The following is a 57,671-nucleotide window of genomic DNA, read 5'->3' on the forward strand; positions in this document are numbered from 1 at the left end:
CAAGCGGATCATCCCCGCGCTGGCGGGGAAAACTATATATAGGATGCGTAAGGGTACTCCCGGCAAGGATCATCCCCGCGCTGGCGGGGAAAACGTCAGCGGTTCGTAGCTTGATGGATGCGGGCCGGGATCATCCCCGCGCTGGCGGGGAAAACCGGCAGGGTCAGTCAATTTTCAGCCCGGAGTCCGGATCATCCCCGCGCTGGCGGGGAAAACGAGGTGCGAACAGCCTCCTCAATCCCGCTGATCGGATCATCCCCGCGCTGGCGGGGAAAACACTTAATAATCAGCAATATTACATCACACTACGATCGGATCTTGGAAATCCTCGTCGGGCCTGCCGACGTTTTTCAAAATCACTCGTCCCCCTACGCCTCAGATTCACCGTCTGATTCGGCACTTGATAGGTGCCTTCTCCTTCAACACCTGGCCGAACGATGAGCGTCAATCCTTCGAAGTCAGTAGGCATCCACGGATCACCCCAGGTGAGGAACTGTAATCCTTGTTCGTTGCGAGCGCGAAATACCATGACGGCACGCCCCTCACCCATCGTCCTCGTAACTGTTTCCCACAACCGGTCTCTGACACGCGCACTTAGTTGCCCGACGAAGACTCCTGGAGAGATCTCCAACAGCCACCTGGTCACATGTCCGCGCAAACCTTCTGGTACGGAAGACAAAACCAGGACAAGCATTCGACACTACCTCTCCTGGTAGGAAACCCTTGCGGCTACTCCGCCCATTTGATCGTCCCATAAAAACAACTCATTGACAGATACGTCTTCATCGCCGTTTTCTTCGTCCTCATCTAGAAGCTCCTTGATATCTCTGACAGCTCGCTCAAGCAGGTTTGCTTCACGTATTGCATCCCGCATGCGAATACGCGCTTCCGATCCAACGCCAATTTCGTTCCCTGCAGCAGCAACGTCGAAGGCTATAGGTATAGAAAGATCAGCTTTATAAAGATCTGCGATATCGTAGACAAAAGAACGGTAATTCCCACAGTGAACGAACCCAAGTCCCGGAGAACATCCCAAGGCAACTACCACCGCATGAATCACTCCGTAAAGCGCTGAATTTGCTGCCGACAAAGCTTGATTTACCGGCGTTCCCGCATCGAAATTATCCGGATCGAATTCACGCCCATCCCATGAGACACCGGTCCTCCGTGAATGACAACGGTAAAGCCGACGCACTCGAGCTCCTTCACGCCCTCTCAGCTGTTGGAGACTTAGTTTCGAAACTTCCTCCCCCTCAAATCTCTTAAGATACATTTTTCGGGCGACAGCGAGCCGTAGTGACGGTACGCTTACTGCTCGTGCCTGTGCTTCAAGCAAACGTGAGGATCGAGCAGGTGGATTGCCGTGCGCGTAGTATCGTACGCCGTTTTCTCCCACCCAAACTGCCGTGGAACCGCTTTCTGCGAGCACGGAGATTGCGCTGTGTGTGATACGCACCCCCGGACCGATGAGTAGCACGGACAACGCCGCTGCGGGCACATGGGCAACACCTCGAGAATCGGTAACTGTAATTGCATTGGAGTCACGGTGGATGACGCAACGTTCAACATAAAGAAAGGTCAAGCGATCCCGGACCCGAACAAGATCCTTCGGGTCCGGGGGACGTACGCCTGGCAAACCGTTCATGCTCTTGCAAGTGTCATGAGACCAGCTCCATACCCTTTTGCTCGGCCTATTCCATTAGCTAACGAAGTACGCAAGCGTATAGGATCTGTCACTGTCATCAATCCTTCGAAAGTTGCCATCTGCAGGGTGACCTGACATTTATCCCGGCCATGACCTCGATCAAAACGCTCAATGCGCCTTGATACCAGATCCACCAGAAGTTGGGAGTCTTTTTCAAGATCTCCGCCTTTATGCATCCACACCGGCCAGTCCCGCTCAAGCTCACTCCCTTCGAGGATTCGGAACCCATGAGCTTCTGTGCGGTCAAGCAACCACTGACGTTGTTGCTGAACGGTGACGTGCCCAAGTGGTCTCTTTTTTCCTTGTGCGTTCAGTTGCTCAGCTTTCCGAAACACAGGGTTCACTGTGATCCGAAAACTCCACACCTGTCCCGCGACAAGGTTGTCGAGTAGTCCATCGATACGTCGAATCAACACTCCCCCTTCGGTCTCATATCCTGCCTGTTCCGCCAAGGATGCTGGATCAGGGGGCGTTGGACTGGAGATGTAGAGCGTCAAAGTGGGTGCATCTTCGCGAATTTCAGGCTTTGGATACCTTCGCACATCTAGATTTCGTCTATCGAGGCGCCAAAGAACCCTTCCCTCGCTAGCTGTCTCCAAAACACCCGGCGGAAAGCTTGCAAGCACCGCTGCATGTAATCGCTGCGGCGATGCCACAAGGTGTCGACACCCCCGTTTGTACGGGTTAAGATACACGCGTGTCAGGTACATGGAATCACCTCCATCGGATCATGTGTGTCGTTAGTTGTAACTGCTAACTCAAGACCCTCCTGATACTCTGGATTATCAACAATGATCTGTGTTTCTTCGACCAACCTTTGCCCGTACAAACGACGCTCGGAATCAAAGCTCAAAGGAACGTCTTGCAAGCTGTGCGCCGATTCGACAGCAGGAATGACTCCCTGATCAGCGATGAATCGTAGCTCCACGCGCCGTTCGCGTTTGCGTTGACGTTGGTAGAAGCGTGCTGCCTGCCATTGCACCCGTCGCGACACATCCCAAATTGTGCCGTCATGTACTTCAAGTACCAACGGCATCACTGGTGGACACGCGCGTCGACCAAGATACAGCGGGAAAACCGGGTTTTGAATTGCCCCCGCCAGCGTATCGATCAATTCGTTCGGGCCTTCAACCAAAGCGGTAAACACTGCATCAGCAATGTAATACCGTTGAGACAAAGGCATCGGAACGTCGCCTCGATGTGCCGTGTGAAAGTCACGTAGTAGTTCGCCCGGTTGGTCGACACGAACAGCCATCGTTAAAGAAGCAAGGTCCTCTATCGGATCCGTACGGCGCCGCCCCTCTGCAGCTGCGAGCAAACCAACTATCCCGCTTTTGGTCGGAAACGCTTCGGTTGTTCGCCTCGAGAAGCGGCTCGCTGCGCCCCAGGATTGCATGGGGCCAGCCAAGCGCAACACCAATACTCTTGACATTAGGCATCCCGCAGCGCAGAAGCGACTGTGCCGCCGAGTTCGACAAGGGCAACCCGTTCACCAAGTTCACTGATAGTTGCCGCACGATCAACCGTCCATGCAGTGAATGCCTTTGTTGGCGTCATTCCAGCACCTTCACGTATTCCGCTTTCAAATTGAACGAAGCGGGTTACTGCCGGCTCAACAAATCCTCTGCGATCTGCAAATACCGGATTCTCGAAGGCTCCAACGAGGTTTATTGGCCGGTCGTCACGGATTTGAACGAGTACAGCATCGGGTAGCGTATAGTTTGCAAATGTCGTGATTTTTCCTGTTGGCATAGATCGGCAGAAGGAATCAATGAAGAGTTGGACAGCCTGAAGCACGACATCATCATTACCTAGGTTTTCGCGTAGCAACCCAAGGTTTATCGTCGCATACCGGTACAGTGTTGACGAGGAAAATTCGAGCGTACCGATCATTCCGGCACCTTCATCTGCATCATCATCAGCTGCTTTAGCATCATCAACTGCAGTGTAATAGTCAAATTCTGATTCAACAGGACCCACCCCAAGCGCATGGGCGACCTGGCAGGCTGCATCCACGTTGAGACTATTTGGTTCAGCGACCATTCGACCAAAGAGTGCAATGTCAATGGAATGATCCGTATCAACAAGGTTCTTTGGTTTGAGGGCTTTAAACTCCTTTTTCACATCAGAAATATCGGAGTCTATATTTGCCACCGACAAGACTGCTTCGGCAAGATGCTCAATTTGTTTGGCCGACAAAAAGACGAGGAAGCCTGCTTCTTTTAGTTGTTCATCACTCATCTCATCCAACTTCTTCCCACGCGGAGAAGAGAGTTTAAATCCAACTTCAAGCAATGCCATTTCAGCCAATTCTGTTGCTCGATCAGCGAACGACGCGTTCTTCTCAATAATCGCTTCGCGAACAAGCTCCACGATGCGTTTAGTTCGAACACCCCGTTCAATGGACGGAAGAACCTCTTCGAACGCTTTTCGAGTAGCCCGTTTGATTGACTGGGACGAGATACGCATTCTTCGCACGCCGCCGTAAGTTGCGCTCTTCGGCGCACCATTATCATCACGATTTGGATTTGATGGAGGGAGGGTTTGAAGAATGTGGATATCGATAAACTTTGCCATTGTTATAATCCTTCCGTTTTCGTGTCAGTGTGTGGGTTCAAGTTCGTCGTTGTGTGGAGTTGTTCGAGAAAAATCACGACCCCATTGGCGTAGTACTGCGGGCCGGTAATGCGGCTTTTGCCATTGGTAAAGGTCCGCAGCAAAGCGCGCATAATCCATTGGAATGGCAGCAGATTTCATCAGGCTTATGAGCCCTCGAGCATGGATTGCAAGTGCCTCAAATGTTGGCGCAGCAATCATGGCACACAAACGTTTATACGCCGGATGATCCTCCTGAATGTCATGAGTGCCTTGAAGTGCAAGGCTCCGTACGGCACTTCCAATAGTGCGCGGACGATCCCACTGTCGGTGCATGTCGCTTGCGTGGGAACCTTGGTGCAACGCCCACAAGGTTAGCGCCGTATGAACTGCACGTTCCCCATGGGTTGCTTCAAGTTGACGCATAGAAGATTCATCGTTTGAGTTCTCGAGCGTGTAGGTCCAGATTTCTGGAATAGAACCGACCTCTTTCCCGATTGCCGAGCGAAGATATGCCCTAGCGGCACGAGCAGAAGGAGTGCTCCCCCTGAGTCTCCTTGTGATCATCGTATGAACCCGAAATGACACTTCTTTCGCGTTACCTAGGTCGCCTCGGGAGCGTTCAACATCTAATTTCTCTTGCGACTGCGAAACTTGACTTGTGTTGATCATTGTGCTCCTCCTTTCATCTGATCACATACGGGCATGATTTTGTTGAGCGCAGCATTGAAGTAGTTTTCAGCAATCGCGCTGCTGATATAGCCGCGATTGGTCTTTCTGCCGCGTATCGCACTAGACGCTACGCCTTCTATAAGGCTGCTTGCGACCTTCCATGCAATTTGTCTCGCAATTTTCCGCCATTTGGTTTCTTCAGTGATAAGCGTGCTGTGAGTTCCAAGTGCCGACACCCATTGCCGGAAGGGGTTGTCGATGCGTGCAAAGAACAGTTCACGTGCTCGATCCCTTGACCCGTCTCCCGCGCCATCGCCATCTTCACCCGCTGCGCGTGCAAGATTTGCCGCAAGGAAACCAACCGCTTGAGCAAGCTCTTCCGTTGCGCGTAGTTGTCTATCGACAAGTCCAACTAGATGTTCACTTGACTCTTTGAGAAGTACAGATGGCAAGATCATTTCATCGTGGTAAATATCATTGACCACTGTCTCCTTAGAACGGTAATCCATACCAATGGCTTCAATCTTCAGTCGCATTGGATACCGCCCTGGTGTAGCAGTGTACCTCGAGTGAAATTGAAGTGTTGCAGACCGCAAAAACCTTTGTTGAGGTTGTTTGGTGAGTCCATCGACTGTGTCACTGCTTGGCAAAATACTTGGAAGACTCCTCCAAAATGCACGACCAGGCTCATGCTTGCGAGGCATGTACGTTTCAACTTTATGCTTTTTGGACTGTGGTAGAGAATAGCGCCACAGGCTCAAAGGCTCGCAGAGATGCATATTTTGTGGGCCAAGTTTGTCACCTTGAGCGAGCAATACACCGGTGACGCCAGAACGATCTCCGTAAAGACGTACCCGTCGTGAATGCCACGTGAGCAGACGCGGGATACCAATACCACTTGGCTCTGGCTTGCCATCGATCGAATAATCTCGCCTATGAGCTGTCTCAGGCTCTTCCGCTTCCCACGTACACGCACTGGCTGAAGAATCTGGCGACGGCCCTCGAAGGTAGCCAAAATCGTGAGGAATCAGGTTAAGAACGAGTGTCTCATTGAGCTTTTCGCCTCTTAGCCAAACGGTTCCCGTTTGACCACACCAAGCAGGTCCGATGGGAAACCCTTTCCCTTCCTTGATGTCACTGTCACCAAGGGCACCAGAACGGATACCTGACGGATCGTATGCGTGCGCGTGGAGCAACCATATTGCAGCTTCATCAGGGGAAATTGAAGCGATAGCACGCCCGTGTCTAGTTGTGAAAAAGGGTTTCCCGTTAGGCACATCGACGATAATTTTCTCCAGTCCGGAAACAGTTCCCTTTTCTGTACGCAGATCGTGTACCTGCATGAAAGGAAACAGCCCGCCAAAGAGGAAAAAGCGATCACGCCAGCGGTCCAAATATTCCAGAATATTGCCGGTTGGAAGTCCCTCTTCCCACACACGCTCCCATTCTTCGGCATCGCGAACAGCGATCACTCGGTAGCAAATCGCTAATAGCATTCGCTGAACTGCTATCTTTTGCGTGGGTAGTTCACAGGCGAGGTCCACGATCTGTTTCGACCGCTCAAATATCGCCTTTATTCCAAGTTTCTCTATTGTTCCATCATCAAGAAAAACAGGAATCCAGGGTTCATCAAGCAGGTTATAGTCTGGCATGCTCATCCTTCCAACACCTCCAATCCTTTCTCAGGTGTGTAAACCAAACGACGTCCATACAACTCTGCCTCCAATCGTGTTGAAAACTCATCGACGCGGTACATTGGAAGTACTAATTCACCTCGAAGAAGAGGGTGCTCCAAGAACTTCCATGTTCTCGCTATTTCATGGTCCCAGATAGCACCCACAACTGCGTCCACGCAATCGTCTATCGATTCAACTTTGTTCCTAAACTGCCATGGCGGTAGAGACACACCCCATCGACATATTTCGCGGACCAAATCTGCAGGCGGAAATACAGAAGTGTCAAACGGCACCGCGAGTCCGTCATCGTGGCGGCGCCAAGGCGGGTGAATGGCAACGCCTCCACTCGCAGCATCGACAGGCACAATCAGTACAGGGATTTGGTCCTCACTGTCACGGACCGCTGCCTGAGCTTTCACTCCAGCCTTATTGACTTCACCGTCACCTGTCGCATTATTTCCCGCAAATTTGGTGAGCAAGTGGGCACTTGTCCACGTCGGCATACTCACTTCATTCAAACAATGAGAGTTGGCTTTCGCAATCGCCTGCTGCGTTTTATCTACTAATTCTTGCGCAGCCGCGTCCATCACACCCTGCCATTCGTCAGGTCCTACGCGGCAAGATGAATAGGCCCGTTGTGTGAGCGTCTCGAAATCAGCGATTTTCTCAACCACGATGCCTTCAGGATTCTCGGAAAGAATTGCGAGGAATCGGAGGACCTTGTGCGCGCCGTACACTGCGTCCGTTCCCCGGTCGTAGCACCACGGCACAGCATCTGTCTCTGCAAGTATGTAGCACTGAGGTCGTTCGCACCCAATAGGTCTGTTTTTGCGCTGATGACGGTGAAGGCGTCCGATTCGCTGAAGCACAAGGTCCATCGGGGCTGGATCAGTCACCATGACGTCGAAGTCCACATCAAGACTTTGTTCGATCACCTGGGTAGATACCACCACGTGACCATTCGTTGGTCGCGCACCGTCTCTGCCGAATCGTTGGAGCAGATCGAGGTCTTTCGTTACCCGATCGCAAGAAAGGAACCTTGAGTGCATGAGCGTCACTCGCTCGGTACCCATCCGTTCACACACTGCTGCGTAGGTTTCTTGCGCACTTTTTACAGTATTTCGAATGACTACGGCGCAAGCACCGTTATTGACTTTGTCTTCCAAAATATCGACTAGCGACTCCACTGAAGTGCCGCCCGCCAAGCGAATGTACTTAGGAGTGTGCGTTTCAACGCCTGCTGTTTGCTCTGTCTCCGCAATGCTCCCGTTCTCATGAAGCCATGTAATTGATGGGTATCCGGAAGGCAACTCCGGAGTAGCCTCGGCCGAGGATCCTACGCGACCGCTCTGATAAGCAGCGAGCAATTCAACTTTTCGTTCGTGAGGCAGCGTCGCCGACAACAGCACGACCGGCACACGATACATCCCCAACCAAGTGAGCGCACCTTTGAGGTAGGTCTGCATGTATGTGTCTGCAGCGTGCACCTCATCAATGATGACGACTTTGCCCATGAGGCCCAAGTGCCGAACGAGCACGTGACGAGCCTTTAGTGAGGTGAGGAGAATTTGATCGATTGTTCCGATAACAACTGGGGATAGGGTTGCACGCCAGCGACCCGCCATCCATGCACTCGCATGGAGACCTTTCTTATACTTCACTTCATCTTCGTCGTAGATCTGCACTGGTGAACGACCCGAGTCGAGCAATTTGACGAAGCTTTCATTAAGTAGATTTTTCCCGTGGGCGAGGTGTAGATCGATCCTCTGCGGTAGCTCGTGAAGCAGCGACGCTAGCCACTTCCTCGAACGTTCATACATCGCGTCAGTAGTTGCTTGAGTTGGCAAAGCGACCATTACACCTTGCAAGTGCCTTTGTCGCATGATTTCTTCGGCGACCATAAATGCGAGTTCCGTTTTTCCTGAACCTGGAGGTGCCTCGACGATCATCATGTCCGGATTGCACTCGCGAGCGATTTCAACGGCCCTTATCTGTGTGCAGGTTGGTGTGACCTCCTCACCCCAACCAAAACGGTCTCGATACGCCTCCTTGGCATCTGAAACCTCGGTGACCGGCACTTTTAGTGGCGTCGGCATGTCGGCATATCGCCATCCGGTGGCCACACGTTCTTTTTGTTCAGCGTCCGTTAGCGGTTGATGTCGTTCATCGCAGGACAGCAGTGGAAACCACGTTTCATTTGATGCGATCCAGTCGGCCATGACGATTGCCGAGGCGTAGGCAGCGGCCGACGCAATCGGCAGTTTGGGTAAGTCTGTCCCTGAGCACTCGGTTATGGGAAATCCGCTGCGGCAGGCCATCCACCTTACGACCTCCTGACGAGCATTATCCCAACGAGGTTCCTGCGTTTTTGAGCCAAAACCAAATGAATACGTGCTGTGAGCAACCGTCATCTGATCGACGTTTGGATAACGTCCATGATGGACCGCTGCTGTCGCCGCCCATTGTTCAGCGCGAGAAAGATGTCCACCTCCTGCGGTTATAGCCTCAATAATCGCAAAATGGCTTGCATAGCCATGCGGGAGGTCTTTCCGATTCGGCAAGTCACGACGCTCAGGCACCTCAATGCCGAGGTCACGTACGAATTGCGCGAGAGGTGAGTGCTGGCAACAGAACTCCAGCGAAATCTTTCCAACATCGTGAACACCGGCGAAAAATATCAAGCTTGTTCGAGCTTTTTTCTGATCGCCTTCCCAAGGTAACGCCAATAGATCTCTATGATGTTGAGACAAGTATCGATCGAATAGTAACCCTGCAACATCAGAGGCATCCATGAGGTGTTGGTAGACGGGCAGCCATACGTTTTGACCGCTACCGCCACTTTTTGCCCAAAATGATTGAGCTAGCGGCGTTAAATCGCTGCCGGTGAGTGCGTCATTCGGGATCGGAAACGTTGGCGCGGGAAGCTGCTGAACGTTTACTCTTGGCGCAATGTTCAGCGGGGCATCATTGCTTGCGCGTGCCATACTGTTCCTCCCGCCATCGGGTGTGACAACGCACCCATTTTATGGAAGAGTCCTCCCCCAATGTGCGCAAATGAGGGTTTATTACGTTGGATTAGAATTTCCATCGCTCGCCTTTGATGTGGCAATAATGCTGTAAATATTCTTCGCAAATGCCTCGCTATGCGAACGACGAAAAAGTGTTGACGGACCACTTCGCATGAGGTCAAGCAAAAACCGTCGAAGCACCGCATTTAGATACTGACTCTCAAGAAGTTCTGATACCTTTCCCAACGGAAGTATCACCGTATCCGTGGTACAAAGGTTGTATTGGGCTTGAAAAACCTCCCCACCCAATCGATAAACACGGCGTAGGGCACTCCTGCTTTCTCGGGTTTTTGAACCAGAACACAATGCTGACGCAGGAAAATTAACGCATGTGTAGTAGGTGTGAATCTCGTTACCACGAACGATCGCAGTATCATATCGTCGGGGGAAATAAAGAACTTCAAGACAGCCAACGTTTAGTGTTGCGAGACGTCCGCCTGCAGTACCAGGGTAATCACTGAGAGTCCAATATCGCCGTTCGAGGTTGACCGCCTCCGGAATGAGAGAGACCACTGCCGCTATGTCAGCAAACGTTGCCTCGGCAACCGTGCTATCGGAGGCCTCATGCCAACGCTTTTGTCCATGCCGCGATCGAGTTAACTTTAGTTCGGAACTATCGGATCCCTTGCTGGCCAAGGCGAATGTCTCCCAATCGGGGGCACACCCGCCCTGCACCCAATGTTTCTGCGTCTCTGGAGCTATCCAATGATCGAAGTCACAGGGACCTTCACCGCCGAAGTTCAGCTTCTGATTGCGAAGTTTGTGCCCTGCCGTTACGTGCTGCAGAATCAAACGTCGCTCAAGTTCATCCAATTCCCGAGCATCACAAACACAAAATGCTAAAGCAACCACATCACGCCATGGTGCGTGGTGTTTACCCCCGTGCACATGCTGAGCGAAACGTTTTTGGATATCAATACTTTGACCGACATACCAGAATCCATCTTCGAACTCAAGCACATAAACACCACACGTACCCGCCGGAACAATCGGCGCTACAGTGGGAAGTCCTTGCACTTCGAAGCGAACAAAACGCGATGCCATTCCTAATTCTCCGGCATATAAAAACTGTATTTCGTAGCCTATACGTCCATGTAAATCAACGACCCATCGGCATTGCTGTGTTGTTGGCATGCCAGTCCAACGACATGCCAACAACTCCCATTAGCGGGAACAGTAATAACAGGGGGTGTACCCCTCTATCTGTGCTTGTCTCTCTGTGTCAGGAATGAAACCAACGAGGTGTCGAGCCTGCGCGATTTCTGGAATCTGACAATTTCGAGTTTCGTTCGTCATGACGTGGTATTCAGTGGTGTTGCGATTACCCACAAGGGCATGGCCGTCAGTGGATGTGATTGCGTATTCCATGAGCGATTCCTTTCTTGAGGCATTGAACTTTGCTCAAGGAACCACTAGTCTGTAACCGCTTGAAGAGCGAGGGTCACACAGTGGCTCCTTAGGGCCCGGTGGCTGCAACCACCGGGCCCTAAACACATTTAATCACACCACTCAGAATTACGCAAGATTTTTACCCGCTTTTAAATTCACCCATAGTTACAAACTTTATTTTTTACCCCACTCGCGCGGGGACAACGTCTCTGAAGGACAAATCACCGCTAGTCACAAACGGTTCACCCCCAAAAAATGAGGAAAACGCACATCAAATTGCGCAGAGCGGGCGACGGGAATCGAACCCGCCTCTGAAGCTTGGGAAGCTTCCATTCTACCGATGAACTACGCCCGCAGATCACCGCCAGGATTGGCGACGCATTGATCATACCTACCTGTTGGTGCTCGCGCCAATCCAAGCGACGAGCTGCTTTAAACATGCGTGAACATCATGACTGTCAACAGTTAACGCCTCAGCGGAAGCCAACATCGGACAGGTTAAGCAGTCATCAGACACGATTTCCGTCAAGCGGAGTGCTCAATGAAATTAAGGCCGACGAGTGCTGCCGCCCCAGCTCACCGGCCCCGCCCGCACGCATCAAGCGGGTTAACTTTATGGCAGGCTAGACACAAACCAAGGTCAGCCGCCCGCCTGCACCATGCCACACCCGCAAGCACCATGCCGCACCCATAAGCACCATGCAGCATCTGTAGGCGCCGGGCACCGCCCGCCACACTCCAGCGCCACAGGAATTACCCGTACAATCGCCTCGTGACGAAACGACCTGTGGTGGCGGCCGCGATTCTCAATTCCTTTACCAATCCCACTCATCTGTTGTGCGCTGCACGCGCATACCCTCAGGAGCTTCGTGGCCTGTACGAGCTCCCTGGTGGAAAAATTGAGGACGGCGAGGAACCGTTGTCGGCGCTCACACGCGAAATACGTGAAGAGCTTGCTTGCACCCTCACCTTCGGCCCCGAGTTACCCACCCCCAAGGGCACGTGGTGGCCTATTCTCGGCGGTCGCGTCATGGGCGTGTGGTTGGCGACCATTTCCGAGGCGCCCGCACCACTCCCCACCGCGCCCGCACCACTCCCCACCGCGCCCGCACTACTCCCCACCGCGCCCGCACCGCTGTCTGCCGCGCCAGGGAAGTGCGACCGCGAAGTAAGGCCCCACCTCGTCACGCCCACACCGCTGTCCCGCGTCGCAACAGCGGACAATCCTATGAATGCACGCCTCACCCAGGTCACAGCGGGGGATGATTATACCGACGTGCGCCTCCCCCGCGTCGCAGCGGGGGACGATCGTGCGAACGCACACCTCCCCCACATCGCACCAGGCAGTGATCACCTGGATGTGCGCTGGCAACGCTTAGATCACCTTGAGGAACTGCCGTGGATTAGCGCAAATCTGCCGATCGTACAGGAACTACGCCGCCGCCTCGGAGAGCGACCCAAGTCACCCACCTCTTTGCGACACTTACTTGCAAATATGTCAGAATAACCCTATGCCAAAAATCCTCGGCCAGAGCTTGTCCGCACACCGTGAGCTTACCCGCACGCGCCTCTTTGCCGCGTTGCAGGAGCTCATGTCTGAAAAGCCCTTCGACGCCATCACCATGTCGATGATTGCCGCACGCGCGAAGGTTGGCCGCACCGCGGTTTACAATCATTTTGCAGATAAAGAGGTGTTGCTCCTAGCATTTATGGAGCAGACGACAACCGAGTTTACTCAATTCCTCAAGTCAGAACTTGCCGAGTACACTGACCCCGTCGATCAGCTCATGATGTATGTGCGCGCTCACCTGGAAATGACTGACCGCTACCACCTGACTGCGGGCATTAACCTACGCGAACACGTGTCCGACAATAATTCGCAACGCCTCCACCACCACGCAGACATGGTGGGCGCTATGCTGCGCACGATTGTCACCCAAGGCGTCGATTCAGGTCGCTTGCCGCAGCAGGACGTTAACATGTCAATTCCGCTTGTTCACGCGGCACTAGCCGGTCAGCGTCTTCCGTCGACACCCTCGGCACGTATGGCAGCCATCCACGCTGTTCAGATCTTTGTTTTACGAGGCCTAGGCGTCGCTGATGCGGATATCTCGGCAAGTGCCCGCCGCATCCCGCAGCCAACCCTTGTGCCGATAGACAACAGTGCTGCAACGGACGCGCAACACACGATACCGGACCGCCGTACTGCCTACATGCGCTGCCCTGTTCACCACTGACTCATACCTTAAGCGTCGACTTTCGTCCTAGAACATGAGACGTATGCCGCCCTCTCCCGCCGTGCGGGATTGTCTGACATGGTGCATCGTTGAGGTATCAGTAGTTTTTCGTCGATCAGCTACATTGGTCGGCCTTACACAAGAATAGGAGTCACCATGGCAACTGTGACACTCACTGGCGAAAACTTTGAAAAGACCGTCACCGACAATTCGATCGTTATCGTTGACTTTTGGGCAACATGGTGCGGCCCCTGCCGCCAATTCGGCCCGATTTTTGAATCAGTTTCCAACAACCACACAGATATTGTCTTCGGCAAGGTCGATACTGACGCTGAGCAGCAGCTTGCTGTGGCCGCGCAAATTCAATCAATTCCAACGCTGATGGCCTTCCGTGACGGCGTTGCTGTATTCCGCCAGTCAGGCTCTTTGCCCGCCGCAGCCCTGGAAGACCTTATTCAGCAGATTCGTGACCTTGACATGGATCAGGTCCGCGCCGAAATCGCTGGCACACAGGGCTGATAGTGATCGCTCAAGGTCGTTGATTTCGCCTATTCACGAGGCACCAAACGGCTCCGTTCCACCCGAAGTGGTGGGTCGGAGCCGTTTAGCATTACAGCATCCACGTCACGCATATCCGCACCGCATCGGGTCAACAGCACGGTCGAATCCCGACGCAGTAAGGCTGACAAGCGTATCTAGGCGTTCAGCAGTTCGGCAGCCACCACCTCGGCAAGCTGCACTGCGTTCAGCGCAGCCCCCTTGCGTAGGTTATCGCCAGACAGTACCAACACAAGACCTCGCCCACCGTCTACCGCCTGATCTGCACGGATGCGACCGACGAGGACATCGTCGCGGCCAGCAGCCTCCAACGGGGTTGGCACATCGACGAGGCGCACGCCAGGAGCGTTAGACAGTACCTCACGTGCACGGTCCGGTGTGATCGCACCAGAAAACTCCGCGTGTACCGTCATCGTGTGTCCAGTAAACACCGGGACACGGACGCATGTACCTGATACGCGCAGTTCCGGCAGGTGCAGGATACGACGTGACTCATTGCGGAGCTTTTGCTCTTCGTCTGTTTCGTCGGAGCCGTCATCAACAATGGCACCCGCTAACGGCACGACGTCAAAGGCGATGGGTGCAACATAGACTTCTGGATCAGGAAGAGACACAGCAGAACCATCTAATGCCAAGGCCGCAAGGTTCTGGCTCACGCCTGCTTCAACTTGAGAAACCAACTCTTGCACGCCCTTGACCCCAGAACCTGACACAGCCTGGTAGGAGGACACGAAGAGGCGAAGAAGGTCCCCCGCCTCGTCCATCAGCGGCTTCAGCACCGGCATCGCTGCCATCGTCGTGCAATTGGGGTTGGCAATAATGCCTTTGGGACGCTCAGCCACATCTTCAGGATTCACTTCAGAAACAACCAGCGGCACCTCCGGGTCTTTGCGCCACGCCGATGAGTTGTCTACGACGACAGCACCAGCCTGAGCAAATTTCGGCGCATATTCGCGTGATGCGGTGGCTCCAGCGGAAAACACCGCAATATCAATGCCGGAAAAGTCGGCAGTCGCCACGTCTTCAACGATGATGTCCTGCCCTTTCCAGGGCAGTGTCGTTCCGGCACTGCGCGCCGATGAGAAGAAACGCACGGTGGTAGCGGGGAAAGCACGTTCTTCTAGGAGGGTGCGCATCACGCGACCCACCTGTCCGGTTGCGCCTACGACGGCAACGGTCAGTTCACGCATACTGGGTCCTCTCTTAAACGCGGTCAGCGGCCCGTGCCACCGTACACGACAGCTTCAGATTCTGTGGCATCCAAACCGAATGCAGTGTGGACTGCTTGTACAGCCCGGTCGAGGTCTTCAAGTTTGGTGACAACAGAAATGCGGATTTCCGAGGTCGAAATAAGGTCGATATTGATACCGGCCTGTGACAATGCTCCAAAGAGGCGTGCTGACACACCTGGATTCGTGCGCATACCAGCACCGATTAGCGACAGCTTGCCAATATTAGGGTTGTAACGCAGTTCGTTAAAGCCCAGTTCTTCACGGTGTGCTTCAAGGGCTTCAAGGGTCTTTTGCGCATCCCCTTCAGGTAACGTGAAAGTGATATTAGCGTGAGACGGGTCCAGGACCGGCACGTTCTGGACGATCATGTCAATATTGGCACCCACCTCGGCCACGATGGCAAAAAGACGTGCGGCGCAGCCAGGAGTATTAGGAATATTGGTGACAGTAATCTTGTCCTGAGAGCGATCGTGGGCGATACCTGAGACAATTGGCTGTTCCATAAGGTTCTCCTGAGGGTCGGCGAGAGCAGCGTCGGGCACCAAGCCTTTGAGGTCGGGATGCGCTGGTGAGTCAGATATCCACGTACCCTCTTTTTCTGAAAATGAAGATCGCACGTGGAGCGGCACGCCATATCGGCGCGCGAATTCAACGGCACGCAGGTGCAAGATTTTTGCGCCATGTGCCGCCATTTCAAGGGTTTCTTCCTGGCTGATTGTCCGTAGGCGTTTTGCTGTGGGCACGATCCTCGGGTCAGCAGTAAATAACCCATCGACATCGGTGTAGATTTCACACACGTCCGCATTGAGTGCCGCAGCCAAAGCAACCGCTGTAGTGTCAGAGCCGCCACGGCCCAGCGTCGTCACATCGTCGTCGTCTGAAATACCTTGGAAACCGGCGACAATGGCAACCTGACCGTCGTGGATGGCCCGGGCGATACGTTCAGGCACCATGCCAACGATTTGGGCGCGTCCGTGATGGGAGTCTGTGCGAATACCCGCTTGAGCACCTGTATAGGCGGTTGCTGGAACCCCCAGTTCATTGACTGCCATCGACAGCAACGCCATCGAGATACGTTCCCCAGCGGAAAGCAGAATATCCATCTCACGCACAGGCGCCTGATCGGTAAGGGCTGCCGCCGTGTCAAGAAGCTCATCTGTCGTATCACCCATTGCTGACACGACTACAACTACTTTGTGACCCGCACGGTGTGTATCAACGACCCGCTGGGCAACACGCTTCATCGCGGCAACATCCGATACCGATGAGCCGCCATATTTTTGGACGATCAGTGCCACAGTTATCCTCTTCCCCGCACAGTGATGCGGACTCTGACCTCAATCCTAAAGATCGGCGCGATTACTGAGCAGCATGACCGCCATCCGGTCACTTTAGGAACGGTCATATGTCGATTCGCTCCACCTGATGGAAATACTTCACCCAGAATCCACATCAGTTGCATGCTCATGTGAAGTGTTCCCTACTCATCTACAGCACCGCATCTCCAGACGATGCAGTACTCACATGGTGCGGTCACCACTGAGGTCAGGAACTCTCTGTCTGACATCCTTGAAGTACATTGACCAGCGTTTTGTATTCCGCTTGTGTCACAGATAATCCCCACGCGTATTTCACACGTATTTGCGTTGTCACGTAGTCGCAGCGAAACGACCGATTGGGCGGAAGCCATTGGTCAGCGCTGGCACGACCTTTGTCCTGATTCGTTTGTCCATCCACGGCCAGGAGGTTCGCAGGGTCATTGGCAAAACGTTCTCTGGTTGCGCTGTCCCATTGCCATGCGCCCGAATACCAGGCGTCAGCGAGTGCAACGACGTGGTCAATCTGCACCAGGTCCGAGGTGCCGTCACCTCGTTGAAATTCGACAATCCGTCCTTGATAGGGTTCTGCGAGCGTACCTGAAAGCACCACGCAGTTATTCGTCCCTTCTTTGAAGGTCGGTCGTGACAGATCTCGTGCAAGGATGTCATTGCGCGTATCACAGCCATTACGGTCAGTATCGGCCCATCGTTGCCCGAAAACTTCCCGATCATAGTCAGGAATATTCCCAGCTTCGTCATTCCCACGCACCGTTAATGCGCGCAGCATCGTCGTCACCTCACTTTGTGCAAGGCCATCGTCGCTGCCATCCCCGCTATTTTCAGGCGTGCCTTGCCCAACGCTCGCACGAAAGGCCTGCCATATCGCACCAAGATCCGCGCCATGGGTCGACCACACACCAGTGACAGCAATGCACACGATGGCAACGACACCCCATGCAAATAGCGCACCGACGAGGCGCCGTGCACGGCCGCGGCCCTGTCTGCGCCGATACTTCCCCACTGGCATTCACCTCCAATGCTGATATTGTCGCAGGAGGCTCCCACAGCTGCGTCCGGTCTGTGTTTCACTGTGGATAAGGGCCTCGACCGCTTCACACACCGCCTGACGTGCGCCATGAGCGAATGCGATAAACAAGCATCGCCCGTGCCTTCACTTCCTCACCCACTGCTCCGCACTCGGCATAGCCCCACCTTCAACGTTGCGTAACGCTCATCTCAGGCGCGCGGCGCGGACAGATATCAGTGCGCGAATTGCTTCAACCACCACTGCCGGATAAAGAACAGCGCAATAACAACGACCGTTAAGCCACCCATAGCAAGTAACTGTCCTCGGCCAGCCTCAGTCGTCGCCATCAACACACCCAAAGCAGCAAGACATACCAACACCACCCAGGGCAGCACGGGCCAGCCCGGCATACGGATTGAAAGCGCACCTGCCTGCTCAAGCTGCGGACGCAAACGCATCTGTGCAACGATGATGAATACCCACACCACCAGCAGAATCATGCCAATGGCGTTAATAAGGATCCCCAAAAGCACATCAGGTAGCCACCAGTTCAATGCCACCGATACCAAGGACAAGGCAATTGACACCGACACAGCGCGACGCGGCGTGCGCCCATGCGACATGTCACCAGCGGCAGCCTCCCCCGCCACCACAGCACCCAGGCCAGATTCTGCGCTAGAACGCCGCACCACCTCGGGAATAATCGCATCCTTACCCAGCAGCCAGCGCATACCCATATTGCGCGCAGACAGACTGTAAGCCAGGCGCGACGACGAGTAAATAATTGCTGAAAAAGCGCTCACCAGGGCAATGAAAACGATGACTTCCATAATGAGGCCCACATTCGGCACGCCCGCCATGTCCAGAACCGTTGCAAGTGGGGTCCCCCGCATCTGTTCAGAGTTCCACGGCAAGAGACACACTAGCAACGCAACCGTGCCGACGTAGAAGATGAGGATGCGCCAAATCACCGACCGGATGGCACGGGATATCGCCGTACGTGCATCTTCTGCCTCTGCGGCAGCAATGGTGACCACTTCGATACCACCAAAAGAAGTAATTACCGCCAAAATACCCACCGCAATACCGGTCAGCCCATTGGGAATCCAACCCCCATGCCCCAAAACCGTGTCGGCAATAGGGGCCTCACGTCCAGGAATAATGCCAGTCAGCAAGCCGACGGCAATGACAAGGAAAGCGATAATCGCAAAGACTTTAATCCCTGCAAGCCACGCCTCAACCTCACCAAAATCGCCGGCCGCAAGGAGGTTAACTCCACCAAAAACCACCACAATAGCTAAAGCCACACTCCACTGTGGAACGGCGGGGAACCATTTGACAAAGATTTCTGCCGCGCCCGTGATTTCCATGCCGAGCACCATCATCAGCATGAACCAGTACAGCCATCCGACTGTAAAGCCCGCCCAGCGGCCAATACCTGCCTGCGCATATGTCGAAAATGAGCCCGTTGATGGCAGGGCCGCGGCCATTTCTGCCAGAGCGTACATGACCGACACAGCGATAAAGGCCGCCAAACCGTAGGAAATCAACACAGCTGGGCCCGCCTCGTAAATCGCCTGACCGGTACCCAGGAAGAAGCCTGCACCGATGGCAGTGCCCAAGGCCATCATCGACAGGTGACGGGTTTTGAATCGACGAGGCGCCAAGTTCTGTTTCTCGTGCGCGGCACCTGCAGGTGCCTCAACGTGACTGGTGCTCACGAAAATATTCCTTCGAGTATGGGATAGGCCGTAGTACGTGGCAGCGGTGCTATTAAGGCTGCCGACGCATAAGGCTACACCCAGTGGGCACACCGACGGCAATTAGTTAATACAGTGAACATTGAGCTTTATCTCTTTGCCCCACTGAGCTTATTTACGGCGCTGTTCAAAAAGCCTTTTCATATATTCGGGTGTGAGCTCCCACCCGGTATGTTTGGGCAGTTGCCAACGCCGCCAATGCGCTAAAACCGTAAAACTTGAACCAACGATAGTGGCAACCAACATCCCGATTGTGGGGAGCCCAAAATGCCAGAAGGCCACCATCACCAAAGCAGAAACCAAGGCGGGCGTGGCGTATAGGTTATTACCGCCAAAGACCTGCGGCACTGAGCCGGAGGAAATATCGCGGATCATGCCACCACCCACGGCAGTCATAATGCCGAGCATAATGGCGGGCATCCACGCAAAACCGGCCTCAAGGGTTTTTACTGCACCTGTTGCCGCCCAACACCCTAAGACAATGCCATCGGCAAGTATTAAAGCGATGCGCCACGGACGGGAATCTAATTTCCACAGCATCGCGATGGCCGCGCCGATAAGTGCCGTACCCAGGTAGAACGGGTCGGTGAGTGCCACCGGTGGGCCAACCTGTAAAAGCACGTCACGGACCATGCCGCCAGCTAATGCGGACATAATGGCCAGCACTGCGAAACCGACCGCGTCAAAACCTTTTACGCGGGCCAGACGTCCACCAAGAATCCCGTTGAGGAGCACACCGACAAGGTCGATCACTCGGAACAGGTCCGGCAGTGTTTCATTCAGCGTGTTGAGGAGACCGTGCAGCACGGTTCATATTGTCACCCATAGCTGTTGCGTGAGGGAAATAAAGAAAGGCGTGCGGGAATTAAGCAGCAGCGTGAGGGAAATACTAGGCGGCTTGGACACCAAAAAGGCTACCCAACGCATAGGTCACCAGTGCCGCCCCATAACCAATCGCTAGCTGCCGCATGGCTCGCGGCAATGGCGCCTGCCCGGACAAGACACCCACGACCCCACCAGTGAACATCAAGGCAATCCCCACGGTGGCAGCCGAGATCCCGATGGCCATTAGTCCGCTCACACCAAAGAAATATGGCAGCAGCGGAACGAGGGCTCCTACAGCGAAGAAAAGGAATGACGAGGCCGCGGCCCGCCACGGGGTGCCGATTTCTTCCGCTGCGCCCTGTGCCCGTTCGCCACCGTCACCGAGTGCGGCTCGTACAGCAATGACACCTGAGTCAGTTGAAGTTGGGGTCATCACGCGCGCAAATACGGCATCCGCGTGGGCTTGTGCTTCTTGTGGGCTTTCGCCTCGTGCACGGAAAACTAATGCGAGTTCGTTGGCGTTAACGTCGAGATGTGTCACGCTTCTGTGGGCCTCCGGGTCCGGCACTGAAGCATCGAGCAGTTCACGCTGGCTTTGCACCGACACCCATTCGCCTGCTGCCATTGACAGTGCACCAGCGAGCAGGCCAGCGATACCGGTAACGAGTACGAGGCGCGTGTCCAGTCCTGTGGCCGCCACACCAAGGACCAGGGCGAGGTTGGAGACAAGACCGTCGTTGGCACCAAAGACGGCGGCGCGGAAGGTGCCCGCGAGCGCTTGCCGTGATCGTGCGGTAAGGCCTCGTACGACTTCGCCGTGGATATGTTCGTCGGCGGCCATTTGCGCAGTAGCGTCGTCGTCCGCATCGTAAGTGGAACGTTGTTCTGCGCGTTGCGCCATGGCAAGAATGAAGATCGTGCCAAACGTGCGGGCAAGCGCTGCCGATAGGCGCGCTCCCAGGGAAGGACGGGGTGCTGGTAGCGCCTTGTCGCCAAGGAGGTTCAGCCAGTGTTCTTCATGGCGCCTCTCAGCTTCAGCCAACGCCAATAGCACGTCACGTTCTTCACCTACTCGGCGTTCAGCAAGTGCCCGGTAGGTTCGTGCTTCCATGCGTTCTTCAGCGAGGTGGCGTCGCCATCGGCGAATTTGTGCAGGCGTTGGGTCTGGACGTGCCTGTTGATGTGGCGCTGATTGGGAAGGCACCGATTGGTGTGGCGCTGACGAGGTATTCACTTGGCTGTTGGTGGTGTCGGGCGACTGGTCGGCACCTCGTGACTGGTGGCTTCAACGGTCTGTCCCTGCGGTGCGACACCGAAGAGACGTTCTTTGACGGCGTCAGCCACTTTGTCGGTGACACGTTCACCCTGGTCGCGAACGATTTCGGATATTTTTTCGCCCGCGCGGTCAAGGGGTGCTGCCACTATGGGCACCTGGCGGAGGCGTGAGGCGCCCTGGCGGATACGTTCGTACTGTTCACGTCCGGCGCGACTTCCCAGGACGTAGCCGATACCCAGGCCAACAATAATTCCGAACTTAGTGCCCATATTTCCTCCGCGTCCGCGAAACGGTGCTTTACTGGCCTCTACCTTAGTCGCCTTGGCGCGCCTTGACATCAGGGCCTGACACTTTTCGTGTCACATTGCCTCATTGCGCGATTACCACTTTCGCCAAGGTCACCAAGCCGATAGGTTGTATAGGTGAGTGACGTACGTATTGTGACACCGCGTGGGGCTACCCTGTGTGGTTCTTTCGTGAACCCTGTGGATTCGGCAGATGCGGCGGTGCTCTTCTCGCATTCTTTCCTGGCCAACCGTCATTCTGGTGAGCATTTTGCCCGTCTTGCTGCCGCTTATCGAGGCGCGGGTTACGCGACGCTGGAGTTCGACTATTCGGGGCACGGGTCCAGTGATGATGCGATTATCACGCGTGAGGCGCAGGTGGAGGATTTGCGTTCTGCGTCTGGATGGCTGGCGGATCAGGGGTTTTCTCGGCAACTGATCCACGGGCATTCTTACGGTGCTCTTGTAGCGTTGGCTGCGCGGCCTGCTGCTGCGCGGGCAATGGTCTTGTCTTCCCCCGTATTAGGGCCACGTACCTATCAGTGGGAGGAAATTTTCTCTGCAGTCCAGCTTGATGAGTTGGAGCAACATGGGGTGACTACGGTGCCGGATGATCTTCCGGGCAATCGACAACATTTCACTATCTCCAAGCAGACGCTGATTGATTTGTCGATGGTTGACGGCAACGCGTTAGTCTCTGGCGTTTCGTGCCCGCTGTTGGTTATCCACGACGCTGACGATGTGGACACGGAGTTAACGCTGGTCACGCAGGATGTTTTTGCTTCCATGCCGGATGGGTCGCGAGTCGATATCGTCCACGATGCACGTTTTGCTCTTGGAGAAAGTCCCGAGGCGTTGGCTGGCCCAGCATTGACCTGGGCTAAGCAGTGGGTGCCGGTCCGCCGCTAAGACACGGTCGCTGGTTTTCAATTCTCGGCACCTGACTGCAACCAGTGGCGAACAGCCTGCCGCACCTGTTCATTATTACGCCATGATCGTGTGCCAAATTCAGTTGTTGACGCGGCGGCGACCTCGCTGGCAAAACGAATAACCTCCGTTGGGTCTTCCAGGTGCAAAGATGCCGATCCGAGGCGTGCCATTGCCCAGGCGAATGCGCCGTGGAAAACGTCGCCTGCACCCAAAGTCGAAACGGCGTTCACCTGGGGCACGTTGACCTCACCGCTGTCCTGATTCCACCACCACTGCACCGGCTGAGAGCCGCGCGTTCTTACGCCTCGTGTAATGCCGAAACCCCGCAGAAAGGCTGCCACGGCCTCGGCACTGGCCTGGGGAAGGATCGGTGGGCAAAAATCAGCGGAAACAACTGCGACATCAACAAAACCAAGCAACGGACTCAGCCATGGTTTCCATGATCCGCCGTCCAATATACGCAGATGAGAAGGTTTCATTTCAAGCGCATCGAATGGGGATTGCTCTGTTTCAGGAGTCTGGGGCACCCCTAAACGCAATGCCATGTCGGCAAGAGCTGGGTTATGGCCATCAATAAGAACCACCCCAACATCACCTTCATCGCGCGTCAGTGTGGCCAGATACTCGTTGGCCAGTGCAGTGTCAACGTCGAGGCGGGCATTCGTTGAGGCCACCATTCGCCCCTCGGGGTGCTCAATAATTGAGGACACGGCAGGTTCGGCATGATCAGTGTCCACAGGCGTCGCATCAAGTAGCGTAACACCACATTCATGCAGATCACGAGCAATAAGGGAGGAGGAAACGCCGGTGCCAATCGCGCTGAGCAGCGCGATAGTATCGTTACTGGCATCTGATGAAACAGCTGCATCACGGTGGGTCTGTTGCGCACTGCTGGTGTCTGCGGAAGTATCAAGTTGCTCTGCGATACGTGCCAGGGTGGCGATGGTGACCGCAGCATTCGTTGCGGGACCTCCAGCTGCCATGAGATGCGCTGTGGAAGTCACTTTGATCGTAGGGTCTGGGACATGGTCAAGGGCGTGCAGTACGTCCAGCGTGGTCAATCCGGCACACAGTGCAAACATGGGTCCCATTGTGCCGTCCCACGCCCAATTTCGCTGCACCACGCGCGCACCACGTGGGTAGGATTGGGGAGTGCCACAGGACCCCAAGCGTTTCCAGCCGCGCCACTCACGGCGGCGGCAGCCTCGTGGCACCCGCACCACACGCAAGCAACGCCGTCCCATTGACGAGCGCCTGAGTGCCTTTCGACCCTATTCTGCTGATGAGCTTGCGGCCCGTGTCGCGGCCATACCGGTCATTACATTCCCTGACCTTCCGGTATCCGCGCGTCGCGACGAAATAGCCGAAGCCATCCGCACCCATCAGGTTGTCATCGTTTCGGGTGAAACAGGTTCGGGTAAAACTACTCAGTTACCAAAAATCTGCCTGCAGCTTGGCCGTGGGGTTTCAGGGATGATTGGGCACACCCAACCTCGGCGTATTGCTGCCCGGTCTGTCGCTGATCGAATTGCTTCCGAGTTGGGACAAAAAGTGGGTCGCGAGTCGGGGCAAATTGTTGGCTACCAGGTGCGTTTCACCGACGAGGTCGGTCCCACCACAATGGTGAAGCTGATGACGGACGGTATTTTGTTGGCCGAAATCCAGTCTGATCCACTCCTGCAACGCTACGACACGCTGATTATCGACGAGGCGCATGAACGTAGCCTCAATATTGACTTCATTTTGGGCTATTTGGCGCGGCTACTGCCGATGCGTCGCGACCTCAAAGTCATTATCACCTCAGCCACCATTGACTCTGCACGTTTTGCCACACATTTTGGCACCTGGGAAGGTCAGGCAGGTCAAGGTCGTTTAATTGAAGCAGCACCTGTTATTGAGGTGTCGGGCCGAACCTATCCGGTGGAGATCCGCTACCGTCCGCTCAGTGCAGAGGTGCCCTCGACTTTCACCAGCGCAAGTGGCCTAGGCGGTCGCGCTGGTAGCGCGGCCACCTCGACGCACGACGACACCGACCTTCCCACCAACCCCAACCGCAACAATGCAAGTGTCAACACCACCCACACCGACACTAACGCCAGCACCGTGCTGGGCACCACTCAGCTTGTTCTTGAAGACCCGGACGACGACCTGCCGACACTGGGCTACGGTGCTGGCGACGATATTGACGTCGAAACAGCGATCTGTAGTGCCGTCGACGAATTATGTGCCGAAGGCGACGGCGATATCCTCGTCTTTCTGCCAGGTGAACGCGATATCCGCGACGTAGAGCAAGCGTTGTGCGAGCACCTTGGCGAACGTGCTTACCGCACCAGTGCTGGCGAAAAACCGAGGGCAGCGCGCGCCTCGGATATCGAAATCGTGCCCCTGTACGCACGTCTGAGCGCCGCCGAACAGCAGCGTGTCTTCGAGGATCACCAACTGCGCCGCATCGTACTGGCAACAAATGTTGCCGAAACATCCCTGACTGTTCCCGGTATCCGCTACGTTATCGATCCGGGTTTTGCTCGCATTTCGCGGTATTCGAATCGTACGAAAGTTCAGCGTCTCCCCATTGAACAGGTTTCTCAGGCCAGCGCGAATCAACGCTCGGGCCGTTGCGGACGTGTGGCTGATGGTATCGCCATTCGTTTGTATTCTCAGCGTAATTTCGAAACCCGTCCGGCCTACACTGAACCAGAAATCCTGCGCACCTCATTGGCCAGTGTCATTTTGCAAATGCTTGCCTTGGGCCTTGGGTCAGTGGAGCATTTCCCCTTCTTGGACCCTCCTAATACAAAAGCGGTGCGCGACGGTATGCAGCTTCTGACGGAAATTGGGGCTGTTTCCGCTGCCGATCAACGCATCACACCACTGGGCCGAGACCTCGCACGTCTTCCCATCGACCCTCGACTAGGCCGGATGCTTCTTGAAGCTGATGCCAATGGCTGCGCATCGGAAGTACTTGTCATCGTGGCGGCACTATCCATTCAGGATGTGCGTGAAAGGCCCTTGGAACATCAGGATGCGGCCGACCGGGCACATGAACGCTTTATTGACCGCCATTCTGATTTCATTACCTACCTCAATCTGTGGCGCTACCTGCATGTGCAGTATCGTGACCTGTCTGGCTCGGCGTTTCGGCGTATGTGTCGCGCTGAGTTCCTGCACTATCTGCGCTTTCGTGAGTGGCGTGATGTGGTGATGCAGTTGCGGCAAATGGCACGTCCTCTTGACCTCACATTGGATCCCATCGGTATTCCGTCTCCAAACGACGTTATTGCCGAGGCCGAGGCGCGCGGTCTTGCCGATGCGGCAGCGCGCGCTGCGGTGTCCTACACCCTGTCAGCAAATGCGGCTGATGCCGGGCAAATCCATCGTTCGTTGCTTGTCGGATTGTTGTCGAACCTGGGTAATTGGGACGAGGCAAAGCGCGATTATCAGGGAGCACGCGACACTCATTTCACCATTTGGCCTGGCTCGGGCTTGTCTCGGTCCCACCCAGCGTGGGTGATGGCAGCTGAGCTTGTGGAAACCTCTCGCCTTTTTGCGCGGACAGTGTCACGTATTGAACCTGAATGGGTAGAACCTGCAGCCAAGCACCTGGTCAGGCGCATCTACTCTGAACCATACTGGTCTTCCGCCAAGGGAGCAGCCATGGTGAAAGAGAAGGTTGTGTTGTACGGGATGACGCTGGTTGCCGACCGACCTGTATTGCTGGGCCGCCTGGGTGATCGACCACTGGGAAGTGGCAGCGCCTCGGCAATATCACTGCCGAAAGCAGGGTCTTTGGCGGCACTTGCTCAGGGCTTGGTTGGGGGTTTGGAGAGTCGCGGCACTAATGTTGTGCCGCGCCCTGTGGCCGATGTACCACCGACGGTGCCAACGACACCACCCGACAAGGCGGAAGATGCGGACGCATCGACGCTCACGGCACGTCAGCTGGCCAGAGAAATGTTGATCCGGCATGGGCTTGTGCGTGGCGAATGGCGTGAGCGTCATCGTTTCCAAAGTCGTAACGACGAGCTAGTGGAGCAGGCCCGTGAAGTTGAGCGGCGCAGTCGTACCCACGGCTTAGTTGCGGATGAAGAGTCTCTGGTGGCTTTCTTTGATGATGTGCTCCCTGACTCCATTACTAGTGCTGCACATTTCAATCAGTGGTGGAAGCAAGCTCGACGCCAGACACCTGAGTTGCTCAACTATACGCAGGCGCTGCTGCTACCTCGAGGCACCGGCTCTGATCCTGATGCATTCCCGGATCACTGGGTGTGTGCAGATATGAAACTGCCGTTGTCGTACCAATTCACGCCGGGATCCGCGCGTGATGGCGTCACGATGACAATCCCTCTTGAAGTGCTGGGTCGTGTCAGTGATGTTGGTACGGATTGGCTCGTTCCGGGGATGCGTGCCGAGTTGGCCACCGAAGCGATTCGGGCATTGCCTAAGGCGAAGCGACGTCTATTGGCCCCGGCACCCGAAGTTGGGCAGCGTGTCGCACAGTGGATGCGAAACGCGCGTGACGAGGCGACCTCTGCTTTCGGGGAAAGCTCTGCTACTCGCGTGGATAATCACGCTCACAGCGCGGGTATTACCAGAGAGAAAAGTACCGCTGGCGGGAATCGTGCTGGCGACGCTAACGCAGACGGGGATAGTGCCGCCCGCAAGAAAAGTACCGCTGGCGGGGACGGCGGTACTGTGAAGGATATCTCCGCCGTGACGGCTGCTCCAACGCATGGGAATACAGCTCAAACTTGCCCTACTTCTGATGTGCATTCGCTACCGGATGATGACCCTATGTCACTGTCGGCTGCTCTTGGTCGTCTGGCTGCTTGGGGTGAGCGTACCGGTAAGGCCCGGAGGAGTCATACAAGGTCGTCTGATGCCTCACAGCCTGCGGCAACATCTGGGAACGCTTTATCCGCGCCGAACCCAACATCAGCACCTGGCCCGTCCGCGCCAAACACTGTATCAACGCAAGCACCTGACCCATCGGCAGCCAACGACGCCTCGGCACCTGACCCATCGATACCCGACCGCATATTAAGCCCCAAAGCGGCCACGCACCTCACGATGGAGCAGCGCCCATTTGCTGAGGTTTTCGCTGATGCCATTCGCGCTATCCGCGGTGTTGACCTTGACAGCGCCGATATGGCGTATATGCACGACCATTTGCCTGCACATTTGCATATGACCTTCGTCGTCACCGACCGCAGCGGCAAAGAAGTCGGAGCAGGCACCGACCTGCTGTATTTGCAAAAGACCCTGGCTCAACAAGCAAATGACGCGGTGCAAGATGCGGTGAGGACGGCGGTCGCCGAAGCAATGGACAGCGCACGTCGCAGCAATCGACGTCGCAGCGTCACCCAAACGACAGACATTGCTCATGCACCAAAGGATGGAGGCACTAAATCCAACGCCACCAGCGTCACCCACGCCTCGACAATCACCAGTGCACCTGCACCCATTGACCATCCCTCAGGGGCGGCACCCAGCAACGATTTCCACACGACCGACAGCCTTCACCGCGACGGACTCACCACATTCCCACCGATACCGTTACCGCGCGTTGTTGAACAGCGTGCCGACATGCTTTTACGAGGCTACCCAGCCCTGGTCCCTCAAGGCGATGCCCAGCAGCCACGTGTAGGTGTGAGACTAATGGCCTCCCCAGCGGACGCCGATCGCCACCACCGCGAAGCTTTGGCATTGCTGCTGCTTGGGCGCCTTCGCCTCGCGACGAAACGTGTCACCACTCGCTGGAGTGGACGCGAAGCCTTGATGCTTACTGCCACGCCCTACGGTGATACTGCTGCTCTGGTTGATCACGCGCAATGGGCGAGTTGCTTGTCGCTTCTCGATGACCTTTGCGGTGTAGATGCGGCAAATATCCGCGATGCTGAGGCATTTGAGGACCTTGTCGCACGTGCTCGGGACCTCCATGAGGATCGTGTCTACGAACTACTGGGCTATGTGGTGCGCGCGATGGAGGCACAGGCTGATCTTGATCAGGCACTTCGCACATACACTGGAGAATCGTTAACTGAGGTCAGGCGCGATATTGCACAGACGGTAGCGCGTCTACTTCATAACAATTTCGTGCTGGAAACACCCTTTTCTCAGATGCCACATCTGGCGCGTTATATTCGTGCAGGTGCACTGCGTTTACAGCGTGTATCGCAGTCAGCAGCAGCCTTGAGTCGCGATAGTGAAGATGCGGCACGGATTCACACGCTTGAAGCGGAGTTATCTCGCTGCCACGAAATGGCGGCGCAACGCCCCTTTGATACCAACCGACACAGCGAATTAGAACAGGCCCGGTGGATGTTGGAGGAACTGCGTGTCTCCCTGTTCGCCCAGCAATTGGGGACGCCTATGAAGGTGTCAGCCAAACGCGTACTTGGTTTACTGACACGCGAAAGCTAGGGCAATCGCTGATGGAACTCACTGATGCGTCGCAGCTTGCCACATCGCTAATGAGTCTGCATGGGTTGTCTGAATGGACCTTTGCCTTTGACCGCGGGCGGCGCAGGGCAGGCGCCTGCCACCACGCCAAGCGGACCATCACTTTGTCGGCGGCGTTGACCCGCTTATACGACGAGGCCACGGTCCGCGACGTTGTTCTTCACGAAATCGCTCACGCTCTTGTGGGTGCGCGCCATGGGCATGACCGCGTGTGGCGCGAGGCGGCCTGCCGTATCGGGGCGCGTCCTCAGGCACGCTTGTCCAACGATTTGCCATCCGTACAAGCGCCGTGGGTTGGCACCTGCCCGGGGTGCGGAGCGACGAAAGAGCTCTACCGTTCACCGCAGCGTGTAACTTCATGCGGAAAATGCTCACCAACATTTTGCGCTGACTTTATCCTCCAATGGACACGTCGTGGCAAGAAACACGCACTTGGCCGTCTTTACCAGCGCGAATATGTCGCACTGCAACGAAAAGGACTTATTCCCCGGGCGTAATGAAGGCAAATACTTAGCCTTTACCTGGCAAAGTATTGTCGTGCCGGATATCGGCATATCTGACAACCCCAACCGGACGGTTAAGAAAATCGTGACCTTGTCGAATAACGTGCGAGGAAAATAGGTCTTTTTCTACAAGTTTCTACCTCAAAAACCTGAAAATAGGCTGAGCGTTTTGTATATAATTCCAGGGTAATTGCGCATAAAAATGCTGTTGTCCGACAGCTTGAGCTGCGCAGAACACCACAGGAGAGCAAAATGAGACTGCGAAAACTCGGCGCAATGACGGCCACCTTCGCCGTTGCGCTTGGGGCCTTTAGCCTCGCGACACCCGCCCTGGCTGACGACCCACAGGAAATACCCGCGGCAACCGAAGCCGCATCGACAACTGAAACCGCTGCACCAGCGCAGACGGCACCAGCTGATAATGCCGTGCCAACTCCCACGCCTTCAGCACCGGCAGCACCGGCTGAAACACCCGCTGCAAGCACCGAAGCACCTGCGCCACAGGCACCGGCTGAAACGCCTGCTGCCAGCAACGAAGCAACCCCAGCAAATACGCCAGTTGAATCGGCTCCGTCACCGGCTGAATCGGCTCCGGCTGTGACCACCCCGGCAGCATCGACTCCCGCGCCTTCAACGCCAAGCCCGGCACCTGCACCAACTGTGGCAGGACCGAAGGTTCCCACACTCACACTCACGGGCGCAACCTGTGAACGCAAAGAAAACACTGTCACACTGGGAGCACTGGACGACGTTGCCAAAGACACCGCTTCGGGCGGATACCGCTTCGTCGTTATTGTGGACGGTCGCGCCGTAAAGCAACTCAACGGTAGCGAACGCTCGGCTCTTTACGCCGGCACCATCAGCGCAGAACGCCTGATTGACCCCTCGATGCTGAATATGCTCTACGGCAAGACCGTGACAATCAAGGCATACTGGTTCGACAAGGCGAATGTCTACTTCACCAGCAGTGACCAGCGCAAGAATGGCACACCCGAACACCTTACCCGTGGCACTGTCGCCCTTATGTCCGGCTCCTTGACCAAGGCCATTGAACTCACCACGTCAAATACCATCACCCTGGTGAATCCAACGACCTTAGACTGCACGCCCACTGTCACCGAACAGCCTGCCACGCCCGCCGACCCGGCCACATCCGAGGATCCTGCACTACCAGCACCAACCCTGCCGGATGCACCGTCGATTGCTCTGACGCCAGCCCAATGTGTTGACAATGAAGCCCAGCTCAACCTGATCACCCTTGACCCCGCCCAAAAGCAGGACAACTACCGTTTCGTTGTCTCCATGGGCGGGCAATCCGTGCAGCTCAAGACTGCCATTCGCGATGCGCTGTGGACTGAAGGCACCTTGTCGCTGGAGGAACTCGTCGAGGCCTTCGCCCCCGCGGACACCTCAATTCCCTACGGCAGCGAAGTCAGTGTTCAGGCATACTGGTTCGACAAGGCAGGTGTCTACCCATCCTCGACATATGACACGACCCTGCAGTTGACCGCAGGCAACTCCGATCGTTTCGTCAAGTTGGGCCAAGCTCACAAAGCCACCATCGTTGACCCCGACTCTTTGAAGTGTGCACCAACGACGCCCTCCGCACCAGATACGCCGACTCACCCATCAAATCCCGCAACCCCAGCTCTGCCCCAAGCTCCTGCATTTACCCTGGCCTCCGCCTCGTGCGCAGCAAAGGGTAACGTCCTGAGCGTCACCCCGGGTTCGCTGACCAACGGACACCGTTTCGTCGTGTCCTACGGCAACTATGCCATCTCGTTAAAGGAGAGCATCCGCACAGCACTGAATCACACAGGAAGCCTGTCATTGGAAGAAGCACTCAAAACCTTCTACCCGCTCAATACGACTCCTATCCCCTACGGTGAACAGGTGAGCGTGCAGGCATACTGGTTCGACCAAGCGAAAGAATATCCCGCATCCGCCTACGACACCACACTAAAGCTCACTGTGGGCAAATCGGACCAATTCATTAAGCTCGGTGAATCCAAGTCCGCCACCCTGGTGGATCCTGCCACCGTGTGCGACGACGACGCCAACCTCACCCTGTCAGTTCCAGAAACAGAACACGACGGATGGGTCACCTTCACCGCAACGGGCTTTAAACCCTTCGAAGATGTCACCTTTGAAGTACACTCTGACCCGATCACCGTCGGCACCGTCAAGGCTGATGCCAATGGCGTTGCCACAATCCGTTGGCAAGCTTCCGCTGACACGGTGGACGCAGGAAAGCACACTGTCTACGCCAAGGGTAAGGAGAGTGGCACTGTTGTCAGCGCTCCACTTGAGGTCAAAGCCAAGGTCAGTGATCAGGCCACTACCCTGGTGAGCGCTCCCACAGGCAAGGATGCGCCCACAGGCACCGCGAATGCTGCCCGTTCGGCCAAGCCTGGCGCCACTAAATCAGGTCTTGCCAAGACCGGTGTTGATAGCAATGCCCTGCTGATCGGCATATTAGTTGCGGTAGGTGCTGTCGCAACGACCATTTCACGTCGCCGCACCAGCAACTAAGCATCCACTCACACACTCATGGGAGGGTGAAGCGCTTGCTTCACCCTCCCATGATATTGCGCAGCTTAAAAAGTTCCCTTAGTTTGCAGAATAGTCTGCGTATGTCACTCATCGACACCTGTCCCTCATCTACCTGTTCTGCTCATCTACTGGGAACAGCATGGGAAGTATCTACACGATATGCGCCGACTGCGCCAACCGCATGCGTTCCCTTATTCAGGTCACTGCTCCTCACTCACAAGCGGATGACTCATGCGACAAGGTCTGCCGAGGCAAAGCACAAACGAAATATCCTGACTGGATGCCGACGCCTCAATTCGTCGGATGGGAAGTGCGCTACTTAAATACAGACGCCTCGCTTTGCGGGATAAAAACCGCACTAGTCAGTTGAAGTCTCTCGATCCTGGTTAGTCATCGGACTTTCTTCCTGTCCTAGATCACTGCACGTCCCTATGCGAGCGACACTCCGCTTTTTTCGCGATGCCACGAATAGCGTCAAAGTGATAGCAGTCGCGGCGACAACGATAATGCCCACAGCGACGAGGATCGCAATTTGCCAGGTTTGCATGGGCGCAGGCATCGCTTCCTCTTGCTCCATTGCCGCAGCAATTGGATCGATAGCAACCCGCTCACCAGTAACCAGTAGGCGGTGGGAATTCACCCCATAGGGAGTGCAGGTGATAAGGGTGACAAAGTCTCGTCCAGCCTGTTTCTTGAGGCTCTCTGTTTGTTCAGGTAATACAACCTGAATGTCAATCACTTCGTATTTTAGGCTTTGCCCCAACGCGTTAATGTAGAAAACATCACCTTTTTTCAGGTCAATGAGGTTGTCAAAGAGTGTTGCTGAACCTAGGCCAGTGTGACCCGTCAATACCGCGTGGGTAGAGGAGCCACCTATGGGCAAGCTTGTTCCAAATAAGTGTCCGACCCCTTGTTCGAGGGTTTTCGTCTCCGTGCCGTGATATACGGGTAGGCTCACATGAATACTGGGGATAACAATATTCGCCATTACTTCATCCAGATTAAGCTGGCCTAAATAGTCCTGGTATCGCGGTGTGTCAGGACGTTGAGATTCCAACCAGGGGTCAAGGATCGGTTCAGATTCAAGTGTGGCGTTATAGTGTTCGGCGCGCGCACGCTGCTCGGCGACGACATTGGGACCTGCAGATTCAACGGTCGCACTAAAAGCTTCGGCGATACGCTGTTGCTCAGCGTTATTGTGCTGGGTTGCTAGCACTGGGTATAGCAGGACTAAAACACCTGTGAGGACAAGTAAAAGGGGTGCCACTGCTTGCAGCACCATATTTCGCTTCGGCGACGGGATTAGTACATCCTTCGTCGCTCTGTGACGAGCAGCGCGTGTCTTCTCAAAACCACGCATGTACGTGTCCTCCTACAGTATGTGGTCCTGTGGGCAGACTCGTGTAGTCTGCCCACAGGACTCCGGTTGACGCTATCAGCGTCTCAGGATCTCAACGAAGGTGAAACCCTATTTGTTTTGCCGACAATGTCAGGCATGACGCTTACGACGGTTCACGAAGAACAGCGCGCCGCCGCCCGCAACAAGAAGGCCACCGGCGATGGTCATCACAATGACACCATTTGCACCAGTCAGCGGCAGGCGGAAGCCAGCGTTTGATGGCACGTCGGTGACAGTGACACCGAGTTTGAAGGCATTTACGTCGGAAGCATTGGTCTGCAGTACCTGGAAGGGAATAGGGTTGGCTTGCAACTCATACCCCGTCGGTGCTTTGGTTTCCACAAGGCAGTACCAGTCGGAGTTGCTCAGAGGGTTTTTTTCTTTGCCGTCGACCCAGTCGTTGTTGCGCAGTCCATTGATAGTGACTGTGCCATCATCGCCTGTAGTGAATGTCGTCTTTCCGTCAACGGTCAGCGGTTGCGTGCCATCTGCTGCAGTGTCAGCATCAACCAGGGTGGCTCCCTTCGCAGGGGTCCCTTGCTGTGCACCATCGGGCACAGTGCAGCGGTAAACCTGGAACTCGGCGCCTTTGTAGGTGATCGGCGTCTTACTGTCAGTACCCGTCTTTGTGATAGTCACCTTGCCGAATTTCGACACGATAGGAGGGGTCGGTTTTCCGGGCACCTGAGGGGTTGGGTTTTCTGGATCCCATGGAGTATTCGGAGTCGGGTTATCTGGGTTTTGTGGGTCAAAGTTCCATGTGCCGCTGGGGTCGTTCGGAATAAGGTAAGCCGTGTTTTGAATGACACCTGACCCGTTTTCTGGCTGAGCAACAATGGTAGGAGTAATGGTCACAACCACCTTGGTGCTGGTGTCGCCGTTTGCGCGAGCTTGGGCGATCTTGTCCAATCCTGGCGTCAGGAAGTGCACGGTAACGTAGGTTTTTCCATCAACTTCTTTAGCGACAACCTTGTAGTCCGTGTCGCGCGTAAGCGTAACAGCGCCGGTACCTTCCATGACAACTGTGACTTCGTTGGTGCCGTCAGTCAACTTCAGGCGGGCATCGAGCGGATCGACGATCTGATAATTCTTCAGGCGCGCACCACCGGCATAGTCAATCTTAGGAATGTCGTTTTTGATGGTGTAGGTCATCTTGTGACCAACCGCCGGGGTTTCAGCGTCGGACACAGTCTTTTCTGCCTTGGTCACAGCATTCTTCGGGTAGACATGGACGTCGTACAGCCACTTTGCTGTGGTGTTGGCATCTGGGTTGGTCAGTGGCAGGGTGACCACAAAGGGTTCCGCTGGTGTGACGTCAATGGGGGTTTTAGTTTCGGTGACCAAGTAGGCACCAACGGGCATGGCATCAAATTTCGCTAGGCCAGCAGCATTGGTGACAACCTTCTTCGCAGTGAAGGTCGCATCGAGGTTTTTTGCTGCTTCGGTTGCACTGCCGTTCAGTGCGGCAAGCTCTTGCCATCCCTGTTGGGTGGTGAGATCGTATTTCAGTTTCTGCGCGGTGAATTCGACACCCTGGATAGGTGCACCTTCCACATCGTTCTTTTCGAGGCCGTCGGCTGCAACCTGTCCGTTACTCTCGGTCTGGGTGTGCTTATGCACATTCAGAACCGAAGTAGCAGTCGGGTTAATCAGCGTCAGGTCAGGGTTTGCTGGGTCGGCTGCGACCACACCAGGGCCTGCGGGTAGCGCCAACGCCGCTGAGGGCAGTGTCACCATACCCGCGGCGAGTGCTGCGGCGACGAGAATGCCGAGGCTGCGCCGCATCATTGTTGTACTCATTACTTCTCCTGTGTCGATGAGTGTTCTTTTCGTTGTGTATTTGATTGCCTGCGTATTAACGCGGCACTCTCACTGGTGCGGCTTGTGGTCGCGACGTCGTGAGGGAGCGAGGAATAATCCTGCAGCAGCGGCGAACAGTAGTGCCGCCGTGAGGATGTAGAGGATGACACCACTGCCGCCTGTGAGAGGAAGTGCACCGACTTCCACGTCTTTCACAGTGATGGTGTCCTCAGTTGCACCGCCTTTAGAAACGGTGATCATATCGACGCCAAGTTGTGTATCGTTCAGCGTGATTGTGTCGACTGTGAGGTGGAACTTCACGGCACGTGGCATGAGTTGATGTCCCAGAGGTGCGCGCGTTTCAACGAGCCAATAGTCCCTGTTGATGTCAAGGGCAACGGTGGTGAAACGGGAACCGTCCGCTGGGTCAACGACAACGCCGTTTGCGATAGGTTGAGCACCCGCAATCGTCGGATCGGAGGGGTAGATATCGAAGGTGGCGCCTTCAAGGAATCCTTGGCTACCCGTTTTGCGGATTGTCAGCGGGCGTTTACCTGAGTCCGGGGAGACTGGCCCACAGGCCGTGTTATTTGCTGAACCATCGTGGTCCTTAGCGGCATCCACGGTGATGGCGTTGAATAGGCCTCGACCATTCTGGTAAGAACCATCTTCCTGAGTTGCACATGACAGAAGGTCTTCTGAATAGTGTGCCGCTGAAGGGTCAAGTGTTGTGCGAATACGCAGGAAGAAGACGTGCGTTTCTGCTGGCGCAACTACGGTTCCATTGGTAATGGTGTAGCCGTTGGGCAAGATCGCCACGATACTGGCGTCCCTTTCCAATGCGTCTTCGGTGGTGGCGACACGCACCTGGTCAACGCTCAGACCGGTAGCAAAGTCAGGCATGTCAGTGATGACGCCCGTATTTTGCGCAATTTCACCTTCATTTGTGACGGTGATCCGGTAGTTCGCGTTGAAGGTAGGCTTACCTGGCGCAGCATCCGAACTCACGAATTCTTTTTGTATTTTCAAGCGCGGAGTGAGTTCCTGGCACGCGGTGTTATTGCTATCGCCGTCAGTGTCACCCACCATAGATGCGGTATTGAGAACACCGGCAGAGTAAGTCCCTTGAGGTGTCCGTTGACACATGTAGGCGGTCTCATCGAAGTTCGCATGCGCACTGTTGATAGTGAAGGACATGCTTACCGTAAAGACTCGTGTGCCGCCACCGGTAATGGTCCCGTCAGTCTGTTGCTGTCCGCCCGCAAGCGCTTCACCCGTGCCTGCACGTGCCAGCACCAGTGGCCTGTCAAGTTTTCCACCAGTAATGGTGGGAATGAGAGCGTCGGTGACTTCCTGTCCTTTTTCCATCACCTTAATTCCGGTTAGTGATGCACTCTCCGGCAGGCTTGGAATATCGGTAACGTCAGCAATAATTGGACTTGTGGCGCGCGAAGTATTTTGTACGGTCACAAGGTACGTAGCGGTATATGTTTCGCCTTGACGAGACACATCCACCTTGTCTTTTTTCACTGAGAACTTCGGGTTAATGGGGACATTTCCACAGTCGCGAGCCTCGTGTGTTACTCCACTAGAGGTGACAGCTGCCTGATTGTGGACGGCTGTCCCATCCTGCGCTGCCTGTGCACCACAGGCATCATCGGCTACGCCTGGCACACCGGTATCGGGGGCACTCACGTTGAGAATCACCGTATAGGTGTGAATGCCTGTGCCAGAGCCAGTATTTGCTGGTAGCACAATGTCACGTGCCACCTCAATAGGTGAGCCACTAGTTGGCGTTGTAATAGTTGTCGTTTGTCCTCCGTGCGGGGTGACTGACACAGAGTTCAATGTCGTTCCTGCGGGAACGGTAGGCGTGTCTGTCAGCGTATAGGTCAATGGCGCAACCGCCGACGGGTTGGAGACCGTGAGGAGGTACTCCATATCCCAGGTTTCTCCTGTCCATGCACCGTTGGCATCCAGGTGTTTCCTTGTGTCAATAAACTCTTTGTTGACACCAGCGTGGGGAACAATATCGTTGATGACGTTAACGGAGACACCGGTACTGTCGGCAGGCAGCGTGAAGGTCGCGGTGCCTGTATGCAGCGTGGGCGCTGTTGTTCCGTTAACGGTGTACGACACGGGGTTGGTCCACGTGTAGGAGCCGTTCGCGGGGACAGTCAGATCACTGTCATTGCGCCCGCTTTCGCTGAGTGTGCATGTCGCACCGGTGGGCACTCCGCTAATATGCGTCGGCGTTGCACCGTCAGTGACACTAATCGTGCCGTTGTAGGTGTCCACACCAGCGGTGCAGGAGTAATCCACTGCGTAGGTCCGTTTACTCGTGCCGTCGGTAGCACCAGTAATCGTTTTACTTGCAGTGAAATGGGTGGCAATACGACGATCAGCACTGTTCGTCACTGATGCCGTTGAAGTACGATCCTTGTCGATTTCTGCCGCCTGCACCACGGTGCCGTAATTCGCATCCTGCTGAGGATCAACCCAGATGTAAGAGACGTCATTAGACACAGGTGATGTCGGGCGCGTATTTTCCACGACGGTACATGTGGAGCCGACAAGGATTTGTTGGTAATTTGAGCCTGCCTCTGAAGTCATTTCAGCAGTGCCCGCTCCGTTAATGCGCCAGCTTCCGTGATTGACAGTGCTATCTTCGGCGGTGCAGGACCAGGTTCCTCCATACGTATTGGTAGATGCCGCTGCCACACCGTCAAGGCCTTCAACATATTTCATAATGTTCAGCGCACCGTAGATACGTGTTGTTGCGTTGGTGACTTTCACGGTTGGCGTTGCGTTCTGCGTGGTACTTACCACGCGTGCCGTATTTTCTACGAATGTGGTGCCATCGGTTGCCGAGGCATAAGCGGGCGATAGCCATTCATAGGATTTGTCCGTCAGCAAGTCACGTGTCAGTGTGTCCTCAGTGACGGTACAGGTGGCCCCTGCCAAGAGGGTGGAACCGCGGTCGTCACCATGGCTAACCGTGACGCGTCCACCGGTTGCGGGTAGTGTCCAGCGTCCGCCGACCTTACTACCATCTGCTTGGGTGCAACTCCATGCACCATTCACTTCGGCGTTATTGACGAGCGCACCACTTAGCCCGCTGTATTCCTTGATGATTGTCAGAGGCTGCTCAACACGCTCGACATCGTTGGTCACAGTAATCGTGTTGGCAACACCGTTCACGATGGTGACATCAGAACTCACCTGCGGAGATTTCCATCGATAGGAGATATCACGCAGCTGTAGTTGCGTAGGCACATTTTCAGTGGCCGAACAGATACTTCCAACTGGCACACCTTGTGCAGGTAGTCCGCTGACCGTTGCTTGGCCTTGACCATTGATGCTCCACGTGCCGTTCCAGCTACCCGTCGTACCTTGTTGGTCGTCATAGCGACAAGTCACGGCACCGGCAAAAGCGTCGTTGATGACGATGCTCGGATCTTGCGCAAGCATTTGCCCGTAGACCTTGTTCACCGTCACCTGCGCGTTTACACGGGCGATCGTGTTGGTTGCCGTTATCTCAACGTTCTTACCTTTTTCAATTACGACTGTCTCGGGAGCAATGCGGGTGCTGCTCCAGGTGTAGGACTGGTCTTTCAGTTGGTCGTGTGTTGGCGTTGTTTCGGAGAAACGGCATTGCCATCCTGCGGGGATTGCTTTGTCGAAGGCCACACCCTTTTGGCCGGCAGTGACTGTTGCTGTGGCAGTCAGGTCACCTGTCACTCCGGGTGCCGTACAGGTCGCATTCAAGGTGAAGGTGCGCGCCGAGGCATCATCCTTCAGACCATTGTTTTCACCAGCAATGATCTTGGCTCCACTGAGGGTCCCTTCGTCGCGCACAACGGTGTTGGTGACCGTCATTACGCCACTTCCATCAGGCAGGACAGTGGCCTTTTCCACTGTCGGGCTGCCCCATGAATAGGAGGGATCAACATCGGGGGCATTCGAGGCATTGAGGTTTTCTGTGGGGGTGCATTCTGAATCGACATAGGGGGCGAGACCGCCGTCGTAGGCGATTGTGGCCCTGCCTGATCCAGCCGCTACAGACCATGTACCTGTCACATCTGCGTCGCCTGCGTGAGTGCAGGTGAATGTACCGCTGTAGGGGTTGTCGACACCAAAAGTGGTGGCCAGTTCACCTGAAAGGTTCTTAGTCAGGCCTATATCGGCACGTACGCGGGTAATTTTATTGGTGATAGTCAGAGTTCCCGAGGGGCGCTCACCTTCGGTTGTCACCGTGACAGGCGTCGAATATTCGGGCATTCCCCATACGTAAGAACCGTCGGTTAGACCGGTGGTGACAGTACCTTCCGTAACCGAGCATTGACGTCCTAGTGGAATACCTGTGAGGACTGCTGACTCGCCGTCTGCAAGCATGACGTCCTTACGTAGGTCACCACAGGTAAGCGTGATGGGAAAGATCTTGTTGCTACCTCCAGTAAAGCCATTGGCTTTGTTGTCGGCAGCAACGACCTTAGTCACTGTCACCGCTCCGTACCGCATAGTGTTTTTGTTAGTTGCCGTGACTGCTACACCAGGGTTTTGACCACCGGGCATATCGAAGGTGACAGCGTTTACATTACGCGTGGTCGTGGCATTTCCTTGAGATGGGACGGTATTCCACGTTGTTTCAGCACTATTCCACCGGTAGGGGTCTATTGGTGTGGGCAGTGCATCAGTCACTTCAGCAATGGTGCATGTAGCACCTTCAGGAATACCGGTGATCGTTTGGGCTGATTGTCCTGCTTGAGTGGTAACACGTCCAGTGATGGTTGTGCCACTCTTGGGCGTACAGGTGTAGGTGAATGTAAAGGCGGTGTCGGCAAATCCAATGCCTGCGGCGGCGCCATCCACCTGTTTGGTAATTGTGATACCACCTGTGGTGCGGCTAACCGTATTGCCAATCATTACGTCAGCATTGGGGGATGCCGTCGCAGCAACCCCGTTACCTGCGCCTTTAACACTGAAAATATAGGACGGGTCTACATCATTGGGGCGACCAGGATCACCCTCAGTTGCGCTACAGGCCGAGCCAAAGAGGATCTTGTCGGTAGGTCCTTCAAGACGTGCTTGACCATTGCCGCTGACTCGCCATGTGCCTGTCACATCGGCATCGCCCGCGTGCTGGCAGATCCACGTGCCCGTATAGGTGTTGTCGGCTCCTTGCCCGTCAAGGTCAGTAAGGTCTTTCGTGATGGTGAGCGAGCCATAAACGCGTTTCCAGGTATTCGTGACGGTCACAGCGCGAATGTCGGCACCAGGAACAGTTACCTGTTGCTCATTCGGCTGCCCATCCCATGCGTATGAACCGTCTTTGAGGTGCTCTGAACCACTTGGGGCCGCTTCAGAAACAGTGCAGGCGGCACCTGCGGGAAGATAGGAGGTTGTTCCCACTTGCCCTGCAGCAAGATTAAATACCTGAGAATAAGGGGCGGTTCCACCTTGGGCATTGCGATCACAGGTGACGGTAATGGGGAAGGTGGTGCCTTGATTGACGGGGGTTGTATCGGGCATCACTGATTTGGTGACGGATATTTTGCCCCAGGCAGCGACGGTCTTGTTAGTGACGGTCACTGTCTTGCCACCATTGGCGGCATTGACGCGTGTGGGGTCACCTGCAGCGTCTAATCCCGTGTATGTCTCTGTCTTCCAGTCATAGGCTGCATCCAGAAGAGTTTCATTTTTGGCACTCGCCTGTTCAACAACTCTGCACAGTGAATTGCGTGGGACTTGTACCGTTTGCGTTTGACCGTTCGCGACTTGAAGGGTACCGCGCACGCCCGTTGAACATTCGTAATCAATGGCGAAGGGGGTAGAGCCACCCATGAAACCTGCGCCCTCAATATTTTTAGCAACCGTGAGGTCAACGAAGACACGCCTGTAAGTATTGGTGACCGTCGTGTCCTTCACCCGGTCTTTGACGACTGTAACTGTTTGTGGGCTGAAGGCCCCCGGCCCGGTCCATTCATAAGAAGTGTCGACAAAGTCCGCGGCTTGGGTAACAGGTGCAGTCTCCGTGAATGAACATACGGCGCCTGCTGGGAGGTTAGGGATTTGCACGCCTGTCGCATTGGCGGGAACAGACACGGTACCGGTGACTGTTTGAGGTGAATTGGGAACTCGGCAGCTATAGGCAACGTCGAAGCTGCGCGTCATTCCGCCGGTGTATCCATTCTCAGCCCCACTTTCGGGCTGAATCTGCTTTTTCACTACTACCGTACCGGTGTCTTGCGTCACAGTGTTCGTCAGTCTGACCTGTGCGGCGGTGGGGCCTACCGGTACACGTGGTGCGCTGCGGTCAAAGGACCCAACCCAACGATAGGAGGAATCTTTTAGACCGCCTGTAGGTTGGTGCTCAGCTAAGTGGCAGTCACTACCTGCGGGAAGACCCGAAATGGTCGTGCTTGAACCAGCCCTCACACTCCAATTGCCTCTGAACGCTTTGTTGTTCACGACACCGCAGTCGTAGGTTCCGGTGAATTCTTTCTGCGTGTCTGTCACGGCTTGGAAAGGGTCTACCACCTGTTTGGTGATAGTGATCGCACCTGTCTGGAAGGTATTGGTCACGGTACACACAACATCAGCTTTATCTGTGAGTGTGACCGACCCATTGGTCACTGGGACTTGTACATTATTTGCCGCCCGGTTCACGCAGCGCCATGATCCTGTCTGTGTAAAGCCAGTCACACCTGGTGCGACGGTTTCCTGTAAGGAATAGGTCCCAGCTGGCACAGTTACTCCCGTAACCGCGGTCGCGCCTGAGATGCCTGAGATAGTTTTCTTTGGCGAGGTTGCCGAGAGCGTCCAGTTACCAGTCCCGACCGCATTTTCTAAGGGACCACCTTGTACGACCTTGACAAGTGTGAGTTTCGCATCGGGCAGATATTCGTTGACGTAAGTACAGGTCACGCGAACAGCGTCAGCGAATGTCTCTGGTTCAACACCCGACACAGTGATGGTTGCGCCAGATGTTGAGATACCCGAGACTGCTTGTCCGCGTCCATCAACACATTTGAGTTCTTTCAGGCGCCACTTCGGGTCATTGACAGAGGTTTCAGTAATACTGAAGCGCGACAATGGGGTGAGAACATCCTCGGTTCTTGATGCTTGGGTTGTCGCTGTGGGACGAAGAGTGAAATCGTCCTCCCATTCTTCGACACCTGCGGGCGAATTTGCAGTCGTATTGAAGGCAAAATTCGGTATTGTTGTCCCCGCTTCTGCACCTTCAACCTTCTTCACAATTGTGAGTGGACGCACCTGCTCTAGTGTGGCGTAGAGACAGCCCGTGCTCACTCGCCGTTCAACGGTTGTGAAGGTAATTTGTCCCCCCTGTACGCCGGAGGTGCCGGACGACAGAGTCGTCGGACATGTATTTGATGTATGTCTGAAGTCATTAAGCACAAGCCTGTAATCGACACCGTCAACTGTGACTTTTCGGTTCGCCACTACCTTCGTCATCTTTAGTTGATCGTCACAACCTGGGAAAGCACATGGACGGTTATCTGTCTCGTTAAAGAGCCACGGAAAGTCGATTTGTTGTCCGAGAAATTTTACAGACAGTGCCCCTGAGTACAGCTGCCCGTAGTCACTGATATAGACGGCGACGTTATAGTGTTTGAGCGTTCCCAAAAGGAATGGCTGTCCAACTTTTACGCTATTGACGGCGCTTGGTTTGAAACCGAAACCACTCTGTTTTTCTCGCAGGTTCTGCGGATTACTCGGATTAATCTCCGAGCAATACGGTGCTCGCATATACCCATCGCTAGCAGGGGCATTTGGGTCATAAACGATTTTGGCGCTTGTTCGCCCGTGGGCCGTGATCGCTTCACTTGTCGAATCAACCCACGTACCAACTGTTTCACCCGTTGCCGTTTGTTGGACACGGACCCACCATGCTCGCTCAGTTCCATAGGCACTGTTCCAACGCCCCGTTGACATGCTAACGGGTTGCACGGTTTGGGTAGTTGGGATCCTATAGCCATCGGCATCCATCCAATACCCCCGTTGTCCAGAGGCATATGCGTCACCACGGACCAGCGTGGATGTTTCCGGAATGGTATTACCGTATTCATCCACCCACGTATTCGATGAAAGCTGAGCGTAGGGACTGTATTGGATGCACTCCTCACCTTTGGCCCACGCAGTGAGAGTCTTCGGTTGATAAGTAGTCTTATCTAGCACTCGATGGTCGGAAACCTTGGCTTCTACCTTGCCAAGGTTGACGACAACATTACTCGCATGCGCATTAGAAGGTGAGGGCAGGATAAAAAACAGTCCTGCTACCAAGGTCGCAACTAAGACCGCGGCGACAAATATGCGCATTCGCCATGCCATTGTCATGACATCGCCCATCATTCCATGTTCCCTTATGCCTACTGCTCATCGCTGAGTGAGAGTCATGCCACGGAAAGGCAGCACATGCATCACCCAGGATCAAAACTTATAATTTGGTAAGACGATTTACCTATCGGTAATTAATCGCCCTACCAAATTCAGTGGACTCTCACCACTGCCTCATACTTAGGAAATGCTATAGAGCAGTTTCAGTCTGCGCAATGCGTTAAATAATGATAGAGCGCACACTTTTTCAAAAAGCCTTACCGCATCACCCTCAGTGCATATTTTTACCATTCGTCAATATAATGCTACTTGTTACGTTTTATTGTCTCACTATTTTCCACGGGTTCACCTTGAAAAGGCACTGAGTAACGTAAACTATTCCCTTCTTCCGCTCCTCTGGAAGAAAAAGGCTTCCCCTTTAAATAGGACACAGCGGCCAAGGATATCCCTTTTGACAAGCAACTATAGTCAAGCTTCACACCAAAACACACCACAATAACTGCGGAACAACGGCCTGCGAATCAGGCGCCTACCAGATGGAATTAGTTCAAAATATTCATAATATCTGCAGGTGGTGCTACATTTCGCTGAGGTTTAGGGACCGCTACTTAGGCGCCCAATCGATACGGGCCAGATGCTCGCCACCAAACGATCTGTACGACTCGCACGGTCCCACAATGTCAACAACACCGTTTCCACGTCGTGCGACTCAACAACAACCGCGTTCAATGACGCTGCCTGCCCTGCTACCAACTGATAGTGAACCTGAGGACCCGCGCGCCTGTATTCCACCTGCTCAGCCCCAGCCTCGTCAATACGAGCCAACACTGTGCCGCCACTGTGCACCACCGATGCCTGCACGGGCATCGGCCCAACACGTGGCGAATAGCGTGCACGCGAAACCTGATAGGCAAGCCTGCGCAAACGCTCCACTTTCCTGCCGGTGATAACACCCGTATCGACAAGGTATTCGCATAGCGCTTCAGGTGTCTGAGAACGCAATACCACCGTTTTGCCCCTGCGCGGCAGGTATCCCAAATCTACGACAGTGTCAGCAATTTCTTGCCACGCACTCTCAGCGTCAAGGACCAGTCGACGTTGACGTGTGCTCGAACGCAAGTGCGTTGCGCGCCTATTTTCCTGACACACCTGATCTACACCAGCGGCGGGCCCTTGTTCTACGTGTACGCCGCGGAGGCGCTCGCTCCGACGATGGCGACGCACCACGGCGGGCGTGATTGCGCCAAGTACCACCAAGGATAGAAAGAAGGCGGCCAGTAAAACGCCATCATTGACAGGTATAGCAGGCAGTGCGACTCCGGTGTCTGCTACCTCAGAGGTGTCCGGCGTGTGCTGGGGTGTCTGCGCGTTGGTACTGCTCGGCGTCGGTACGGCCTGTTCGGATGATTCGGGGGCGGACGCTATCAGCGCCTCGCGCCCCTCAGCCCGCCAAGCAGAACCACCCGGAGTGGGTTCATACGCAACCCAACCCACCCCATCAACATGTATTTCAGGCCATGCATGCAGATCGCGGCTAGCAACGTTGGTCGCCCCCAGCTGGGCACGCGACACATAACCCACCGCGACTCGGCTGGGAACCCCCAAGGTGCGCATCATTACCGCAAAGGTTGACGCGTAGTGAACACAGTATCCGCTGCGCCGCTCCAGCAACGCTTCCATCACCGCGTATGGATTATCCGGCATGGTCTGCTCGGTGTAAGGCGCATTCTCGTCGTAAAAGAATGCCCCCGAGGTAAACCACTGTTGCAGGGCAAGCGCCTGGGCTTGCGCTCCCTGAGCGCCAGCAACGGCCTCGGCAGCCGTCTGCGACAACAAGGCGGGCACGCCGTCAGGTAAGGCCAAATAGCGTTCCATCTGCGGCTGATACGGGCCAAAGTCATCAAAAACGGCGTACTCGCTCGCCGTCTCCAGTGCCTGTGATGCGCCGTATGTGGAGACGTCGTCGCCCTGGGTTGTCCATCCGCCGATGGCGTAGGTTTGCCCGCGTTTAGTCATATCAGCGCTGGCACGAACCGTATCGGTACCCGGCACCCAGCCCCAATTTCCGACAGTGAATGTCTCCCCATCAACAAGGCTGCCAGCGATGCGTTCGACGAATGCCGTTGACTGCAGTACCGGCAGCCATGTGCTGTTCAGTTCCTTCACCGTCACCACAATTGTGCGGCTAGTGTAATAGGAGCGACCTGTGGCTATCCCCAAGCTCCGTAACTGTTCAACAGCACCAGCGTATTGGCCGCTGACCATATCGGGCATGGCAATTTCGGCCTCGTCCACTTCCCGCAGGCGAATGAGTTGAGAGTCGTCGGCATCGACGGGCTGCCACACGCCCTGAGTAAAATCAGCCAGCGTTGCCAAGACGAAGCGTGAAGTGAGTCCCTCAGGTACCCCTTGATAAGTGAAAACAGTGGCTGTAGATCCGCGGCGCAGGGCAGCGCCCAGGTCAACGGTGACATCAGGAGTGCTCGCGCCGATGGGTTGTTCGCTGCCGACACCTCCGCCTGCACTAGTGCTGGGGAGGTCAAAGGCCTCAATAATCATGCGTGGCGTCAATTCGGGGGCGGCATAAACAACGCCGCAGGACAGCGCAACGACAATGAGAGCTGCCCATGCTCTCCACATTCCGTGCCGAATGCGCGCGGTGATGCTACCAATTGCCGAGGCGTCGCCGCCCAAAGCCGCAACACGGACCTGAGCATGATGCGGCCACGAGGCATCGTCTCGCAACGCAGGTGCCACAAAACGTGGCGACGAGGCGAATAGGAGCACTGCCCACAGCACAACAAAAGGCACGACCTCACCGAAGTTGACGGGACGTTCAAAAACCTGCGGCACAATGAGGACAGGCGCTATGCTGGCTGCGCCCAGGATCAGCGGCAATTCAGCTGCGACAAGTACATATGCACACAATATGCCAACGCATAGCCCCGCAAACATGACAGTGTCATTGGCTACGTGAGTCATCACCATAGGTGCCTGCGACGAGGCGGCCAACACAGCAAATTCGCTGATCTTCACAGCTGGGGTGCTCACCCACTCGCCAAGTCGACCACCGGAATACAGAAGGTAGGCGCTGTACCACAAGGCAGCGCAGGTGGACAAGGTTGCTGCCCGAATACGCCACCGGGGAAGGAGCATGCGCACTAATGCCGCACCGATTAATGCGATGCTGAGTGCCATCCATGCCTCGACGCGCCACCGCCCAGTGCCAAAGATTGCCTCAAAAGCATCAAAATGCAGGCTCCACATGACCCACACGATGACGGCAGCAAGGAAGTATCCCCGCCGAGACGTACCAGGCCAGCCTGCACTGCTTTTACTCACTAGATCCTCACCATCGACAGCGCCTAGTTGGCACCCGCGGGTGCGCGCACTCTGCACCGCCTCGTGACGCCACTTCCGTCGAAACCTTCGGCGCCACACGTCACGGATATTTGCCGACATCACGAAGCCTCCACCCGCACCGTAGAATCGGCGCTCACCCGCAAGGTCACCCCTGTTTGCACACCAAAGTGGCTTGCGTCGTTAGTCGCGCCGGTAATGACGGTCGCCCCCTGCTGGCGCGCATAATCAATAGGTGCGGCATCGACACTCAGGGTTGCAACAGCCAGGGCACGTAAAACGGCACTGTGAGAGGCGCCCACAGGCAGGTAATAAAGTCCGCTGCCCACCTGAGCTTCAATATCGTGGGCACGCCAACGATCCAACAAGGCAACTGCCACCGATATGCCGCAGTCAAAATGACCCTGATCATCCCACGAATCATGCCGAGTATCGACAACCAGTGTCTTCAGCGGCAGCGCCGCACCTTCACGTGTCTTGACCAGCAGGTCGTGGTGCCGTGCGCTGTGTTTCCAATGGACGGCGCGCGGTGGATCCCCACGCCGGTATTGGCGAATCATCAACGCTTCGGCGTCACTATCATTATCCAGGCGATTTGACCTGCGTCCCTCCAGCCAAGCGTCTGCGATGGGCAGAGGATGTGGCACCGGTAGCACGACGACCTCGTTAACAACGGGCCGGTACATGCGGATACGTGCCAAACCAAGAGGTTCTCGCCACTTCAAGGTGACGCCACCAACGGTGACCACACCGCGCGCCGCAGCACGCACTGTGAATACCAGGGGCGTAGCAGCGCTGCCGGAGCACTCGTGATGCACGTAGTGTGTGCCTTCTGCGTCAGTGACCCGCGTGTCGAGGCTCAGATGCGCATTCATGTGATGGCGCGGTGCGAGCGTCATGAGGATGTGCACTTCCTGCCCGACGTATGGTGTGGGGGTCGAGGTGCGCACTGCAACATGGGGACGCAGCCACAGGCGGCTCGTCAGCGCCCACACGAGGCTCAGTATCACTGTGCTGACAAGGAAGATGGCCGCAACATAGAGTTCACGCAGCTGCGTCACCCACCATATGCCCGAAGCGACAATTCCCAGCGTAAGGAGGCCCCAGCCTCGTAACGTCAACGCCACCATCAGCCCACTGACACGCCACCGATACGCGGTCTTGCCTGCGACCAGCGTTGGTGCCTGCGCCGCGTCGCCGGTTCCCCCATCCTGTGGTGCCTGCGGGCCGTGGCGCTTATGCCATGTCATCCGCGCACCGGTGTTGTCGCAACGATACGTTCCACGACTGTGGAAGCTGCCTCATGTGCTGCTCCTGCCGAAGGGAAGTGCCCTTGAGGGATAATGCGGTGGGTCAGCACAAGGGGCGCACAACGGGCAACGTCGTCAGCTGTGGCGTAGGGACGCCCCTCGGTCGCTGCACGCGCACGGGCAAGGGCAGCCAAGTGGAGGGTGGCCCGCGGGGAGGCACCTAAACGTAGGCTCGGATCAGTGCGGGTGGCCGCCGTGATGGCCACACAGTAGCGAATCACGCGCTCATCCATATGAAGTGCCGACACGATCTGTCGGACCTGGTTCAGCGTGTCACTATCGGCAACTTGAGGCAATGTTTCCAGTGGGTCCTGCCCAAGGCGAGCAGCGACAAGGGCGGTCTCAGCCTCAGCGTTGGGATATCCCATGGTTATGCGAGCCATGAAGCGATCGCGCTGCGCTTCCGGCAGCAGGAAGGTGCCTTCCATGTCGATAGGATTTTGTGTCGCCAACACGATGAAAGGTTCTGGCAGCGTATAGGTGTGGCCATCAACTGTCACGCGGCCCTCACCCATGGCTTCAAGAAGAGCCGACTGGGTTTTGGGGGTGGCTCGGTTAATTTCGTCGGCAAGTACGACACCAGAAAAGACAGGGCCTGGGTGGAATCGGAAGTGCTGTGTCGACTGGTCGTAGATGGATACACCGGTGACATCGGTGGGGAGCATATCGGAAGTAAATTGGATGCGTTGAGCACTGATCCCACTGACCGTGGCTAGCGCCATTGCCAGACTTGTTTTTCCTACCCCTGGGACGTCTTCGATCAGTAGGTGTCCGCTGGCAAATAACACGCGAATCGCAGTGGTGATCTGCCGGTCTTTACCTGATATTGCGCGACTAATTGAACGTCGCATTGCATCGGCCAGTTGTGCAATATCAGTGGTCATCGCTGGCTCCTACCGCGTCGTCGACGTATGTGGCACGGTGTAATACTCCCACACCGGCTCTGCCTTTGAGCGATAACTGGCGCAGCGGTCACGTGGCAAAAATCGCATAGGATTACGGGGTGAGTACCCTACGCCCTTTTGATGACACCACAGCTGATAGCTCCGCCACCCTTTCAGCCTCTGAGGCCGAACGCGAAGTGTTGACGTGGCAAGGTTTTGGCGAGGCCACACGTGCTTTAGCGCACAGCATCGTCAATTCGGGGTGGATGCCTGAGCTCATTGTGGCCATTGCACGAGGCGGACTACTGCCTGCAGGTGCCCTGTCCTATGCGATGGGGGTCAAAGCGATCGGCACGATGAATGTCGAGTTTTACACGGGCATTGAGCAAACCCTTGACGAACCGTTGCTTTTGCCGCCACTGATGGACACCTCGGCACTGTCGGGACAGCGGGTCCTTGTTGTTGATGATGTGGCTGACTCCGGGAAAACGCTGGCAATGGTGATGGACCTGATTGGCCGTGAAGGTTTGAGTCTTGATGGTGCGACAACCGTACCTGTTGATGCACGTTGCGCTGTCCTGTACCAAAAACCACATTCGATTTTTGTCCCTGACTATGTGTGGAAAGGAACCGATCGTTGGATCAACTTTCCATGGTCAACGCTGCCACCGGTCACGCCGGACATTGAGGCACTGCGCTAACGGGGTAGACGAGAAATAACTGTCGGTACGAAGTCACTGAGCAGGCGTGTTGCGGGCGTGACCGGCGACGCGCTGCATGAATGAACAAGCTCCGCTGGGGGCGTGCGTGAACAAGTTGCACCGGATGAATGCAGACGCGGCGGATTCCCCTAGCTGGCCTCATTTGTGCGGCTAGTGGATTGGCGTCGAACGATCCTGTGTTCGACGATCACGTCATCCAATCTCGCTTCCCGGCCTTCCACAAGGTTAAGGAGTGCGCACAACGCACCCTGCACAATGGCTTCTTTTCCGGGGGACACGGTGGTGATCGTCGGAATGGCGTAGCGCGCCAACCCAATGTCGTCCCACCCGGTGAATAGTATATCGCCGGGTACATTGATACCCCGGTCGGACAAGGCTCGGATCCCTCCGAAGGCCAGTAGGTCATTCATTGCGAAGACGGCATCGGGGAGTGCATCCCTTCTCACCACTCGCATTGCTCGGTAGCCTTCTTCGAGGGTCCATGGCGATGCCGGACATTTCAGTATCGCCGACTCGTCCAAGCCCCATGCGGCCAGTTCTTCCATGAAGCCGCGTAGCCGCAGCCCACCTGCGGCCTGAGTGACTGGAGTGTCAGTAGAACCGAGCACAATAAATGACCGTGCACCTTGCTCAAGTAGGTGACGAGCCATTTCCCGTGCTGCTTCCACATTATTGATCGAAAAATGTGCGCGTTCCGCGTCGTGGATTCTTTCGCCAAGCAGAACCGTGGGAAGGGGGATGTCGAGTTCGTCCAGCTGTTTGGCGTCCATCTCAATCGTGGACAGAATCAACCCTTCTGCCATCCTTGCATCATATTGGGACAGGGCCACCCCTTCGCCGCCATGACCGGCATGGGTTTCAATGACTGCCACCGAGTAGTTGTGCCGTTCGGCTTCCGCGCGTACAAGGTGCGCGATTTCAGCAAAATACGGCCATGTCAGGTCAGGGATTGCCAGTGCAATGACACGACTGCGTCCTTGGCGCAGGCTGCGCGCGGCCGCATTGGGTCGATATTCCAGTGTCTTAATTGCGTGGAGGACTCGTTCTCGTGTCCGAGATGACACGTGCGCGTAGTTGTTGACGACATTGGACACTGTCCGTTGGGATACGCCCGCTACGCGCGCCACGTCGTGCATCGTCGGGACTCTATGTTCCCGCGGGGGCGTGGTGCTCATGAAATAATGTTACGGGTACTGAAACCGTTTCGAACCATGATTGTTATATCAAAACTCTGAAATAAACGACGTAACGATTCACTGCGGCCTGGGGATATTGTCACGCAGATACTCGATAAGCGCAGGCATTGACCGCTCAATTACTTCCAAGGTATCGACAAAGTCCTGATGCCCGCCGTACCACGGATCAGGAAGGTCTCGGTCGCCGCCGCGCGAATGTGGATCAAACTCTCGGAACATTCGAATCTGTGGACCATTTTCGCCACCGGATCTCTGGTATTGCCGACCTGACGGCCCTTGCCTACCTGCCTGGTCATTCCTGTAGCCTGCCCGATCGCGAAGACGATGAAGACTCCTGAGGTGATACTCGGTCATTGCCAAAATCAGATCCCAGTCCCCAATTTCGCTCATCTGCACCTGACGGGCACGATGATCGGGCACGCCATAACCGTTTTCACGTAAGACGCGGGCTGCACGCCGATCAATAGGGTTACCTCGTTCTTCGTCAGAGATACCCGCTGAGTCCACGACGATATCAAGACCCTGTGCGTGCGCATATTCCTCCAATACCTGGTGAGCCATCGTGGAACGGCAAATATTGCCGGTGCACACCATGAGGACGCGCAGCGTCATTGAGCCTCCCGAGCAGCCTCAACGAAAAGTGGAAGGTAAGCACGCACCGCGTCAACACTGCAGGCTGCTGCTTCGGCACCATCAATATGGAAGTCCTGACCGGCAACGGGACCACATAAGTCCGACACGGCGCGCAGCGAAATCCAGTCAGTACCCATCGACCACGCTATTTGAGCCATCGCTGTGGTCTCCATGTCGGTCGCGATCGCTTCAGGGAAGGCTTCCCGGATTGGCGTGACAATATCAGCGGTGATGAAGGAATCGCCTGACACCACCTGACCGTGGATAACACGGTGGGCGATCGCAACAGGCAAGCGTTGCGCTGCCACGGTCGCCGCAACACCGGCAGCGTAGATGTGCGGCATACTGGGTATTTGTCCACGTTCATAGCCAAAGGCAGTGGCGTCGGCATTGTGGTAGACGGCGCTCACGCCAATCGCGATATCACCGACACGGCTGTCAATATGCAGTCCACCTGTGGTGCCCGCGGCGATTACCACTGCAGGATGGGCAAGCATGAGGGCACGTGCCGTAGCCGAAGCAGCGTTGGCAATACCGACGCCACTGGTCACCACCAGCACGCGGTGTCCTTCGAAGTTGCCGAAGACGAAACTTTGCTGGTGTCCAGCGTCTTCGCCGATGAGGAGCGCTTCACGGCTATCGGCTGTCATCGCCGCCAAAAAAGGAGCAGCTTCCATATCCATTGCGCATTGAATAACGGCAACGACATCTGTGCGCGGTAGCCACAATGGTGTGGCTGTTGCGGCAGCGAAGGTGCCGGTATTGGGAGCGAGTTCCTCGCTGGTACCTGCGGTGGTTAACGCACTTACCGATGAGCTTTTCACTTCACGTCCTCTTTCATGACAATCTGCCACTGGTCGCGGGCTTCAAGGAATGAACGCACAGCCGCCTGCGCGTCCTCAAGACTATGGTTTGCGCCCCACCCACACTGGATTTCATTGGCGGCTGGGACTTCGGTTGCGGTCAGGATGTCTTCGAAGGAGGCGCGAAGGATCGGCAGAAATTCGTCGATGTCAACGCCCAGAAGCATCGCGTAGAAACCTGTCTGGCAGCCCATTGGACCAAAGTCAATGAGGCGGTCAGTGTGGTTTCGCATGAGTTCAGCGGTGAGGTGTTCAATGCTATGAACAGCGGGCATGTCGAGGTGCTCAACATTGGGTTGAGTGAAACGCACATCGTATTTGACTAACACATCGCCGCCAGGCAGTTCTTTACGGTCAGCAATACGAACATAAGGGGCCAGCACCTTGCGATGGTCAAGGTTGAAGGATTCCACATTCATGCGTTCAGTCATGACACAAGTCTATGCGTAGTGCGGCCCCCAGCGAAGAGCCATTTCGCTTCCTGTCGACCACCTCAAGGTACGCCACACAGCAGGCGACACTGCGACTACACTCATTGCATGACTTTTCCAACGACGGCACACAAAACAGCATCGCCAACAGTCACAAGACCTCTGTCAGTCGTTGAAATATTCCGCATTGGCATTGGCCCCTCGTCGTCACATACGGTCGGTCCCATGCGGGCCGGTCACGCATTCGCAGCGGAATTAGTCGGGTTTGAAACGCCTGCGCGCATCACCATCGACCTTTTTGGTTCCCTTGGTGCCACTGGTCGAGGCCACAACACAGACCGCGCTGTTCTCCTTGGCCTAGCAGGTTACACACCCGAAACAGTCACCACCAGCGAAGTCGAATCCTTATTGCCCAGCATTGCCCAAAGTCATGTCCTCCCCGTCGCATCGTGCGGTGACATACCCTTTGATCTTGCACGCGATCTGCGTTTTCTTGCCTCAACGGTCCTGCCGTACCACGTCAACGCGTTGACACTTACCGCACACCAAGCCAACCCCAGCGCCGCACCAATCTTGCAGCGGACCTACTACTCGGTGGGTGGCGGTTTCGTCATGGCACAAGTTGGTCCGTCGCCTCACGATGCTGGGGATCACCACTGCCCCACTGTCATACCCCTTGACGCAGACGGTGCTGAACCAGACACGAACGCCTCGGCAATCCCCTACCCATTCAGGACCGCAGCCGAACTCTTATCCCACTGCGAACGAAGCGGCGCATCTATCGCGCAACTCGTGCGCGCTAATGAGGAAAGCCAGCATGGCGCCGCCGCCCTTGAGGCGCACCTTGATTTGGTCGCCAATACGATGTTTGACTGCGTCGACGCGGGGATGAGTACGCGCGGGATTTTGCCGGGCGGCCTTGACGTGCCACGGCGCGCCCACTCCCTATCCGTCAAATTACATGAACGCGCAACGTTGCGCCCTGAAACGGCAGTGGGGGCTACACGGTGGGCATCTACACCAGATGACCCTATGCGTGCAATGGACTGGGTGAATCTATACGCTCTTGCAGTCAATGAGGAAAATGCTGCTGGCCACCGGGTGGTAACGGCGCCAACGAATGGGGCTGCTGGGGTCATCCCTGCCGTCATCGGCTACCTCACCGCCTACTGTCCCGAGGCGGGCGTTCCATTTGGCGCCTTCGCCCCCACCTCCGCCGACCGACTCACACCCTTTCGACTCTCACCTGCATGTATGGAAGGCGAGGCTTCGGCGCGCCGCCGCAGAGCGGTCCACGATTTCCTACTCGCCGCCACCGCTATCGGCGCACTCATAAAAACCAATGCGTCAATCGCGGGCGCCGAAGTGGGATGCCAAGGAGAGGTTGGCTCAGCCTCGGCTATGGCCGCCGCAGGCTTGGCACAGGCTTTGGGGGGCACACCCGCGCAGGTGGAGAATGCTGCCGAAATTGCGATGGAGCATTCCCTTGGCCTTACCTGCGACCCGGTAGCAGGTTTGGTGCAAATCCCATGTATTGAACGCAACGCCATTGCGGCAGTCAAAGCCATCAACGCCGCACGTATGGCGCTGTGGGGCGATGGGCGCCATACGGTGTCCCTTGACGCAGTCATTGAAACAATGCGTCAAACGGGTGCCGATATGCTGTCGAAATACAAGGAAACATCAGCAGGTGGTCTTGCCGTCAACGTCGTGGAATGCTGACTCGGGACCTACACCCATTGCGAGGCGCGCAGCCACAGCGCGTCGAAGGTTGGTGGTGCCACTGGCCAGCGCCTCGGCACGTACTTGCTCGGGTGGGGTGATGCAGACGACGTCGTGTACGCCGCCGCCTTCGATCTCCGCCAGATCATCGCTGACCTTGCCTGCGAAGACAATGAGTGGCACACGATAACGCTGCGCGAGCGCCGCAATACCTGACAGAGTCTTCCCATCAAGCGTCTGCGCATCGACCGCGCCTTCACCTGAGAGAACAAGGTCCGCGCCGGCTATCGCCTTGTCCAGCCCTATCGCGTCAGCAACAAGATGCACTCCGCTGGTCAGCTCTGCGCCAAGCAAAGCATGGAAGGCAAAACCTAAGCCCCCTGCCGCACCGGCACCCGGCGTATCAGCAAGGTGGCCGCAACCGGTCGCGTTCGCGAAGCTCGCTAGGGCCGCGTCGAAGACTGCAATATCGGCGTCAGCTACACCTTTTTGTGGGCCAAAAATTGCGGCAGCACCTGTGGGACCAACAAGCGGGTTAGTGACATCGCAGGCCACACGTATCCGCGAGCGCAGTATCCGCTGGTCAAGGCCGGTCATATCGACTGTGCGTACGCGATCAAGCTCCAGGGGGTAGGGGTCCACCCTCACTCCGTCAGAATCGACGAGGCGTACCCCCAGTTCCGTGAGCATTCCCACTCCGGCGTCGGTGGTAGCTGTGCCGCCAATCCCGATGACGAAATCTCGCACCCCGGCGTCGAGCGCGTGACGAATCACGATGCCAAGGCCTCGACTATTCGATGCGGCAACGTTGCGTTGTTCAGCCTCGATCAGTTCAAGTCCGATGACCGAGGCAGCGTCAAGGACTGCGCGCGCCTGGGCGCGACCATAGGTCGCACAGATGCTGCGTCCCAACGCATCGAGGGCCTCCACGGTGACGAGAGTGGCATTCCACGCTGGTGCAATCGTCGCAACGAAACCTTCGCCACCATCAGACATTGGCAGCAACACGCAGTGTGCTTGAGGCCAAGTGTCGAGGACACCGGCTCGCATGGCTTGAGCTGCTTCGATGGCACTCATACTTTCTTTAAAGGAATCAGGCGCAATAACAACGGTGGGCATACTGTTCCTTTCATCTTGTGGCAGCCAGGCACGTTCGTTGGGCAAATTAATGCGGCAGTGTCGTGGCAGGTGAGCAAAACAGGTCCGGCACAGTGCTGTCACCGCGCAGCCGCCTCAAAGCCGGGGCGGTGGGCCAACGAGTCCCGTGTAGGTGCCACGCTCAATTGGCCCACCACCATTGTCTGCCTTCGGTTACACCATCGGCAGCACGTAGGAGCCGATAATGACGAACACGATGGTAAATACCGAGGCGATGAATTGCGGCAAGGTATAAACCTTCAGGCCACCAGTGACGGAGAATCCTGGAATCTTCGCGGTTACCCAGAAGCCAGAGTCGTTGATAATGCCGATTGACAGCGCCCCCGCCAAACATGCGGCAGCGACCCACACAGGGTGTATGCCAATGGCTGGCGCAAGTGAGGCGAAAATCGTCATCGTCGTCAATGACGCCACGGTACCCGAACCGACCGCAACTCGGAATGCCATACCAACGAAATAGCAGGCTAAAAGCGCAACGAGGTGTCCGCCGCCTCGGCAATCATGTCGGAGATGCCACCAGCCTTGATGATCGCACCGAAGGAACCGCCCGCACCGGTGATCAACAAAACGATACCGGCTGACTGAATTGCCGTATTCGCTGACGTTTCCATTTCGGTGCGACTCATATTGGTGGCCGCCACAAGGTAGGCGACCAGCGTACCGATCAGCAGCGCAATGGTCTTGTTACCGATGACTGAGACAACGAGTGGTACATCTTCACTGTAGGCACCCCATACGGTGGAGGACAGAATCAGGATCAGCGGCGTAAGTTTCTTGGCTTCGCGTGCGCCTCCCATTGATGCTCTTCCTATTGACACTCTCCCGTTGAAATAAGACCCAAGCACCTATTGCGCAAAGGCCATGTGTCCTATGTCGCACCCCGCACACACTGTTGTCCACATTTACACCGCACAAAAACCGCATAAATCCACCACAAAACAACGATGCTTCTCTGAGTGCGCCCCACCTTCAGTGCTACGTCGTAGTCTGCCCCTATGGTCGAAGTGAGAATCCACGGTCGAGGAGGACAAGGGGTTGTGACGGCGTCCGATCTGCTCGCAATGGCAGCATTCACTGACGGACACCATGCACAAGCATTTCCCTCCTTCGGTTCCGAACGTACAGGTGCCCCTGTCGTATCGTTTTGCCGCATCACCGACACGGAAATTCGCACCCGCGAGCCCGTCCTTGAACCTGACGTGGTCGTCGTCCAAGACCCCACTCTCCTACCGGTGATGGACGTCTTTGCTGGCCTGAAAGCCAACGGCTATGCGCTGGTCAACTCCACAAAAAGCCTTGATGAACTAGGACAAGGACACATTGTCCAGGCTCACCCTCACGGCCACGTGCTCACCCTGCCCGCCTTCGACATTGCCCGCAAACACCTGGGCAGGCCCGTACCCAATGTCGTCATGCTTGGCGGAGTTGCCGCACTAACGGGCCTTATTCGCCTCGACTCAATGGCCGAGGCGATTCGCCGCCGCTTCCCTGGGCGCCTCGGTGAAGCAAATGTTGCTGCCGCCACCGAGGCCTTCGACACCATCAACACCCAAATTGGCATTCACACCTCTAAGGAGCCTCATGCGTGAACAAATCGAAGGCTCTCAAGCAGTTGCCCGCGCAGTCGCCACCTGCCGACCCGAAGTCATTGCCGCATACCCCATTAGCCCACAAACCCACATTGTCGAGGCCCTTTCCGCCCTGGTGAAGAAAGGCGAGCTTGCGTCCTGCGAGTACCTCAATGTGGAGTCTGAGTTTGGTGCGATG

42 protein-coding genes, 1 tRNA gene and 1 CRISPR repeat array (1 of these 44 running past the window's edge) are annotated in these 57,671 nt (G+C 55.7%); of the genes, 11 read left to right on the forward strand and 32 right to left on the reverse strand.

What is annotated here, in order from left to right:
• Positions 1 to 5 precede the first annotated feature (5 nt).
• A CRISPR array of direct repeats spans positions 6 to 277; the repeat unit is 28 nt; unit sequence GGATCATCCCCGCGCTGGCGGGGAAAAC.
• An 18-nt stretch (positions 278 to 295) separates the two neighbouring features.
• The 11 genes from cas2e to G438_RS0106725 form a co-directional block, all read right to left on the reverse strand.
• The gene (gene cas2e, locus G438_RS0106675) at positions 296 to 694 is read right to left on the reverse strand and encodes a type I-E CRISPR-associated endoribonuclease Cas2e (protein ID WP_026460646.1); all 399 of its coding nucleotides are present in this window, start codon (positions 692 to 694) and stop codon (positions 296 to 298) included.
• 6 nt (positions 695 to 700) lie between these two features.
• A complete protein-coding gene (gene cas1e / locus G438_RS0106680; protein ID WP_026460647.1) occupies positions 701 to 1,645 on the reverse strand; it encodes a type I-E CRISPR-associated endonuclease Cas1e in 945 nt (314 codons plus the stop codon).
• Positions 1,642 to 2,415, reverse strand: a complete 774-nt coding sequence (gene cas6e, locus G438_RS0106685; protein ID WP_026460648.1) for a type I-E CRISPR-associated protein Cas6/Cse3/CasE — start codon at positions 2,413 to 2,415, stop codon at positions 1,642 to 1,644. Before cas6e ends, cas1e begins: the two co-directional genes overlap by 4 nt.
• Entirely contained in the window at positions 2,406 to 3,137 is a 732-nt protein-coding gene (gene cas5e / locus G438_RS0106690; protein WP_026460649.1) for a type I-E CRISPR-associated protein Cas5/CasD, read from the reverse strand. The genes cas6e and cas5e overlap by 10 nt, the downstream gene beginning before the upstream one ends.
• Positions 3,137 to 4,282 (reverse strand): type I-E CRISPR-associated protein Cas7/Cse4/CasC, encoded by a 1,146-nt coding sequence (gene cas7e, locus G438_RS0106695; protein WP_026460650.1) that lies wholly within the window; start codon positions 4,280 to 4,282, stop codon positions 3,137 to 3,139. Before cas7e ends, cas5e begins: the two co-directional genes overlap by 1 nt.
• A 24-nt stretch (positions 4,283 to 4,306) precedes the next feature.
• Positions 4,307 to 4,972 (reverse strand): type I-E CRISPR-associated protein Cse2/CasB, encoded by a 666-nt coding sequence (gene casB, locus G438_RS12030; RefSeq protein ID WP_051259386.1) that lies wholly within the window; start codon positions 4,970 to 4,972, stop codon positions 4,307 to 4,309.
• Entirely contained in the window at positions 4,969 to 6,630 is a 1,662-nt protein-coding gene (casA, locus tag G438_RS0106705; protein ID WP_026460651.1) for a type I-E CRISPR-associated protein Cse1/CasA, read from the reverse strand. The genes casB and casA overlap by 4 nt, the downstream gene beginning before the upstream one ends.
• Entirely contained in the window at positions 6,627 to 9,632 is a 3,006-nt protein-coding gene (gene cas3, locus G438_RS0106710) for a CRISPR-associated helicase Cas3' (RefSeq protein WP_034285591.1), read from the reverse strand. The genes casA and cas3 overlap by 4 nt, the downstream gene beginning before the upstream one ends.
• 81 nt (positions 9,633 to 9,713) lie before the next feature.
• Positions 9,714 to 10,850: a GIY-YIG nuclease family protein gene (locus tag G438_RS12035; RefSeq protein WP_131245820.1), complete on the reverse strand. Its 1,137-nt coding sequence runs from the start codon at positions 10,848 to 10,850 to the stop codon at positions 9,714 to 9,716.
• Between the two features lie 30 nt (positions 10,851 to 10,880).
• Positions 10,881 to 11,084 (reverse strand): hypothetical protein, encoded by a 204-nt coding sequence (locus tag G438_RS12575; protein WP_034285594.1) that lies wholly within the window; start codon positions 11,082 to 11,084, stop codon positions 10,881 to 10,883.
• 305 nt (positions 11,085 to 11,389) lie between these two features.
• A tRNA-Gly gene (locus G438_RS0106725) sits at positions 11,390 to 11,460 on the reverse strand.
• A 417-nt stretch (positions 11,461 to 11,877) separates the two neighbouring features.
• Here G438_RS0106725 and G438_RS12740 point away from each other — a divergent pair.
• The 3 genes from G438_RS12740 to trxA all read left to right on the forward strand — a co-directional run bounded on the left by G438_RS12740 (position 11,878) and on the right by trxA (position 13,861).
• Complete coding sequence (locus G438_RS12740; RefSeq protein ID WP_084403180.1) at positions 11,878 to 12,612, forward strand: NUDIX domain-containing protein; 735 nt, start codon at positions 11,878 to 11,880, stop codon at positions 12,610 to 12,612.
• A gap of 4 nt (positions 12,613 to 12,616) precedes the next feature.
• Positions 12,617 to 13,342 carry a TetR/AcrR family transcriptional regulator gene (locus G438_RS0106735; protein WP_026460654.1) on the forward strand — a complete coding sequence of 242 codons (726 nt, stop codon included), beginning with the start codon at positions 12,617 to 12,619 and terminating at the stop codon, positions 13,340 to 13,342.
• Between the two features lie 156 nt (positions 13,343 to 13,498).
• Positions 13,499 to 13,861, forward strand: coding sequence for a thioredoxin (trxA, locus tag G438_RS0106740; RefSeq protein WP_026460655.1), 363 nt, complete (start codon positions 13,499 to 13,501; stop codon positions 13,859 to 13,861).
• A gap of 176 nt (positions 13,862 to 14,037) precedes the next feature.
• On the opposite strand, the gene G438_RS0106745 is transcribed toward trxA, so the two are convergent.
• The 7 genes from G438_RS0106745 to G438_RS0106775 form a co-directional block, all read right to left on the reverse strand.
• On the reverse strand, positions 14,038 to 15,090 hold the full coding sequence (locus tag G438_RS0106745) for an aspartate-semialdehyde dehydrogenase (RefSeq protein ID WP_026460656.1): 1,053 nt from the start codon (positions 15,088 to 15,090) through the stop codon (positions 14,038 to 14,040).
• 23 nt (positions 15,091 to 15,113) lie between these two features.
• Entirely contained in the window at positions 15,114 to 16,430 is a 1,317-nt protein-coding gene (locus G438_RS0106750) for an aspartate kinase (protein ID WP_026460657.1), read from the reverse strand.
• Positions 16,431 to 16,677: 247 nt separating this feature from the next.
• Positions 16,678 to 17,391 (reverse strand): HNH endonuclease family protein, encoded by a 714-nt coding sequence (locus tag G438_RS0106755; RefSeq protein WP_420804721.1) that lies wholly within the window; start codon positions 17,389 to 17,391, stop codon positions 16,678 to 16,680.
• 320 nt (positions 17,392 to 17,711) lie between these two features.
• Positions 17,712 to 19,109 (reverse strand): amino acid permease, encoded by a 1,398-nt coding sequence (locus tag G438_RS0106760; RefSeq protein WP_026460659.1) that lies wholly within the window; start codon positions 19,107 to 19,109, stop codon positions 17,712 to 17,714.
• Positions 19,110 to 19,349: 240 nt separating this feature from the next.
• A complete protein-coding gene (locus tag G438_RS0106765; protein ID WP_026460660.1) occupies positions 19,350 to 20,042 on the reverse strand; it encodes a trimeric intracellular cation channel family protein in 693 nt (230 codons plus the stop codon).
• A gap of 85 nt (positions 20,043 to 20,127) precedes the next feature.
• Complete coding sequence (locus tag G438_RS0106770; RefSeq protein ID WP_131245827.1) at positions 20,128 to 21,174, reverse strand: VIT1/CCC1 transporter family protein; 1,047 nt, start codon at positions 21,172 to 21,174, stop codon at positions 20,128 to 20,130.
• A gap of 119 nt (positions 21,175 to 21,293) precedes the next feature.
• Positions 21,294 to 21,608, reverse strand: a complete 315-nt coding sequence (locus G438_RS0106775; protein ID WP_026460662.1) for a YtxH domain-containing protein — start codon at positions 21,606 to 21,608, stop codon at positions 21,294 to 21,296.
• Positions 21,609 to 21,761: 153 nt separating this feature from the next.
• Between G438_RS0106775 and G438_RS0106780 the strand changes: the two genes are divergently transcribed.
• Entirely contained in the window at positions 21,762 to 22,532 is a 771-nt protein-coding gene (locus tag G438_RS0106780) for an alpha/beta fold hydrolase (RefSeq protein ID WP_026460663.1), read from the forward strand.
• A 17-nt stretch (positions 22,533 to 22,549) separates the two neighbouring features.
• Here the strand turns inward: G438_RS0106780 and G438_RS0106785 are convergent, their stop codons facing one another.
• Entirely contained in the window at positions 22,550 to 23,635 is a 1,086-nt protein-coding gene (locus G438_RS0106785) for a PfkB family carbohydrate kinase (protein ID WP_026460664.1), read from the reverse strand.
• Positions 23,636 to 23,705: 70 nt separating this feature from the next.
• Here G438_RS0106785 and G438_RS11285 point away from each other — a divergent pair, with 70 nt between their 5' ends.
• From G438_RS11285 to G438_RS0106800, 3 genes are all read left to right on the forward strand, one after another.
• Positions 23,706 to 28,973 (forward strand): DUF3418 domain-containing protein, encoded by a 5,268-nt coding sequence (locus G438_RS11285; RefSeq protein ID WP_051259389.1) that lies wholly within the window; start codon positions 23,706 to 23,708, stop codon positions 28,971 to 28,973.
• An 11-nt stretch (positions 28,974 to 28,984) separates the two neighbouring features.
• Positions 28,985 to 29,509, forward strand: coding sequence for a SprT-like domain-containing protein (locus G438_RS0106795; protein ID WP_026460665.1), 525 nt, complete (start codon positions 28,985 to 28,987; stop codon positions 29,507 to 29,509).
• 258 nt (positions 29,510 to 29,767) lie between these two features.
• Positions 29,768 to 32,047 carry a hypothetical protein gene (locus G438_RS0106800; RefSeq protein WP_026460666.1) on the forward strand — a complete coding sequence of 760 codons (2,280 nt, stop codon included), beginning with the start codon at positions 29,768 to 29,770 and terminating at the stop codon, positions 32,045 to 32,047.
• A 379-nt stretch (positions 32,048 to 32,426) separates the two neighbouring features.
• On the opposite strand, the gene G438_RS11290 is transcribed toward G438_RS0106800, so the two are convergent.
• The 6 genes from G438_RS11290 to G438_RS0106830 all read right to left on the reverse strand — a co-directional run bounded on the left by G438_RS11290 (position 32,427) and on the right by G438_RS0106830 (position 49,179).
• Positions 32,427 to 33,428 carry a class C sortase gene (locus G438_RS11290; RefSeq protein ID WP_084403182.1) on the reverse strand — a complete coding sequence of 334 codons (1,002 nt, stop codon included), beginning with the start codon at positions 33,426 to 33,428 and terminating at the stop codon, positions 32,427 to 32,429.
• A 129-nt stretch (positions 33,429 to 33,557) separates the two neighbouring features.
• Positions 33,558 to 35,267: a SpaH/EbpB family LPXTG-anchored major pilin gene (locus G438_RS0106810; protein WP_026460667.1), complete on the reverse strand. Its 1,710-nt coding sequence runs from the start codon at positions 35,265 to 35,267 to the stop codon at positions 33,558 to 33,560.
• A gap of 69 nt (positions 35,268 to 35,336) precedes the next feature.
• A complete protein-coding gene (locus tag G438_RS0106815) occupies positions 35,337 to 43,640 on the reverse strand; it encodes a DUF5979 domain-containing protein (protein ID WP_026460668.1) in 8,304 nt (2,767 codons plus the stop codon).
• Between the two features lie 579 nt (positions 43,641 to 44,219).
• The gene (locus G438_RS0106820; RefSeq protein WP_165569243.1) at positions 44,220 to 46,967 is read right to left on the reverse strand and encodes a transglutaminase TgpA family protein; all 2,748 of its coding nucleotides are present in this window, start codon (positions 46,965 to 46,967) and stop codon (positions 44,220 to 44,222) included.
• 119 nt (positions 46,968 to 47,086) lie between these two features.
• Positions 47,087 to 48,235, reverse strand: a complete 1,149-nt coding sequence (locus G438_RS0106825) for a DUF58 domain-containing protein (protein WP_026460670.1) — start codon at positions 48,233 to 48,235, stop codon at positions 47,087 to 47,089.
• Positions 48,232 to 49,179, reverse strand: a complete 948-nt coding sequence (locus tag G438_RS0106830; protein ID WP_026460671.1) for an AAA family ATPase — start codon at positions 49,177 to 49,179, stop codon at positions 48,232 to 48,234. The genes G438_RS0106825 and G438_RS0106830 overlap by 4 nt, the downstream gene beginning before the upstream one ends.
• Before the next feature lie 119 nt (positions 49,180 to 49,298).
• Between G438_RS0106830 and G438_RS0106835 the strand changes: the two genes are divergently transcribed.
• Positions 49,299 to 49,880, forward strand: a complete 582-nt coding sequence (locus tag G438_RS0106835; protein ID WP_026460672.1) for a phosphoribosyltransferase — start codon at positions 49,299 to 49,301, stop codon at positions 49,878 to 49,880.
• A 149-nt stretch (positions 49,881 to 50,029) separates the two neighbouring features.
• Here the strand turns inward: G438_RS0106835 and G438_RS0106840 are convergent, their stop codons facing one another.
• The 4 genes from G438_RS0106840 to G438_RS0106855 form a co-directional block, all read right to left on the reverse strand.
• Positions 50,030 to 51,076 (reverse strand): LacI family DNA-binding transcriptional regulator, encoded by a 1,047-nt coding sequence (locus G438_RS0106840; RefSeq protein ID WP_051259390.1) that lies wholly within the window; start codon positions 51,074 to 51,076, stop codon positions 50,030 to 50,032.
• Positions 51,077 to 51,154: 78 nt separating this feature from the next.
• Positions 51,155 to 51,709, reverse strand: coding sequence for a low molecular weight protein-tyrosine-phosphatase (locus tag G438_RS0106845; RefSeq protein WP_026460674.1), 555 nt, complete (start codon positions 51,707 to 51,709; stop codon positions 51,155 to 51,157).
• Positions 51,706 to 52,458 (reverse strand): 5'-methylthioadenosine/S-adenosylhomocysteine nucleosidase, encoded by a 753-nt coding sequence (gene mtnN, locus G438_RS0106850; protein ID WP_026460675.1) that lies wholly within the window; start codon positions 52,456 to 52,458, stop codon positions 51,706 to 51,708. Before mtnN ends, G438_RS0106845 begins: the two co-directional genes overlap by 4 nt.
• Before the next feature lie 92 nt (positions 52,459 to 52,550).
• Positions 52,551 to 53,024, reverse strand: coding sequence for an S-ribosylhomocysteine lyase (locus tag G438_RS0106855; RefSeq protein WP_026460676.1), 474 nt, complete (start codon positions 53,022 to 53,024; stop codon positions 52,551 to 52,553).
• A gap of 108 nt (positions 53,025 to 53,132) precedes the next feature.
• On the opposite strand from G438_RS0106855, the gene G438_RS0106860 reads away from it, so the two are divergent.
• Positions 53,133 to 54,746, forward strand: a complete 1,614-nt coding sequence (locus tag G438_RS0106860) for an L-serine ammonia-lyase, iron-sulfur-dependent, subunit alpha (protein ID WP_051259391.1) — start codon at positions 53,133 to 53,135, stop codon at positions 54,744 to 54,746.
• Here G438_RS0106860 and G438_RS11295 read toward each other — a convergent pair.
• The 3 genes from G438_RS11295 to G438_RS12705 form a co-directional block, all read right to left on the reverse strand.
• Positions 54,708 to 55,865 carry a glycerate kinase gene (locus G438_RS11295; protein ID WP_051259392.1) on the reverse strand — a complete coding sequence of 386 codons (1,158 nt, stop codon included), beginning with the start codon at positions 55,863 to 55,865 and terminating at the stop codon, positions 54,708 to 54,710. The two genes, G438_RS0106860 and G438_RS11295, sit on opposite strands and share 39 nt — an antisense overlap.
• A gap of 192 nt (positions 55,866 to 56,057) precedes the next feature.
• A complete protein-coding gene (locus tag G438_RS12700; protein WP_026460678.1) occupies positions 56,058 to 56,351 on the reverse strand; it encodes a GntT/GntP/DsdX family permease in 294 nt (97 codons plus the stop codon).
• A gap of 17 nt (positions 56,352 to 56,368) precedes the next feature.
• Positions 56,369 to 56,701, reverse strand: a complete 333-nt coding sequence (locus G438_RS12705) for a GntT/GntP/DsdX family permease (RefSeq protein WP_026460679.1) — start codon at positions 56,699 to 56,701, stop codon at positions 56,369 to 56,371.
• Positions 56,702 to 56,899: 198 nt separating this feature from the next.
• On the opposite strand from G438_RS12705, the gene G438_RS0106880 reads away from it, so the two are divergent.
• The gene (locus G438_RS0106880) at positions 56,900 to 57,493 is read left to right on the forward strand and encodes a 2-oxoacid:acceptor oxidoreductase family protein (RefSeq protein WP_026460680.1); all 594 of its coding nucleotides are present in this window, start codon (positions 56,900 to 56,902) and stop codon (positions 57,491 to 57,493) included.
• A protein-coding gene (gene porA / locus G438_RS11305) for a pyruvate ferredoxin oxidoreductase (protein ID WP_034285601.1) crosses the window boundary here: on the forward strand, positions 57,486 to 57,671 show its 5' portion. Its footprint extends 1,086 nt past the window's final position; only the first 186 of its 1,272 coding nucleotides appear in the window; it begins with the start codon at positions 57,486 to 57,488; its stop codon lies beyond the right edge, outside the window. The genes G438_RS0106880 and porA overlap by 8 nt, the downstream gene beginning before the upstream one ends.

This window comes from Schaalia suimastitidis DSM 15538, from assembly GCF_000429105.1.
Taxonomy (GTDB): Bacteria; Actinomycetota; Actinomycetes; order Actinomycetales; family Actinomycetaceae; genus Pauljensenia; species Pauljensenia suimastitidis.

Bases quoted from the DNA above. Each gene is read 5' to 3' on its own strand.
- cas6e (WP_026460648.1), bottom strand. From the start codon at position 2,415: ATGTACCTGACACGCGTGTATCTTAACCCGTACAAACGGGGGTGTCGA.
- casA (WP_026460651.1), bottom strand. From the start codon at position 6,630: ATGAGCATGCCAGACTATAACCTGCTTGATGAACCCTGGATTCCTGTT.
- G438_RS0106880 (WP_026460680.1), top strand. From the start codon at position 56,900: ATGGTCGAAGTGAGAATCCACGGTCGAGGAGGACAAGGGGTTGTGACG.
- cas7e (WP_026460650.1), bottom strand. From the start codon at position 4,282: ATGGCAAAGTTTATCGATATCCACATTCTTCAAACCCTCCCTCCATCA.
- G438_RS0106785 (WP_026460664.1), bottom strand. From the start codon at position 23,635: ATGTTTGCACTGTGTGCCGGATTGACCACGCTGGACGTACTGCACGCC.
- G438_RS0106760 (WP_026460659.1), bottom strand. From the start codon at position 19,109: ATGATGGCCTTGGGCACTGCCATCGGTGCAGGCTTCTTCCTGGGTACC.
- G438_RS12705 (WP_026460679.1), bottom strand. From the start codon at position 56,701: ATGGGAGGCGCACGCGAAGCCAAGAAACTTACGCCGCTGATCCTGATT.
- G438_RS0106745 (WP_026460656.1), bottom strand. From the start codon at position 15,090: ATGCGTGAACTGACCGTTGCCGTCGTAGGCGCAACCGGACAGGTGGGT.
- G438_RS0106825 (WP_026460670.1), bottom strand. From the start codon at position 48,235: ATGACATGGCATAAGCGCCACGGCCCGCAGGCACCACAGGATGGGGGA.
- G438_RS0106735 (WP_026460654.1), top strand. From the start codon at position 12,617: ATGCCAAAAATCCTCGGCCAGAGCTTGTCCGCACACCGTGAGCTTACC.
- G438_RS0106855 (WP_026460676.1), bottom strand. From the start codon at position 53,024: ATGACTGAACGCATGAATGTGGAATCCTTCAACCTTGACCATCGCAAG.
- G438_RS11290 (WP_084403182.1), bottom strand. From the start codon at position 33,428: ATGCGTGGTTTTGAGAAGACACGCGCTGCTCGTCACAGAGCGACGAAG.
- G438_RS12575 (WP_034285594.1), bottom strand. From the start codon at position 11,084: ATGGAATACGCAATCACATCCACTGACGGCCATGCCCTTGTGGGTAAT.
- cas1e (WP_026460647.1), bottom strand. From the start codon at position 1,645: ATGAACGGTTTGCCAGGCGTACGTCCCCCGGACCCGAAGGATCTTGTT.
- G438_RS0106800 (WP_026460666.1), top strand. From the start codon at position 29,768: ATGAGACTGCGAAAACTCGGCGCAATGACGGCCACCTTCGCCGTTGCG.
- G438_RS0106775 (WP_026460662.1), bottom strand. From the start codon at position 21,608: ATGGGCACTAAGTTCGGAATTATTGTTGGCCTGGGTATCGGCTACGTC.
- casB (WP_051259386.1), bottom strand. From the start codon at position 4,972: ATGATCAACACAAGTCAAGTTTCGCAGTCGCAAGAGAAATTAGATGTT.
- G438_RS0106830 (WP_026460671.1), bottom strand. From the start codon at position 49,179: ATGACCACTGATATTGCACAACTGGCCGATGCAATGCGACGTTCAATT.
- G438_RS0106860 (WP_051259391.1), top strand. From the start codon at position 53,133: ATGACTTTTCCAACGACGGCACACAAAACAGCATCGCCAACAGTCACA.
- G438_RS0106810 (WP_026460667.1), bottom strand. From the start codon at position 35,267: ATGAGTACAACAATGATGCGGCGCAGCCTCGGCATTCTCGTCGCCGCA.
- cas2e (WP_026460646.1), bottom strand. From the start codon at position 694: ATGCTTGTCCTGGTTTTGTCTTCCGTACCAGAAGGTTTGCGCGGACAT.
- G438_RS0106845 (WP_026460674.1), bottom strand. From the start codon at position 51,709: ATGACGCTGCGCGTCCTCATGGTGTGCACCGGCAATATTTGCCGTTCC.
- G438_RS0106770 (WP_131245827.1), bottom strand. From the start codon at position 21,174: ATGGAAGCACGAACCTACCGGGCACTTGCTGAACGCCGAGTAGGTGAA.
- cas3 (WP_034285591.1), bottom strand. From the start codon at position 9,632: ATGGCACGCGCAAGCAATGATGCCCCGCTGAACATTGCGCCAAGAGTA.
- G438_RS0106795 (WP_026460665.1), top strand. From the start codon at position 28,985: ATGGAACTCACTGATGCGTCGCAGCTTGCCACATCGCTAATGAGTCTG.
- G438_RS12035 (WP_131245820.1), bottom strand. From the start codon at position 10,850: ATGCCAACAACACAGCAATGCCGATGGGTCGTTGATTTACATGGACGT.
- G438_RS11295 (WP_051259392.1), bottom strand. From the start codon at position 55,865: ATGCCCACCGTTGTTATTGCGCCTGATTCCTTTAAAGAAAGTATGAGT.
- cas5e (WP_026460649.1), bottom strand. From the start codon at position 3,137: ATGTCAAGAGTATTGGTGTTGCGCTTGGCTGGCCCCATGCAATCCTGG.
- G438_RS0106815 (WP_026460668.1), bottom strand. From the start codon at position 43,640: ATGATGGGCGATGTCATGACAATGGCATGGCGAATGCGCATATTTGTC.
- G438_RS0106840 (WP_051259390.1), bottom strand. From the start codon at position 51,076: ATGAGCACCACGCCCCCGCGGGAACATAGAGTCCCGACGATGCACGAC.
- G438_RS12700 (WP_026460678.1), bottom strand. From the start codon at position 56,351: ATGGCATTCCGAGTTGCGGTCGGTTCGGGTACCGTGGCGTCATTGACG.
- trxA (WP_026460655.1), top strand. From the start codon at position 13,499: ATGGCAACTGTGACACTCACTGGCGAAAACTTTGAAAAGACCGTCACC.